We start from the raw sequence: 57671 nt of genomic DNA, 5'->3' as shown, positions 1-57671 counted from the left end.
TACCGCCTGTATCTCGACACCCTGCGCGCGGACATTCGACTGTTGCTGACGCAGTACGAGGTGGTCGATTACGCGATGCGCATCGTGGGTGTGGGCAGCGTCGGAACCCGCTGCTGGCTGATGCTGCTGCAGGGGCCGGCCGGCGAGCCGCTCTTCCTGCAGGCCAAGGAAGCACCGCGGTCGGTTCTGGAGACGCACGGGAAGGTCACGACCGCACCGGACTCGATCATTCGTGCGGTCGCGAAGAACGGTCAGGGTTCCCGGGTCGTCGGCGCGCAGCGCATCCTCCAGGCGCAGTCGGACCCGTTTCTGGGGTGGGTGCGCGGCGTCGAGGGCGACGACGGACTTCGGCGCGACTTCTACCTGCGGCAGTTCCGCGACATGAAGGGGTCCGTCGACCTGCAGACCCTGGAACCGGCGCAGTCCATGAAATATGCAGCACTGTGCGGCACGATGCTCGCCCGTGCGCACAGCCAGAGCCCCGGATCAGCCTTCGTCGCGGGATATCTCGGCAACGGGGAAACGTTCGACCTGGCGATCACCGCCTGGGCCCGACTGTATGCGGACCAGTCCGAGAAGGATCACGACGCGCTGCGGGCGGCGGTGAAGTCGGGGCGGCTTCCCGCGGAGACCGGTCTCTAGACCGGTACCATGACGGCGTGTGCGAAACAGGTGGCTGCTGAGGTGGCCGAGCAGCCGGCATCGGGTGAACGGTACTTCCTCGAGTCCCTGGACCGCGGACTGAGCGTCCTCGAATGCTTCGACGAGCAGCACCGGGAGCGCACACTGAGCGAGGTGGCGCAGAGCGTCGGGATCACCCGGTCCACGGCCCGCCGCATTCTGCTCACCTTGGTGGACAAGGGTTTCCTGCGTCTCGACGGCCGCAACTTCTCGCTCACGCCCCGGGTGCTGCGGTTCGGTTTCTCGTATCTCGCCGCGCTGCGACTGCCGCAGGTCGCCGATCCGCACATCGAGGCTCTCGCGAAGGAACTGGGCGAGACCATCTCCGTCACCATCCTCGACGGCCCCGACGTGGTGTACGTGGCGCGGGTCCGCTCGCCCCGGATCATCCGCATCTCCATCACGGTGGGCATGCGGTTCCCCGCGTACGCGACGTCGACGGGGCGGGTGCTGCTGGCGGGACTGTCGGCCGACGCTCTCGACGACTATCTGAAGACCACCACGTTCCAGTCGTTCACCCCGCAGACGATCTCGGACGTCGGCCAACTGCGCACCGCGGTCGAGCAGGTCGCCAGGGACGGCTGGTCGATGTCGGAGAACGAACTCGAGATCGGCATCCGCGGCGCGGCCGTTCCCATCCGCGATCGGACGGGCGCCGTGGTCGCCGCCCTCAACTCCTCGCTGCAGGGCACCCAGTACACGCGCTCCGACGTCGAGGCGACGGTGGTGCCGAAACTCGTCGCGACGGCGGAGCGGATCGGGTCCGACCTGTCGCTGGGCTGACCGCTCTAGGCGGCGCGCCGGGACTGCCGGTCGACGAGCGCCAGCACGTGCGCGTACATGCGCTCGAAATCCGGTGTGACACCGGTGAACAGCTGGAACGCGTCGGCGGCCTGGAAGACGTTCATACCTGCGCCGCCGAGGGTGGGCGCACCGAGCGCGCGGGCCGCCCGGATCAGGGGTGTCTCGATCGGCCGGTAGATCACGTCGGCGACCCACAGGTCGGGGCGTAGCAGTTCCACGGGCACGGGGGTGCCGGGGAATCCGACCATGCCGATGGGTGTGGCGTTGATCAGACCGGACGCGTCCGCGAGCGGCCCGGCGATCTCCGAGGCCGCGACCGCGTCGACGACGCTGCCGGGAAACAATTTTCGCATCGTGTCACGGCAGTGTTCGGCACGATCGGGGTCGACGTCCGTCACGGTGAGGTGCCCGGCGCCCCGGGTGAGCGCCGAGTAGGCGACGGCGACCCCGGCGCCGCCCGCCCCGATCTGCACCACCCGGTCGAGGCTCGCACCCGGCAGTTCGCGGCCAAGGCTGCTGCCGAACCCGGTCCAGTCCGTGTTGTGCCCGACAGCCCTGCCCGCGGTGAACACCACGGTGTTGACGGCCTCGAGTCGCGCGGCGTCCGGCGACAATTCGTCGAGGTACGCCATCACCTGCTGCTTGTACGGGTGGGTGATGTTGAGCCCGTCGAACCCCCACTGCCGTGCCAGGTCGATGATGCCCTCGACGGTGGCGGCCGCCCCGTGCAGACGCTCGAGGTCGAGGAGGCGGTACACGTAGTTCATACCCTGCGCGCGCCCTTCGGCCTCGTGCAGTGCGGGCGAGAACGAACCGTCGATCCCGTCTCCGATGAGTCCGCAGAGCACCGACTGTGCAGCCATGACCGTCGCCTCCTCGTCTACCGGCTCAGTGCGCGTTCTCGAGCTTCGCGGCCGTGGCAGCGTCCGCCACGTCGGCACCCGAATCGGGGTGCAGTCGCCACGCGATCAGGGCGCTGACGACGCAGCCGCCTGCCAGGTACACGGCCACGAGGTGCCAGGACCCGCCGCTCGCGGTGACCAGGGCCGCCGCGATGAACGGGGTGAAGCCGCCGCCGATCGCGCTGGCCACCTGATACCCGACGCCCGCACCGCTGTACCGGTACTCCGCACCGAACATCTCGGTGAACAGCGGTTGCTGCACGCTGACGACCATGTCGTGGGAGATGTTGACGAGGAGCACGGCCAGGATGACGGTGCCGATCATCGATCCGTGCTCGAGGAAGATGAAGAACGGGAACGCGCACACCGCGCCGATCAGTGCGCCGAGGATGTAGACGCGGCGCCGGCCGTGCTTGTCGGACAGCCAGGCGAACAGTGGGATGGTGCCGATACCCACGGCGCCGACGAGCAGACCGACGTTGAGCATGAAGTTGCGCTCCATCCCCAGTTCCTGCGTGGAGTAGCTGAGCGCGAACGTGGTGACGATGTACATCGAGAACAGTTCGGCGAAACGCAGGCCGATGATCTGGAGGAACGCCTTCGGGTGGTTGCGCAGTGCCTCGACGAGCGGGATCCGCTTCTTCTCCTCCGGGCTCTCCTCTTCGACCTTCTCGACCTTCTCCACGAATTCGGGGCTCTCCTGGACTCCGGCGCGGATCCACAGACCGATTCCGACCAGGACGACGCTGGCGATGAACGGAACACGCCAACCCCACTGGCTGAACGCGTCCTCGGTGGTCAGGTTGCTCATGAGCATGACGAATCCGGTGGCGAGGATGAGGCCGACCGAGTACCCGACCTGCACGCCGCTGCTGTAGAACGCCTTCTTCTTCGGCGGTGCGCTCTCGACGGCCATCAGCGCGGCCCCACCCCACTCGCCGCCGACGGCGAAGCCCTGGATGGCGCGCAGCGTGACGAGCAGGATCGGCGCCCACCAGCCGATCGACGCGAAGGACGGCAGCAGTCCGATCAGGGCGGTGCTCGTGCCCATGATCAGCACGGTGAGGATCAGCATCCGCTTGCGTCCGATGCGGTCGCCGTAGTGGCCGAACACCACGCCGCCGAGCGGCCGGAACAGGAATCCGACGCCGAACGTCGCGAATGCGGCGAGGGTTCCGATCGCCGGGCTGACGTTCGGGAAGAACTCCGAGTTGAACACCAGTGCCGCGACCAGCCCGTAGAGCAGGAAGTCGTACCAGTCGATGACCGCGCCGACGAAGCTGCTCAGCGCTGCTCTTCGCGCCTGCTTCTCGGCCGCCGGGGTGAAGGCGTGATCGCTCATTCCGATGTCCCGTCTAGGTTGATGCCGGACCCAGTGTGTTCGCATGTCGAACGCGTGTCCGCTGGTTGAATAATGTGACGGTAGCCATAGCGTTTCCGCCTTGTCAAGACAGTGCCGATGCGCGGTACTGCCGTTTCGTCTATCCCGGCCACTCCGAATTCACCGAATCGGCGGTTCCGCGGCCGCCGCGACTCGTCCACACTTTCTCGAATCAGCGACGCACATCACATCCGGAGTAGCGCCGAAGGGATTTCTCCATGTCAGGAACCACCGATCCGCAACTTCAGCACACACTGAAGAAGCGGCACCTCTCGATGATCGCTATCGCGGGGGTGATCGGAGCAGGCCTCTTCGTGGGCTCCGGGGTCGCGATCCGCGAGACGGGCCCCGGCGTTCTGGTCGCCTACGCACTCGCAGGCATCGTCGTCATCCTCGTGATGCGCATGCTCGGCGAGATGTCGACCGCCAACCCCGAGACCGGTTCGTTCTCCGCGTACGCGGACAAGGCGATCGGCCGATGGGCGGGATTCAGCATCGGCTGGCTCTACGCGTGGTTCTGGATCATCGTCCTCGGCATCGAGGCGACAGCGGGCGCCGTCATCATGAACCGGTGGATCCCCGACGTCCCGCAGTGGAGTTGGGCGCTGATCCTGATGGTGCTGCTCACGCTGACGAACATCGCGTCCGTGAAGTCGTTCGGCGAGTTCGAATTCTGGTTCGCGTCGATCAAGGTCGCCGCGATCGTCATCTTCCTGGGACTCGGTATCCTCGCGATCTGCGGATTCCTGCCCGGTGTCGAAGCACCCGGACTCACCAACCTCACCGGTCACGGCGGGTTCTTCCCCAACGGGGCAGGTGCCGTGTTCGCGGCGGTGCTCGTGGTCGTGTTCTCGTTCTTCGGCGCCGAGATCGCCACCATCGCGGCCGGTGAATCCGCGAACCCCGTCGCGGCGGTGCGCAACGCCGTGCGGTCCGTCGTGTGGCGCATCCTCATCTTCTACATCGGGTCGATCGCCGTGGTCGTGACGCTTCTCCCCTGGGACGACGCCTCCGTCGCGCTGAGCCCGTACGTCGCGGTCATGGACTCGTTCGGCATCCCGGCGGCCGGCAACATCATGGACGTCGTCGTGCTCACGTCCGTGCTGTCCTGCCTGAACTCCGGCCTCTACACGGCGAGCCGCATGATCTTCTCGCTCTCCCGCCGCGGCGACGCCCCGGCCTCGCTGGCGAAGGTCGGGTCGTCCGGTGTTCCGCGCCAGGCCGTGCTCGTCTCGACGGTCGTGGGATTCCTGACCGTGGGCCTGAACTACCTGTACCCGGACACCGTGTTCCTGTTCCTCGTCAACTCGTCGGGCGCGATCGCCCTGTTCGTATGGCTGGCGATCTCGGTGTCGCAGCTGCGCATGCGGCGCCGGCTCGAGGCGGAGGGCAAGGACCTGACGCTGAAGATGTGGCTGTTCCCGTATCTGACATGGTGCACGATCGCCGCCATCATCGCGCTCTGCATCGGCATGCTCGTGCTGCCGGAGACCAGGAGCCAGATGTACGTCTCGATGGGCCTCGCCGTCGTGGTGGTCGGAGTCGGGATCTACCGTCAGCGGACCCGCCAGGTCGTCGACGCGGCTCCGGATCCCACGACCTCCGGCGAAGAAACGGTCGACGCCCTCCGCCCCTGAGCCCGGTCCCGCATGTTCGCATGACGAACAGTAGTGCGCTCACTGAACTCGGCGTACAGTCCCGCCGAGGGAAGGCCGGACCCACCGGCCTCAGGAAGGACCGAAGCTCATGAGGTGGGCGATTCTCGGCGCGAGCAACATCGCTGCCACCCGCGTTCTCCCCGCGCTGCGCGAGTGCGGGGAGAACGCGGCAGTCGTGCTCAGCGGTGACGCGGCGCGCGCAGAAGAGTACCGGCGGACCCACGACATCGAGTCCGCCACCGACGACCTGCGCGAGGCGGTGGGCGGGGACGTCCAGGCCGCCTACATCTCCTCCACGAACGACAAGCACTTCGACCACGCCATGGCCGCGATCGACGCGGGCCTGCACGTGCTGTGCGAGAAACCGCTCTCGTTCGACGTCACTCAGGCGCAGAAGATGGTCGACGCGGCCGCGGGGGTCGTCTTCGCGACCAACCATCACCTCCGCACCCACCCCGTTCACCGAGCGGCGCGGAAGATGCTGGCGGAGGGCGCGATCGGCGACATCCTCTCCGTGCGCGTGAGCAACACGATCCTGCTGCGCCAGGCCCTGCGTGGGTGGCGCCTCGACGGCGTGGGCGGCGGCGTCGTCCTCGACCTCGCGGTACACGACGTCGACACGCTCCGCTTCGTGACCGGGATGGAACCGACCACGGTCACCGCGGTCGGCGTGCGCCAGGGACTCAGTGACGGTCCGGCGGATGCCGCGATGACGAGCGGCGTCCTCGGCACGAACACCCTGTTCTCGCTGCACGACGCGTACACGGTCCCCGGTGGCGTCACCGGATTCGAGATCCACGGAACGGCGGGGACTCTCGTCGCCACCGACTGCATGCGCCCCGATCCCACCGGAACGCTGCGCATGATCGCGGCCGGGCAGGACACGACCGTCCCGCTCGAGACCGTCGACAACCTCTACGCACCGGGGATCCGGGCGTTCGTCGACGCCGTCCGCGGGCACGGTGAGCCCGTGGCGACGGGATACGACGGACTGCGTTCGGTGACCGCCGCGCTGGCGATCCTGCAGTCGATCGACGAGGGCCGGACGGTCCGCCTGTGAGGAGAGACCGCTACATGATCAGCCCGCTGGGCCGACGCCGCAGCGGCGACGGTTCCTGCACGGGCATCGAATTCGGCGGAACCGGGTAGGGCGCACCGGCGTTGAGCGTTCCCGCGGCCACGTTCGGCCCACACTGCGCGATCGCCGCCTGCAGGCGTGGCCCGGGGTCGGTCATCGCGGGAACACCGGCGTTCGGTGCCGACGAGAAGTCGAACGCGGACGTCATGTCGCCGACGGCGCCGCGGCGCCAGTCGGTGAGATTGGGGACGGGCACGCCGAACCGCTTCTCCAGCAGACGCAGTTGCGACGTGTGGTCGAACGTGTCGGACGCGACAAGTCCGCCGCGACTGTACGGCGAGATGATCAGCGACGGCACCCGGAAACCGAGGCCGATCGGACCCGGATTGTTCTCGCTCTCCGACACCGTGTTCAACGGGACCGTCAGGTATTCGCCCGGTGTGCCCGGCGGCGGGGTGGGCGGAGTGACGTGGTCGAAGAAGCCGCCGTTCTCGTCGTAACTGATGATCAGCGCCGTCTTCTCCCAGATCGCCGGGTTCGACGTGAGGATGTCGAGCACCTCGACGATCCCGACCGCGCCCGCGGCCGGGGGCAGCGCCGGATGCTCGCACGTGAAGATGTTGGGGACGATCCAGGACACCGCGGGCAGGGTGCCGTTCGCGACGTCGGCCCGGAAGTCGTTCGGGTATGTCGGATCGAGTCCGCGGCGAGCGAGTTCCGAATTCGGGTCGCTGTATTGCGTGAAGCAGCCGAGCATCCCGTCGAGCGCGACACTCGACACCGGACCGAGGTCCTTGTTCGCGTACACCTTCCAGCTGACGCCGGCCTCCTGCAGGTTCTCCGGATAGGTGCGCCAGGAGTAGGTGAACCTCGGGATCACGGTCGGCGTCTCGACGAGCGGACCGCCCGCCAGTCCGTCCGGGTCGATCGTTCCCGTCATCCAATAGAGGCGGTTCGGGTCCGTCGGCCCGAGCACGGAGCAGAAGTAGTGGTCGCAGATCGTGAAGGCGTCGGCGAGATCGTAGTGCACCGGGATGTCGGCCCGCGTGTAGTAGCCCATCGTGGCGGGACCGTTGAGCGGCCCCTCGTGCGCGATGTGCACCGGCATCCACCGGTCCATCGCGCCGCCGTTCCACGCGTCGTGCTGCGGACCCCACGAATGGGTGGGGTCGTTGATGCATTCACCGTCGAGGTGCGTGCCCTGCGTGGTGTCGAGCCGGAACGGGTTGAGAAACCCGGTCGGCGTCGGCCCGACGCCCGGCGTCCAGCCGTACTGCTGCCACGCCGGCGACGGGTCGTCGAAGCCGCGCACCCCCGACAGCGTGCCGTAGTAGTGGTCGAACGAGCGGTTCTCCTGCATGAGGTAGACGAAGTGCTCGATGTCGTTCAGCGACCCGCTGCCACCCGGATCCTGCGCGTACGCCCGGTCGATCACCGGGCCCGCCCACGAACTGAGGAATGCGGCGCCACCGGCCGCTGCGGCGGAGGCGAGGAACTTGCGTCGTGAGATGTCCGATGCCGGGGTCACGGATCGTGACGCTAGTCGCTGCGGACGCCGCCCGCCCGGTGAATGCGCAGGTTGCCCTACTGCGGGCCCACCGGCACATCGCCTTCCAGCGTGATGCGGTGCATGACGCGGTGCTGGGTTCCGTAGTCGCGGTTGGCGTAGTGCGCGGTGCTGCGGTTGTCCCACAGCACGAGGTCGCCGAGGCGCCAGCGGTGCCGCACGACGTGCTCCGGTTTGGTGAGGTGTGCGTACAGGAAGTCGAGGATTCCCCGGCTCTCCGCCTCGGAGACTCCGGCGATGTGGGACGTGAAGCCCGGGTTCACGAAGATGCCTTTGCGGCCCGTTTCCGGGTGAACCCGCACGACGGGATGCTCGACGGGCACGAGTGCCGTGACTTCCTCACCGTCCCAGATGTTTCCCTTGCCGCCGCGCTTCTGCGCGAGGTAGTACCCGAATTCGCGGTTGCCGTCGTGGACCGCGGTCAGCTGGTCGATCATCTGCCGGATCGGCAGCGACAGCGACTCGTACGCCAGTTGGCTGTCGGCCCAGTTGGTGTCGCCGCCGTGCGGTGGGAGGACGACGGGGCGGAGGATCGACCCGAGCGGCGGCCGCTTCATGAACGTGACGTCGGTGTGCCACACGTCGGCGAAACCGTTGTCCTGGCTGTCGAGCGCGTACACCTCCCGGGCCACGTTGCCGCTGTCGTGGACGGGGTGGCCCGCGGTCAGCCGACCGAGCCGGCGGCCGAACTCGATGTGACCCGCGTCGTCGAGCGACTGGCCCCGGAGGACCAGCACCTTGTGCTCGGTCAGCGCCGAACGGATCGCGGCCACCTCGGCGTCGGTGGCGGACGCGACGTCCAGTCCGATGATCTCGGCCCCGAACGACGGGCCGAACTTGTCGAGCGTCAGCGACGCTGTCCTGGTTTCGAATGCAGTGCTCATGATGTCTTTCCGCCAAGGTGGATCGTGCCTGGTTAAGGGAGCACCGGCCCGTACCTGCGAACGCGGAGGATGCGCGAGGAATTACCGGATGCCGGAGCCTACCGAGGAATGGACAGCACGCGGTACGCGCGCCGGGGCCATCAGCAACAACAGATGTTGGCGCACGTACGGCACAGGTCGACGGTCAGGCGTCGCACCAGGTGAGTCGTATGCACGACGCAATTCCTACCGGATGGGAGGGAAATGAGCAAGCTCGGGGCAATCGCGGGCGATCAGCTCCAGCGCGCCTGACCTCCGTCGAGCGGGATGGTGGCCCCCGACAGGTACCCGGCGTCGGGACCCACGAGGAAGACGACGGCGCGCCCGATGTCGCGTTCGCAATCACCGATCCGGCCGAGGGGAATCGACTTCACGAACTCGGCGGCCTCCTCCGGATTGGTCTCCGTCCACCACTTCAGTCCCGGTGACAGCGCGTGCGGCGCAATCGCGTTGACGCGGATGCCGTCGGGACCCCATTCGCTCGCCGCGGTCCGGGTGAGCGAGCGCATCGCCTCCTTGGTGGCCGCGTACAGCCCGTACCCGCTCGTGTCCCAGCGCACCGCCGACGAGCTGACGAGATTGATGATCGAGCCGCCGCCGCGCGCCTTCAGGTGCGGGTAGCACAGCTGCATCAGGAACAGGGTGGCCACCGGGCCGACGGCCATCGCGCGGTCGAGAAGCTTCGGCGTGATCTCCAGGAGCGGTCCGAGCGCGCTCGCGTTGGCGTTGTTGACGAGGATGTCGATCCCGCCGAACACCTCCACGACGCGGTCGACCATCGGTGCCAGCTGATCGCGTGTGCTGACGTCGCAGACGATCGGCTCGGCCACGCCGCCGAAGTCGGCGATGGCGGCGCACGTGTCGAGAAGTTTCGCCTCCGTGCGCCCCACCACCGCGATCCGCGCACCCTCCTTGGCCAGCGCGAACGCCATCCCGGCGCCCACGCCCTGCCCGGCGCCGGTGATCAGTGCGACCTTGCCGTCCAGCGTCCCCATCACGAGTCCCCTCGGTCCGATTGTGCGTCGGCTGCCCACCGGTTGGCCGTCAGCCGGAAGCTGGGAATGTCGGACAGCGACATCACCGCCTCGTAGGTGCGCTCGTATCCGGTGTGGGCGATCCGCCATCGACCGTCCGGACCGCGGACGTAGCGGTCGGAGTAGAACGCCGCCCCGCGCAGCACCGTGCCGTGTTCCGGGATCAGCACGGTGTCGGACAGGAACCACCGCCCCGTCGCCGTGTTGCCGTCGACGTCGATCTCCGGGTGACCGCAGTGATGCTCGGTGATGGTCTGCGGCCCCAGATTCGACTTCATGAACTCGACCAGCGCGTCCCGCGACTCGAACGCGAGATGCTCGCCGTAGTTCGCGGTCGCCTCGGGAAGGAGTGTGTCGGCGAACTCGTCCCAGCACTTCGTGTCCAGGGCCCGCAGATACGTGTACTTGAGCCTGCTGATCGCAGCGACGGCCTCGAGATCCACGGCATTCACCCTTCATCCACCCCCAAAACTGACACCTGTTCTACCACGGATCGGCAGGTGCCGGGGCGGACTCGGGGATTCCCGGGTTGACGCAGCTATCTGCTGACGCTGCCCGCGTCGACCGGCAGGGCGACCGCCGTGATGTACCGCGCCTCGTCCGAGGCCAGGAACAGCGCGGCGTTGGCCACGTCGACCGGTTCGATCCAGGGAATCGGCAGCATGTTCATCGTCACCGCGGCGGCCGCGAACTCTTCGCGGGTGGGGTGCTCGAGGTCGGGCCGGAACGCCCGTCGCACCATGTCGTTCTGGATCATGTCCGTGTCGACGTTGGTGGGATGCACGCTGTTGACCCGCACCCGGTGCGGCGCGAGTTCCTTGGCGAGCGACCGCATCAGGCCCACCACCCCGTGCTTGGCCGCGGTGTAGTGGGCGACGCCGACGAGTCCGCGCAGACCGGCGATGGAACTCGTCAGGATCATCGCCCCGCCGCCCCGCTCGATCAGGTGCGGGGCCGCCGCCTTGCACGTCTGCCACACCCCGGTCAGATTGACGTCGAGCATCGTCTGCCACGTCTCGGAGTCGAGTTCCAGCGCGGCACCCGACGACGTGATGCCCGCCGTGGCGCACACGAAGTCCAGCCCGCCCAGTTCCCCGGCCGCCGCCGTCACGGCGTCGGCGAGTGCCGTTCCGTCGCGCACGTCCACCTGCGCCGTCACGATCCGGCGGCCCGTGTCCCGGACCAGTTTCGCGGTCACCTCGAGATCCTCCGGGCTCGCCGGTGGCGTCACCACCGTGCCGACCGGCCCGCACAGATCGACCGCGACGACGTCCGCGCCCTCCTGCGCGAATCGCAGTGCCTGCGCCCGGCCGATCCCGCGCGCGGCACCGGTGACCAGGACGACTCTTCCGTTCACTCGACCTGTCATCTCTACACCTTCTGGGTCAGTCCGGCGTCGACCACGAGTTGTGTGCCGGTGATGTATCGCGATTCGTCCGAGGCGAGGAAGAGCAGCGCGTTGCTGACGTCCCGCGAGTCCAGCCACGGAACGGGCAGGACGTGGTTGGCCGCGAGGACGGGGACGACGTCGTCACGGGTCGGGTTCTCGAGGTCCGGCCGCAGCCGTGCCATCGTCTCCGGGTTCAGGGTCATGCGGGTGCCGACGGCACCGGGATGCAGCACGTTGACCCGGATGAACTGCGGTCCGAGTTCGTTGGCGAGAGTCCGCGCCAACCCGACCACCGCGGTCTTCGACGCCGAATAGTGGGCGGCCCCGGCCACCGCCTTGATGCCTGCGGTCGAACTGACGATCACGACGGAACCGCCCCCGTCGCGCATCGCCGGGACCGCGGCGGTCGCCGTGTTCCAGACGCCGGTGAGATTGACGTCGAGCGACCGGTGCCAGATCTCGTCGTCGATCGTCCAGGCCGGACCGGGGTTGTCGCAGACACCGGCGTTCGCGACGACCACGTCGAGGGGTCCCAGTTCCGCGACTCCGGCGTCGACGGCCGCCCGCAACGCCGCCGGGTCCCGCACATCCGCGTGGGCGACGACCGCCCGGCGGCCTAGTTCGACGACCAGCCTTCGGGTTTCGTCGAGATCGGCTGCGGCCGACGGAAGGTCGACGGCGATGACGTCGGCGCCCTCCTCCGCGAGCCGGACCGCGTGACTGCGTCCCATGCCGTTTCCGGCACCGGTGATGAAGGCGACCTTGCCTGCCATCCGTGACATCGGTTGTCCCCTCTAGTCCAGGCGGCCGGGGGTCGGGTAGCTGCGCAGGGAGAGCCCCACCCGCCCGTCCTCCACCGCGTCGTCGATCGATCCGCGCAGCGCGCCGCAGGTGGGGACGAACATCGAGTGCTCCCCCTCCTGCGCACGCAGCGCGAACTCCGGGCAGGTCTGCTCGGCGTCGCCCAGCCACTGCACGCTCGTGTGCGCCTCGCTGTACTTCTCCACGAGCACCGCGTTACCGCAGCGCCGGCATTCGACGGGAAGCACTCAGCTCACCGCCCCTGCACCGGCTGCGGCGTGCCGTGCGCCGACCCAGCCGAACACCATCGCGGGGCCGATCGTCGCGCCGGCACCGGCGTAGTCGTTGCCCATCACGGACGCCGACGTGTTGCCGGTGGCGTACAGCCCCGGGATCGGTTCGCCGCTGCCGCTCAGCACCTGGCTGTGCTCGTTGCACACGAGCCCGCCCTTGGTGCCGAGGTCGCCGGCCTCCATCCGCACCGCGTAGTACGGGGCCTTGTCCACCTCGTCCAGGGTCGGGTTGGGCAGTCGCGGGTCACCGTAGTACCGGTCGTACGCGCTGTCGCCGCGACCGAAATCGGCGTCGACGCCCGTCCGGGCGAACTCATTGAACCTGGTGATCTCCGCGGACAGCGCGTCGGCGGGCACACTCATCTGCTGCGCCAGTTCCCCGAGGGTCTCCGCGCGCAGCATCAGGCCCGTGGAGAACCATTCCGCCGGGAACTTCTGCCCGGGCATCACCCCACCGAACTGGTAGCGGCTCTTGGCCTTCGAGTCGAACACGAACCACACCGGGTCGTGACCGCCTGCGATCTGGTCGTGGACGAACGACACGTACGGGGACGCCTCGTTAGTGAACCGCTTGCCGTTCTGGTCGACGATCAGCGACGGCGGGATCGACCGCTCCGACACCAGGACGTGCATGATGCCGTCCGGACGCCGGAACGACGGCATCCACCAGGCATCGTCCATCAGGTCGACGGCGGCGCCGACCCGCTCGCCCGCCACGATTCCGTCGCCGGTGTTGTCGGGTGAGCCGGCGCTGTAGTTGTCTTTGCCGCCCTCCCGGAGGTACCGCTTCCGCATCTCCTCGCTCTGCTCGAATCCGCCGGTGGCCATCATGACGCCGCGGCGGGCGCGGATGCGTAGCTCCCGCGTCCCGGTCTCGAGTACCGCGCCGGTGACGGCCCCGGACTCGTCCGTGATCAGCCCCTTCAGTGGGGAGTTCAGCCACAGCGGAACGCCGGCCTCCTGGAGACTGAGCCGCAGCCGGCCGACGAGGGCCTGCCCCAGGGTCTCCATCCGCCTGCGCCGCACCATCGCGACCACCGAACGCCAGCCGACGCCCAGCGCGGTCCTGCGGCCGGCCCAGGTGCGGAAGAACATGTTGAGGTGCCGGAACTCGGTGGACGTCATGTAGAGCCCGCCCGGCATGGCGAGGGAGTTCGGACGCTGCAGCTCGCGGTCGGCGCCGAGCTGGTTCATGTCGAACGGCAGCGGTTCGACCGTCCGCCCCTTCGGCCGTCCGCCCACGTTCTCCGGGTGGTAGTCGGAATAGTCCTCGCACCAGGAGAACCGCAGATGCGGGCAGTGCTGTTCGAAGAACTGCATCATGGCCGGGCCCTGCTCGATGTACGCGTCGAGGCGTTCGGCGGGCACGCTGTCGCCGACGATCGAATCCAGGTACTTCCGGACGTCGCCGGGGTCGTCGGCGCGGCCTTCACGGACGAGGATCGGCGAGTTGGGAATCCACAGGGCGCCACCGGACAGTGCCGTCGAACCGCCGTACACCGCGGACTTTTCGACAACGAGGGTGTCGAGCCCCCGCTCGGCGCCGGCAAGTGCGGCGGTCATGCCACCCGCACCGCTGCCGATCACCAGGAGATCGACCTCCCGGTCCCAGTTCTGCTCGTCTACGCTCATCGTGCACACCTTCCGAAGTGGTCTCGATCACACCCTGCCGGTATCAATTACTTTTTCCCACAGCCCTTCCCGCGGAGCGGGAGACAGCAGCACCGCCGCGGAGCGGGAGACAGCAGCACCGCCGCGGAGCGGGAACAGCGGCACCGCCGGGGAACGGGAGACAGAGCTACGTGGCGGCGGTGAAGATGCCGAGCCCGCCGCGGTACACCAGCAGCGGCGGCACATCCCGGAGCACGTCCAGTCCGGTGACACGCGCGACGACGATGGTGTGGTCGCCGGCGTCGTGCTCGAACTCGACGGTGGCCTGCACCTGCGCCAGCACACCGTCCAGCGCCGGGGCGCCGTTGCCTGCGTGCGACCACCCGACGCCGGCGAACTTGTCCGCGCCGCTGGTCGCGAACGTCCCGCACACGTCCCGCTGATCGTGGGCGAGAACGTTGACGCAGACGTGTTCGCTCGCCCGCAGCCGCGGCCAGCTGGTCGACGTCCGTGCGGGGCTGAACGACACGTACGGCGGGTCCAGCGACAGCGACACGAACGACTGGCATGTGAAGCCGTGCGGATTCTCGCCGTCGTGTGCGGTGATCACCGTGACGCCGGTGCAGAAGTGCCCGAGCACCGACTTGAGGTCGGCAGGGTCGATGCGGCGCACCACGGGCGCCGCGGGTTCTTCGGTTCGGGTCATCGTGTCTCCTCGGATCGACGGGTTGCGTTCAGCCTGACCGCGGCTCCTGCGGGCGGGAAATGCCCCGTCCCGCCCAGCGGCAGGGTTTCACGTGTCCGACCGGCAGCGCACGGTTGATAGGCTCGGGAAATGCCTTCGTCCGACCCCACCCAGAGCTCCGGGTTCGCCGGCCTCCGATCCACGAGCTGGCCGGTGCTCGGCATCCTGTCGTTCGGCGAGGAACTGTCCGGCTACGACCTCAAGAAGTGGGCGTCGTACAGCGTGCGCTTCTTCTATTGGAGCCCGTCGTTCAGTCAGGTGTACTCGGAGCTGAAGAAGCTGGAAGACGCGGGATACGTGACGTCGCGGACCGTCGTGGACGACGAGGCCCGGGTGAAACCCAAGCGGCTGTACAAGATCACGGACGCGGGCATGGCCGTCATGCGCAGCTGGGCGCGGGAGGCGCCGATCGATCCACCCGTCCTCAAGCACGGGGTGATGCTGCGCATGTGGCTCGGTCACCTCACCGAGCCGGAGCAGCTCAAAGATGCCCTGAAGGAGCACATCTCGTATGTGGAGGGCATGAGCAGGCAGGCCGCGCTCGACGCCCGCGATTCGGACGTCGAACCCACGTGGGCGTTCGCGCACATGGTCAACAAGTGGTCCGAGCGCTACTACGCCGCCGAGAGCGAACTCGCGAAGCAGATGCTCGCCGACATCGACGAGGCCGTCGAACGCATCCACGGTGAGGGGACGCCGGAACATCCCGGTGTGCCGAAACCGGCCGCATCACCGTCGATCCGGCGCTCCCGCGAGGCGCAGCAGGAGTACCAGGCCGCCATGAAGGCGGCGCGGGACTCCGGCGACGAGGCCGAGACGGAGAACTAGTCGGACGGGGTGCGCACGCGTTCGGCCACCAGATTCCGGAGCCGGGGCCACAGCGCCCGGCGTTCGGTCTGCGCCGCGGTCATCGCGTCGATCGTCAGGAATCCGTGGAACATTCCCGCAACCCGCTCGAGCTGCACGGGAACACCGGCGTCGGCGAGCGCCGCGGCGTACTTCTCCCCCTCGTACCGCAGCGGATCGCGTTCGGCGGTGATCACGATCGCGGGCGGGAGCGCGGCGAGGTCGTCGGCCCGGACCGGGGCCGCGTAGGCGGGTGCGGCCTCGCGGTGCGTCGGCAGGTACTGATCCCAATACCATTGCATCGCAGCGCGGGTGAGGAAGTGATCCTCCGCGAACTCCTCGTAGGACTCGGTGTCGAAGGCCGGTTCGATGACGGGGTACATCAGGAGCTGTCCGGCGACGGCGGGACCCTGCCGGTCTCGGGCCATCAGCGCGGCGACGGCCGCGAGGTTGCCGCCGCTGCTGTCGCCGGCGACGAGCAGACGGTCGGGATCGGCGCCGAACTCGCCGGCGTGCCGCGCGACCCAGCACGTCGCGGCGTAGGCGTCGTCCGCCGCGGCGGGCCACGGCGATTCCGGGGCCAGGCGGTAGTCGACGGAGACGACGACGGCGCCGACCCCGTTGCACATGGCGCGGCAGAAGCCGTCGTGGCTGTCGAGGTCGCAGATCACGAACCCGCCGCCGTGGAAGAAGACGACGACAGGAAGGGGCCCCGCGGAGTTCCCCGCGGGCGAATAGATCCGTACCGCAATCGATCCGGCACCGCCGGGGATCTCCCGGTCGCGCACCTCACCGACCGGTTCGGGATCGGCGACGGCCGTGCGTCCGGCCTTCGTCGCCGCCCGAGCCTGGGCGCCGGTCATGGTCTCCACCCGGGGAAAGTTCTCGTTGAGTCCCCGGAGGATGGTCTCGGCCTGCTCGTCGAGCGGCATCTGTGCTCCTTCGTCCCGCCTCAGGCGGAGTAGCGGTCGGCGCGGCCGCCTGCCGGTGTCGCGGTCGACATGTAATTGCGCCAGGTGCCCTTGGCGGACATGCGAATCGGCGCGGTCAGACGATGGTCGAGCTTGATCTGGCTGCTGGGACCGCACACGGAGATGGCCGCCACCACGTTGTCGTCGGTTCCCACGGGCACCGCGACGCAGCTGACGCCCACGAGATCCTCTTCGCGGTCGTAGGCGGCTCCGCGTTCGCGGGTCTTCTGCAGCTCGGCGCGGAACGCGGCCGGTGAGTCGATGCTGAATCGTGTGCTGCGGGGCAGACCGGCCTCGACGACGCGGTCTACCACCGACTCGGGCGAATGGGCCAGCAGCACCTTGCCGACGCTCGTGCAGTGTGCGGGCTGGCGGCCGCCGACGCGGGACGGCAGCCCGACGCCGAACCGTCCGGCGATCTTCTCCAGGTAGACGACGTCGATCCCCTCCAGCACCGCGAGGTGCACGGCGTGTCCGGTGAGGCGGTGCAGTTCGTGCAGGAAGGGCAGCGCGGCCCGGTGCAGGCGGTCCTGGTGCACGGCGAGGGACCCGAGTTCGAACAGCCGCATGCCGAGTTCGTAGTCCCGGCCTTCCCGGCGGAGCCATCGCAGCTGGACGAGTCGTTCGAGCATCCGGTGCGCGGAGGATCGCGGAAGCCCCGTGCGGCGCACGATCTGCGCGAGCGTGAGCCTGCCCGGGCCGTCGAAGGCGTCGAGGAGAAGGGCGGCGCGATCGAGGCCGGCGGTGGGGGTGGGGCTGAGTGTCGTCGTCATGGGGACCTCCGTAACGGCGCTGCTCGGTGCGGCGCCGCGCTGTGTGACTGGCGACACTTACTATAAATAGGCATATACCTATTTGCAATAGTGGTCGAGGCTCGGCCCCCCGAACAGCCGAAAGGCCCGGTGCGCGCATCGAGTGGATACGCACACCGGGCCCGGACACCCCGTTTACATGGCCGCCAGCGGCTCGCTTCCCGACCAGTCGTGGCCCCAGTAGCTGTCGGCGGTGATCTCCTCCGCGGAGTAGTACTGCTCGTCCACCTTCATGCCGTCGGTGCCGAACTCGATGTCCCAGCCGCCGGGGGCACGCACGTAGAACGACACCATCTTGTCGTTGGTGTGGCGGCCGAGCGTCGAGGAGACGGAGAACCCGTCCTTGACGACGCGGTCGAGGGCCTGCCCGACGGCGTCGAGCGTGTCGACCTCCACCATGATGTGCACCAGTCCCGGGGCCCCGCCGTGCGGCGCGGGGCACAGCGCCAGGCTGTGGTGCCGCTCGTTGACGCCCATGAAGCGCACCCGCATCGGCCCGAACTCCGGCGGCGCCGGGATGCGGAACGCGCCGCGGGGCAGGAAGCCGAGCACCTCGGTGTAGAAGTCGAACGCCCCGCTGAAATCCATCACCGGCAGCACCACGTGGCCGAGGCCCTGCGCCCCGGTCACGAACTTCGCGCCGAACGGGGTGACCACCGGGCTGTGGTCGAGGACGGCGCCGTGGAAGATCTCGATCGTCGCGCCCGTCGGATCCTGGAACGTGACGACCTCCTCGACGCGGCGGGCGTCGGCCTCTTCCACCGACAGCGGCTTGACGGCGATGCCCGCGCCCTCGACGGCCTCCTGGACGCGGACCAGGCCCGCATGGTCGCGGACCTCCCACCCGATGGTGACGACCTCGTCGGTCTCGCCCGGCACGATCACGATGCGGGCAGCGCGCTCGTCCATGCGCAGGTAGAGGGCATCCTCGTCCGGGCCCGACCCCTCGGCGAATCCGAGGACGTCGAACGCGAACGTGCGCCAGCGCTCCAGGTCGTTGGTCTGGATCTTGACGTAGCCCAGGCCCTTGATGTCTGTCATGTGTTGTCCTTCTGCTGTTTTCGTATTCGGACGGCGGTCAGATCATCGACTTGAGGTTGTCGGCCGGGTCGAGGCCGAGCGAGCTGAGCGCCGATGCGTGGTACACGGTGCTCGGCACGTGGATCGCGTGCGCCAGGCCCGCGTGCGCGTCCCGCCAGTACCGCTGCAGGGGCTTGTCCATGCGCAGCGCGTTGCCGCCCGAGCGGGCGAAGATCTGGTCGACGGCGGTGACCGCCCGCCACGCGGCCCGCACCTGGGTCCGGCGTCCGGCCGCACGGTCCTCGAACGTGACCTCCTTGCCCGACTCGACGAGATCCCAGATCTTGTCGACGTTGGCGAGCAGTTCCTGGCGGGCGGCGTTGATGTCGGCCGCGGCCTCACCCACGGCGAACAGGACGTACGGGTCGTCCTTGATCGCGGTGCCCTGCGCGCCGACGCGGTCGCGCTGGTAGTCGAGGTGAGCGGCCAGGGCGCCCTCGGCGATCCCCACCACGGCGGAGGAGATCCCGAGCGGGAACATCGTCGACCACGGCATGTTGTACAGCGTCTCGGTGCGCCCGAACTTCTGCACCGCGGTGCCGTTCATGACCTCGTCGGCGTCCATCACCCGGTAGTCGGGGACGAAGGCGTTCCGGACGATTATGTCCTTGGACCCGGTGCCCTTGAGCCCGACGACGTTCCACGAGTCCTCGACGATCTCGTAGTCGCTGCGCGGCAGGATCATGTGCAGCATCTTCGGCGGCAGCGCCATGGCGCCGTCCTTGTCGCCGAGCATCGCGCCGAGGAAGATCCAATCGCAGTGATCGGTGCCCGAGGAGAACTGCCAGCGTCCACTGAACAGGTAGCCGCCGTCGACCGGGGTCGCGATCCCGGTCGGCGCGTACGGCGAGGCCATCCAGGTGTCGTTGTCGGCCGCCCACACCTCCTCCTGCACCTTCGGGTCGGCGAACGCCAGCTGCCAGGGGTGCACCCCGACGATGCCGCACACCCATCCCGTGGCCGGGTCGAGGGAGGCCGCGGCCATCACTGTCTCCGCGAACTCCCGCGGATGAGCCTCGTGGCCGCCGTACTTGCCGGGCTGGAGCAGCTTGATCGGTCCGGCCTCGCGGAGCTTCTTCGCCGTGTCGTCGGGCAGCCTGCCGATCCGCTCGGCCTCGGGCGCCTGATCGCGGAGCTGGTCCGCGATCGCCATGATGTTGTCGAGAACCTCGTGGGTCATCTGTCGTGTCCTTCTTCTCTGAGCCGGCTCAGGCGTTGGTGTCGAGCGGCACGACGCCGTTGGCGAGGTTGTCGGCAACCTCCGCCTCCCAGCTCTGCACCGCCCTGGTGGTGTCGATCTCGAATTCGAAGCGCTTGGTCATGTCCTCGGTGATGTCCTCGACGTCGACGTAGAACTGCTGGTACCAGCGGCGCAGCTGGTACACCGGCCCGTCCTCCTCCGACAGCAGCGGGTTGTCGATTCGCGACTTGTTCAGCCAGATGTCGACGTCCTGCTTGAACCCGAGCTCCACGCCCTCCGCGAACTGGGCCGCCATGCCGTTCGCCACCTCGTCCGACAGTCCCTCGGGCTTCTTCACCATGGCGCCCCACTGCAGGACGAACGAATCGGCGCTGACCGGGTAGTGGCAGTTGATCAGCACCGTCTCGATCATCATGCCGTTCGCCTCACTCCACAGCTTGTCGATCATGTAGGACGGGCCGAAGTACGACGCGTCCGAGCGCAGCGTGGAATTGGGGTCGTCGTAGCTGGTGCCCACCGAGATGTCGTGGCGGGGCGTCGACTGCATGTACTGGGTGGCCACGTGCCCTTCGAAGACGTTCTTGAAGTAGCGCGGGAACGAGAAGTGGACGTAGTAGAAGTGCGCCATGTCGACCACGTTGTCGACGATCTCGCGGCAGTGCGAACCCTCGACGAGCAGCGAATTCCAGGTCCAGTCGGTCCATTCCGGAGAGCCGAATCCCTCGATCTCGGGAATCGTCACGTCGGCGGGCGGCGGGTTGCCCTGCGGGTCGTTCCAGACGTACAGCTGCCCGTTGCGCTCGATGGTCGTCCAGGCCCGGGTCCGTGCCAGCGGCGGGACGCGCCGCGCATACGGGATTCCCGTGCACTTGCCGTTGCCGCCCCAGCGCCAGTCGTGGAACGGGCAGGCGATCGAGTCGCCCTTCACGGTGCCGTGCGCCAGGTTGCCGCCCATGTGGCGGCAGTAGGCGTCGAGCACACTGAGGGTGCCGTCGGACGTCTCGAACACCACCAGCGACGTGCCGAACGCGTCGATCTGGTGCGGGGCGCCGTCCCGGAAGGTCTTCGCCAGACCCAGGCAGTGCCACCCTCGCGCGAAACGCGTTGGTGCCGATCCCACTTCGATCATCCGGACTTCGTCGCCGTCAACGGCACTGTTGCGCGCCATGTCTACCTCCGCCTCGCTGTACGTCAAGAACACCCTCGGGGTGTGGTGTAGCTCATAGTCGGCGCACACGGCGCGCAGCGGTACCCGACTCTCCCACTGAGCGAGAGGCTTTCGTATCCGGCCGTCACGGCGGGTTTTCGGCGTCCCGATCACAGGGACCACGGCCCCCGTTTCCCGGCCGCGGCGACTACCGTGCGGAACACAGACCCCGTGATTTTGGGAGGAACGATGGCCGCACTCATCTCTTCGCAGCCGTGCACAGCGGAGATCCGCCGGCTGTGCGCCGACGCCGTCCCGGACGGGATGGTCGTCGCACCCGAGCCGGGGGCCGCCGTCGAGCACGACTTTCTCCTGCTGCGACCGCGCCGGACGCCGGACGACGCGCTGACGGCACAGGTCCGCAGGGTGGGCGACCACGACCTGCTCGTGCGCTTCCGCAACCGGGACGAGCAACTGGTCTACGAGTTCTGGACGAACAGCTTCACCGGCGCCGCGACATCGGACGACCGGTCCGCAGACCTGCTCGAGCGCCACTGCGCCGAGCAGTTCCCCGGCGACCTCCGCAGGTTCCGCACCCGAATCCGGCGGTCCGTGCCGTCCGGCGCGGAATTCACGTCCTCGCTGCAGCAGACGTACGTCCAGGACGGCGTGCGCATGACCGACGTCACGGTCACCTGCACGCTCGACGGCGACGTGCTCGCCCGGGCCTGGGCCACGTACGCGCTGCCCGACTGAACTGCTCCCTTTTCCCACGAATTGGTCAGCCGCGCAGGCAATTGCCTGCGCGGCTGACCAATGTCTGGGCAACTACCCCACCGGGTCGGCCAGCCGCGTCCGGGACCGGCTGAACTCGAAGCCGCGGAACCCCTCCTCCGCGACGTCGGCGCAGATCCGCCCGTACGCGCCGAAGCCCCCGAGGTACGGCATGAACACGCGGGGTTTACCCGGAATGTTGGCGCCCATGTACCAGGAGTTCGCCAGCGGGAACAGGGTCTGCGCGGCAAGCTCGCGGCAGTGCTCCACCCACTGCTCGGTGGCCGGGACCGACGCCTCGACCGCGTCGTAGTCCTTCTCCCAGAGGTGCTCGATGCAGTCCGCGATCCAGTCGACGTGCTGCTCGGCGCCGAGCACCATGTTCGCCAGCACCGACGGGCTGCCCGGCCCCGTCACGACGAACAGGTTCGGGAACCCCGGAACACCGAGACCCAGATAGGTTTTCGGTCCCTCACTCCAGTACTCGGCGAGGGACACGCCGTCCCGGCCGACGATCCGCATGCGGTCGAGGGCTCCGGTCATGGCGTCGAATCCGGTGGCGAACACCAGCGTGTCGAGGCCGTAGTCGGCGTCGGCGGTCGTGATCCCCGACGGGGTGATCGCCTCGATCGGCGCCGCCTTCAGATCCACCAGGGTGACGTTCGGCCGGTTGTACGTTTCGAAATAGTGGGTGTCGGTGACGATCCGCTTGGTCCCGATGGGGTGATCGTTCGGGATCAGCTTGTCCGCGACCGCGGGGTCGTCGACGAGGCGGCGGATCTTGTTCTCCGCGAACTCCCGCGCGGTCGCGTTCGCGGCCTCGGTCTTCGTCTGGTCCGGAAAGGTTTTCGCGAACAGCACCCCGCCGAGTTTCCATCGCGTCTCGTAGGCGTCGCGGCGTTCCTCCTCGGACACCTCCAGCGCCGACTTCGGGTGCGCGTTGTACGGCGACCCGCCGCCGCTCTCCCGCGACAGTCGCCTGCGCTCGTCGTATCCTGCCTTGATCGCGCGCCGCATCTCGTCGTCCCACATCTCGTTGCCGGCGGGGACGCTGTAATTGGCGCTGCGCTGGAACACGTACAGATGATCCGCCTGCTCGGCGATGACGGGAATCGACTGGATTCCCGAGGATCCGGTGCCGATGATCCCGACCCGCCGGCCGGTGAAGTCGACCCCCTCGTGCGGCCAGTGACCGGTGTGATGAGTATCGCCCGTGAAGGATTCGCGGCCCGGGATGTTCGGCATGTTCGCGGTCGACAGCGCCCCGGTCGCGAAGATGCAGTACCGGGCGGACAGGACGTCGCCGCGGTCGGTCCGCACCTCCCACCGCAGCGTGTCCTCGTCCAGTTCCGCGGACGTCACGCGGGTGCCGAACAGGAAACGGTCGCGGAGGTCGAACCGGTCCGCGACGTGATCGATGTACGCCAGGATCTCCGGCTGGGTGGCGTACTTCTCGCTCCAGTCCCACTCCTGCTCGAGTTCCCGCGAGAACGAGTACGAGTAGTCGACGCTCTCCACGTCGCACCGGGCGCCGGGATAGCGGTTCCAGAACCACGTTCCGCCGACGCCGTCCGCCGCCTCCACACCCTGGACCGTCAGACCCAGGCTCCGTAGCTTGTGGACGGCGTACAGACCCGCGAATCCCGCACCGACGACGACCGCGTCCACGTCGCCGATCCGATTTGCCCGAGCATCAACTTCGGTGCGTGCACTCACGGGCGCGCTCCTCTCCCATTCGACAGACACATTCCGGCAGCAAGGCCTGTCTGGGACGGTAGGTCGGAGCACCTGGGCAGCCACAGGTTCGTTCCCGGTGAGCGGTCGGGCAGCGGCTAACTCGACACGACGGGAGCCAGTTCGGGGTCGATCACGTCCGCCAAGTCCTCCCACGGCACGGTGACGGTGACGAGCCCGATGGCGTGCGGCCCCACCTGGTAGTCGTTGAAGTGGATCTCCATGCCCGCCGGGGTGGCCAGCCAGTTGGCGAAGTTCGCCTCGGTCGGCTCGATGCCCGATCGCTCGAAGTCCGGTCCGGCGACCGTCTCGGGGAGGAGGCGCGCGGAACTGTCCGACAGCGCCTGCAGCCCGGCAGGCAGGTCGGGGAAGAGGTCGCCGAGCGTGATCGGTGCGGCCGTATCGGCATTCACCACCACCGTCGCGACGATCGGCGTGGGATGCGCCCCGGGCGGATCGGCGTTCCAGGACGTCACCAGCAGCCCGCTGATCACGTGCTCACCGATGTGCGCCACGCTGTGTTCCTGGCTGCTCAGCGTGAACGCGTCGGTGCCCCAGCCGTCGATCTGGTCCTGGAGCGCGGCGCGCATCGATTCGTTGAACTCGGCGGTGACCGCCGGGTCGCCGCCCTCGATCTGCGGGATGAGCACGTCGTAGCGGACGCGTCCGGTGGAACCGGTGACCTGCAGTTCGGACTCCGTGTAGGGCACACCCGCGGGCGTCGCCGGACCGGTCGCCGGGTCGGGCGTGGACGGACCCGCGTCGGACACGGTCGGCGGCTCGCTCACCGCCGTGCCGGACCGGTCGGAGCAGGCGGCGGGCGCGAGGAGCACGGCGCCGCCGACCAGTGACACCAGAATCGATCTCCGGAAGCCTCTCATCAGGCATCTCTACCACGTCCGATGCCCGCTCACCTACCGATCGGGTCGACGACGGTATGCAGCAGGTCGACGAACCCCTGTGCGGTGGATGCGTCGTAGAGGTCGGCGGAATACACCAGTTCGGCGTCGATTCCGGCGGGCCTCCCGTCGACGTCGTGACGTTCGGTGAAGTGGAAGTGCAGATCGCACTTGGCGATGTCTAGCGGACGTGGCGTGACCTCGAAGTCGAGCCCGGACACGTCCAGGGCGGCGGGAGCGAAGTTGTTCAGCGACAGGGCAACCTGGAACAGCGGGTGCAGGGACGGCGACCGGGGCGGGTCGAGTACCTGCACGAGTCGTTCGAACTGCACATCGGCATTCGCCAGAGCGCGAAGCTCCACGCCGCGGGATACTTCGACGATGTCGCACAGCGTCATGCTCGGGTCGACCCGGGTACGCAGAACCAGCGTGTTGACGAACATGCCCACCACGTCGTCGAGCGCCGGGTCTCCCCGACCCGCGATCGGAGTGCCGATCGCGATGTCGGGATCTCCGCTGAGGCGGGCGAGCAGGATCGCCACCGCCGACCTGAGCGCCGTGAACAGGCTGGCGTGATGCTCGTGCGCGGTGGACAGCAGGCCTCGATGCGCATGCTCGTCGAGCGAGAACGGAAGCCGCCCCGCCCGGTAGGTCCACCGCTCCGGCCGGGGGCGGTCGGTGGGCAGCGCAAGCGCCCCGCGCAACCCCGACAGTTCCTTCGCCCAGTGGGCGATCTGCTTCGACGCGACACTCGCCGGGTCGTCCTCGTCGCCCAGCAGCGCCCGCCGCCACACGGTGTAGTCCGCGTACGTCGCGGTCGGCGGCTCCCAGCGGGGCGCCCCGCCCGCGGACCGGGCACCGTAGGCGTCCGCGAGATCCCGTGCCAGCGGCGCGAGCGACCAGCCGTCCGCGGCAATGTGGTGGACGACGCACGCCAGCAGGTGGTCGCGGTCGCCGAGCCGGAACAGCCGGGCGCGCAGCGGCGGATCACGCCGCACGTCGAATCCCGCGGACAGCAGGTTCGACGTCCGGGCTTCCGCTTCCGCCGCGCCGGTCACCACCGGCCTGAGGTCGGGCATCGCGTCGGCCACGTCGAGCACGTGCTGGTACGGCCCCGACGGCGAGTCGGGGAACACGGTCCTCAGTGACCGGTGCCTGCCGAGGACGTCCGCCATCGCCGAGCGCAGGGCATCGACGTCGAATTCGCCGCGCACGCGCACGGTGAAGGGGATGTTGTGGAGAGCGGGTTCCACGACGGTGCGGTCGATGAAGAATTGCGACGGGGACAGCGGCACGAGGGCGGGCAGCGGTGTCGCACCCAGCCTCGGTCCGCGCTGCGGGCGGATGGCCGGCGACTGTGCGCAGGCCTCCGCGACCGTCACTGCCAGTGCAGCGACCGTCGGTGCGTCGAAGAGGTCGCGCACGCCCATGCCGGTGCCGAGCTCGGCGTTGATCCGCGCGACCACCCGGATCGCCGACAGCGAGTCGCCGCTGAGGTCGAAGAACGAATCGTCGGCGCCGACCGCGTCCACACCGAGAACCTCGGCGAACACTCGCGCGACCCGACGCTCGGCCGGCGTCTCGGGGTCACGATGAGGCACCGAGTCCGAGCCGAACTCCGGCAGCGGCAGCGCTGCCCGGTCGAGTTTCCCTGTCGGTGTCAACGGGATCGACTTCAGGAGCATGATCGATTTCGGAACCATGTAGTCGGGCAGGGATCGTGCCAGCTGCGCTGTCAGCATGTCGCGATCGATCGAGGCATCCGGCTCGGCCATGATGTAGGACACCAGGTTCGGGTTTCCGGCCGAGTTCCGGTGCAGCACCGTCGCCGCGAACGTGACGCCCGGTTGCGCGGTCAGTGTGGCGTCGATCTCGCCGAGCTCGACACGGAATCCGCGGATCTTGATCTGGTCGTCCGCCCTGTCCAGGAACTCGAGCGCCCCCGTCGCCGTCCACCGGACGACGTCCCCGGTGCGGAACATCCGGGATCCTCGGCGCCCGAACGGGTTGGCCACGAACCGTGCGGCGGTCAGACCGTGGCGCCGGTGATAGCCCCGTGCGAGTGCCGGGGTGGCGAGGTAGAGCTCACCGACGGCGCCCACAGGAAGCGGACGCAGGCGGTGATCCAGAACCACCGCGTCCACGCCGCGCATCAGGGAGCCGATCGTCAGTCGCTCGTCCGGCGAGATGGGATCGGTGAGGGTGACGCTGCACGTCGTCTCCGTCGGGCCGTACGCGTTGCGCATGTCCTGTCTGCCCGCCCACCGCCGCACCAACTCCTGCGGGCACGCTTCCCCTCCGACCAGCACCAACTCCAGTTCGTTCGTTGCGCCGGGGTCGATCGCGGCCAGTGCGGACGGCGTCGTCAGGAGGTGCGTGACGTGTTCGTCGCGCAACAGTCGCGACAGCTCGTCACCGCCGAACACGCCGGGCGGGGTCACGACGAGCGTCGCGCCGCCGATGCAGGCCGCGAGTACTTCGACCAGCGCCGTGTCGAAACTCGGTGAGGCGAAGTGCAGGATCCGCGAGCGCGCGGACACCGCATACTTGTCCCGGATTTCCTGCGCCAGGTTGGCGAGACCCCGGTGGGTGACGACGACCCCCTTCGGTGTTCCGGTGGAGCCGGACGTGTAGATCAGATACGCGGGATGGTCCACGAGCAGAGGGCGGGTGCGTTCCACGACGGTCGGGACGTCGGAAGGGTCTCTCTGACAAAGATTTTCGAGTTCGTCGACATCGGTGGTCAGCCACGCGATGGCGCCGGGCAGACGGGCGCGCTCCGAGCGGATCGTCAGCCCGACCGTCGCGCCGCAATCGTCGAGGGTGTACGCGATGCGAGCGCGCGGATGCGAGGGATCGATCGGGACAGAGGCCGCACCGGCCTTCGCGACCGCCCACAGCGCCAGCACCGACTCGATCGACCGTGGGATGGAGACCGCGACGACGTCCTCGGGTCCGATGCCCCGAACTGCCAGAAGGCGGGCCAACCGGGTGGCGAGTCGGTCCAGGTCGCCGTAGGACAGTGTGCGTCCCCGGTCGGTGATCGCAATCGCCGCCCGATCGTTCGCGACGGTTCCCGTCAGGAGACGGTCGAGCGTGACGGGGTCCGTATCCGAAAGACCCCGCGCGGGAGCGAATTCCGCGCGTTCACCCGCGAGAAAGACGTCGAGATCGGCAACCGGTGCGTCCGACTCGGCCGATGCGGTGAAACGGTCGAGAAACGCGAGGAAACGCGTGTGGTGCCCGCTCAGTTCGGCGTCGTCGTACAGTGCCGGGTTTCCCTCGAAATCGATGCGGGCGGAGGCTCCGTCGGACCCGGGGTAGATGTTGACGGCGAGGTCTGCGACGGGACCGGTGGTGAGTACCCGGACCGTCCCGCACACGGCGCCCAGCGTGATCTCCTTCGAGAACATCATGACGTTGATCACCGGCCCGAAATGCAGGAGTTCGACTCCATCAGAGGCGAGGTCCCGGCCGATGTCCTCGCGGCGGTAGCGTTGACGGCGCAGTGCCGCCGCCAAACACGCCTCGGCGGTGTCGACCGCGCAGCTCACGGTGGCAGAGCCGATTCCGTTCAGCCGCAACGGGATCACATTGGAGACCGAGCCGCCGGCGTGCCTGAGGCAGGCCGTCGTCCGCGCCGACACGGGCAGGGACAGGACCACGTCGTCGGCGCCGGTCATCCTGGCGAGATAGGACGCGAAGGCGCCGACGGTCACGGCCGTCGGATTCCGCACACCGCCGCTCGCAGGCGTGTGCCCCGTCGCTGTCCGGGCGTCGACCTCCGGTCGTGCTGCGCGGCCGGACAGGCTGAGGACCGAAGCCGGCCCGCCGCCCTGTTCGCGCCAATAGTCGCGGTCGCGGGCGAACCGGGTGGAGGCGCGGTAGGTCGCGTCTTCCCGCACGAGACGTTCCGGTCCCTCGATCCGGCAATCCGGGGGCTCCGTGCCCTCGACCGCGGCGACGTACAGTTCGGCCGTGCGGCTCATCAGCATCATCGCGGCGTACCCGTCCGACACGATGTGGTGAGCGCGGGAATACCAGTAGTAGTGATCGTCGCCCAGCCGCAGAATGTGCGAGACCAGGAGCGGACCGTCGTACATGTCGGTGCGTGCGGTCCGGTCGTTCCGCATCCAGCGGTGCGCGGCGTCGACGGGATCCACCTCGCCGCGAAGATCGGTGGCGGGCACCCGATCGTCGACGGTCGGATCCACGACCTGATGCGGCTGTCCGTCGACGTCCACCAGGCGCACCGATCCCCAGCCGAATTCGCGGTTCGCGCGACGGGTGGCGTCGCGGAGAGCACCCAGTTCGACGTGCCCGTTCAGCTCGACGTAGTGGGCGATGACGTACGGGACCTCCGGCGTGAGCTGTTGCGCGAACCAGATGGATCGCTGCGCTGCGGTCAGCGGAAAGGCACCGACGGTCGAACGCGTCGGCTGCGTGAGCGGACGTTCCAGGACGGGCACGTGCGGCCGGACGGGCGTGGGCCTCTCCGGGCAGGCGCATGCCGTGCCACCGGAGTGCTGCGAATCGAAATACATGTTGAACTCCCCCCTCGGGCTCTGCTCTGCCTACTCCGCCTCCCCACCGCACAGAGTTGTCGCGGATGGCGGATCGGCGACGGATACGGCACTACCGTCAGCGTGCACCACCCACAGGTGGTGCAACAGGGACCCCAGGGTGATCACTTCCTACCCTCGAAATAAGAGAGGTGCCCCGGCCGCCATCCGAGTAGCGTCGATCGGGTGACTATTCGCCTTGGATACCAGATGCCGAATTTCAGTTACTCCACCCCGGTCGCGGACCTGTTCCCGACCGTGATCGCACAGGCGCGTGAGGCCGAATCCGCGGGCTTCGACACCGCATTCGTGATGGATCACTTCTATCAGCTGCCGGGCCTCGGTGCCCCCGACGAACCGATGCTCGAGGCGTACACCGCGCTCGGCGCCCTCGCCACGGCCACCGAGAACATTCAGCTGTCCGCCCTCGTCACCGGCAACACGTACCGCAACCCGCCCATGCTCGCGAAGGCGGTGACCACCCTGGACGTGGCCAGCGGCGGGCGGGCCGTCCTCGGGATCGGGGCCGGCTGGTTCGAACTCGAGCACCAGCAGTACGGCTACGAGTTCGGCACGTTCACCGACCGGTTCGAACGGCTCGACGAGGCGCTGCAGATCATCGCGCCGATGCTGCACGGACAGCGCCCCACGTTCGACGGCAAGTGGTATCACGTCGAGAACGCGATCAACGAGCCGAGGATCCGCGACGACCTGCCGATCATGCTCGGTGGCGGCGGGGAGAAGAAGACGTTCGGCCTCGCCGCCCGGTTCGCCGATCACCTGAACATCATCTGCAACGCGAGCGAGTTGCCGCGCAAGCTCGAGGCCCTCGACGCACGGTGTTCGGAGATCGGCCGCGACCGGTCCACGCTGGAAACCAGCTACCTGGCCTTCGTCATCATCGACGAGGACGGCGACCGCGCCCGGCAACTCCAGCACGACTTCCTGCTCGCGCGGGGCGTCGACCTGTCGAAGGCGTCGGACGAGGAACGCGCCGCCGCCACCGACCGGCAGTTCTGCGGCGCCCCCGACGAGGTGGCCGAGCAGCTGAAGACCCGGGTCCTCGATCCGGGAATCGACGGCGTCGTCCTCAATCTCGTCGCCAACGGGCACGAACCCGGCATCGTCGAACTGACCGGCCGCACGTTGCGACCACTCGTCGAAGCCTGACACCGGCCGGGAATACGCGCACTACCTCCGCGGTTGTACCCGGAGGTAGTGCGCGAGGCTAACCTCTCGCACCTCGGTGACGAAAGGTGAAGAAGCCCGTGAGTGCTGTTCTGTCGATTCTGGATCTGGCCTACATCCGCGAGGGCGACACGGCGCGGGACAGTTTCGACGCGAGCGTGAAACTGGCGCAACTCGCGGAGACCCGCGGGTACCGCCGCATCTGGTACGCCGAGCACCACAACATGCCGTCGATCGGCTCCTCGGCGACGAGTGTCCTCATCGCGCACGTCGCCGCGCACACCCAGAACATCCGGCTCGGCGCGGGCGGCATCATGCTGCCCAACCATGCGCCGCTGACGATCGCCGAGCAGTTCGGCACTCTCGCGACCCTGCACCCGGGCCGCATCGACCTGGGACTCGGCCGCGCCCCCGGCAGCGACCAGAAGACGATGTACGCACTGCGCCGCGACGCGGCGTCCGCGGACCGGTTCCCGCAGGACGTGCTGGAACTGCAGGCGTACCTCAAAGGCGTGTCACGGGTTCCCGGCGTCGATGCGATCCCCGGCAAGGGCACCAACGTTCCGCTGTACATCCTCGGATCCTCGTTGTTCGGCGCGCAGCTCGCGGCGAAATTCGGCCTGCCCTACGCCAACGCGTCCCACTTCTCCCCCGACTCGCTCGTCGACGCCGTCACGCTGTACCGGGAGCGGTTCGAACCGTCCGAGGAACTGTCCGAGCCGTACGTGATCGCCGGCGTCAACGCCATCGCCGCCGACACCACCGAGGACGCGCACCGGCAGTTCGAGGCCTCGCTGCGGCGACGGGTGGTGCAGATGGTCGGACGCGGTCGGACGTTCACCCCCGAGGAGGTCGACCTCATCATGACGTCCCCGGCGGGTCAGCAGGTGGCGCAGATGGTGCGGTACTCGGCCGTCGGCACACCCACCGAGGTCAAGACATACCTCGACGAGTTCGCCGAGCACGCACAGGCCGACGAACTGATCGTCGCCTCCCACGCCGAGAGCACCGAGTCCTGGCTGAAGACGTACGACCTGCTCGCCGACGTGTGGCGCTCCGCACCCGTGCGCGGTTAGCGAGTCTCTGGACTCGTCAACCGCGCACGGGCGGCGAAGCCGCCTACGCGTGGACGATCACGCCACGCAGGTTCTTTCCGTCCCGCAGATCCTGGTAGCCCTCGTTCACCTGCTCGAGCGTGTACTTGGTGGTGATCAGCTCGTCGAGCTTGAGCTGACCCGCGTCGTACAGCCGCAGCAGGCGGACGATGTCGTACTGCGGGTTGGCCGAACCGAACAGCGTGCCCTTGATCGTCTTCTGGTTCAGGGTGAGGTCGGTGCCCGACACGTGCACGGTGAGCTTGGCCGGGTCGGCGAGACCGGTGATGACGACGGTGCCGCCCTTGCCGATGACGGCGGTCGCGTTCTGCACCACCTCTTCGTCGACGGTCCCGACCAGGATCAGCGCCTGGTCGGCGCCCTGTCCCCAGGTCAGTTCGTTGACCTTCGCGGCGGCCTCGGCGGCGTCGGCGAACGCGTGGGTGGCGCCGAATTTCAGGGCGGCCTCCCGCTTCATCGCCACCGGGTCCACCACCACGACGTACTTGGCGCCGGCGCTGACGGCGCCCTGCACGGCGTTGATGCCGAGCCCGCCGATGCCGTAGATGACGACGGTGTCACCGGCGCGGACGCCGCCGGCGTACACCGCGGTGCCCCAACCGGAGGGCACACCGCAGCCGACGAGGACGGCGGTCTCCAGCGGGAGCCAGTCGTCCACCTTCACGACCGAGTGCTGCGAGATGGTGGCCCGCTCCGAGAACGTGCCGAGCATGCACATGGCGCCGAAATCGTCCTTGCCCGAGTGGAACCGGAACGAGCCGTCGGGCATCGAACCCTCGAGAATGGTGGCACCCATGTCGCACAGGTTCTGGCGGCCGGTGGCGCAGTAGCGACATGTGCCGCAGTTCGGGATGAAGCTGCAGACCACGTGGTCGCCGGGCTTCACCTTGGTGACGCCGGGGCCGACTTCCTCGATGATGCCGGACCCCTCGTGCCCGCCGACGATGGGGTAACGCGGCGGCAGATCGCCGTCGGTGAGGTGCAGGTCCGAGTGGCACAGGCCTGCCGCGACGTACTTGATGAGCACTTCGCCGGGTCCCGGGCCGTCCAGTTCGAGTTCCATGATCTCGAACGGCTTGCCGGCTTCGAGCAGAACCGCTGCTTTGGTCTTCATGTCTTCTCCTCGTTGAGTGACGGTCAGAGTGCGATGTTGACGGCTTTGGTCTGGGTGTAGAGGTCGATGGCGGTGGCCCCGAGTTCACGCCCCCACCCGGACTGCTTGTATCCACCGAACGGCATGGCGGTGTCGAACCCGTTGTACTGGTTGATCCACACCGAACCGGCCTTGAGCTGGCGGGCCGTGAGGTGCGCCTTGGACAGGTCCTTGGTCCAGATTCCGGCGGCGAGGCCGTAGATGCTGCTGTTCGCCGCCTTCGCGACGCCCTCCTCCGCGTTGAAGGGCAGCGCGGCGACGACCGGACCGAAGATCTCTTCCTCGACGATGCTGAATTCGGGCTTCACGTCGACGAACACGGTCGGCTCGACGTAGAAGCCCGTGTCGCCCCAGCGCTTTCCGCCGGTGAGGGCTCGGGCGCCGTCGGCGAGTCCGGCGGCCAGGTAACCGGTGACCTTGTCGAACTGCTCCTGCGACACGAGCGGTCCGAGCTGGGTGGTGGGGTCGAGTCCGGGGCCGATCTTGACCTGGCTCGCGGCCTCGGCGACCGCGGCGGTGAAGTCGTCGAAGATGCTGTCCTCGACGAACATCCGAGTGCCTGCGACGCAGCACTGGCCGTGGTTGAACAGCCAGGCGTTGAGCGATCCGGTGACGGCGGCGTCGAAGTCCGCGTCCGCGAACACGACGTTGGCGCTCTTGCCGCCGAGTTCGAGCGACACCTTCTTCAGGTTGCCGCGGGCAGCGTCGACGATCTTCTTCCCGACCTCGGTGGATCCGGTGAACGCGATCTTGTCGACGTCGTCGTGCGCGGACAGCGCGGCCCCGGCGTCGCCGTAGCCGGTGACGATGTTGACGACGCCGGGCGGGAAGCCGGCCTCCTCGAACACCTCGCCGAGCAGGATCGCGGTGAGCGGGGTCTGTTCCGCGGGCTTGAGGATCACCGTGTTGCCGGCCGCGAGTGCGGGGGCCAGCTTGAACGCGGCCATCAGCAGCGGGAAGTTCCAGGGAACGATCAGTCCGCAGACGCCGACGGGCTCACGCAGCGTGTACGCGTGGAACTGGCCGCCGGGGACGAACGGCATGCTCACGTTGACCGTGCTGCCCTCGATCTTGGTGGCCCAGCCCGCGAAGTAGCGGAAGATGTCGGCCGACCAGGCGACGTCGACGGCCGCGGCGATGCCCGCCGACTTGCCGTTGTCCAGCGCCTCGAGCTGACCGAATTCCTCGGCGCGCTCGGAGAGGATGTCGCCGACTCGCCAGATGAGGCGTTCGCGCTCGTTGGGCTTCATGGTGGACCACGGGCCTTCGTCGAATGCCGTGCGTGCGGCCCGGACTGCGCGGTCGACGTCCTCGGCGCTACCGCGTGCGACGGTGGTCAGCACCTGCCCGGTGGCGGGGTCGATGGTCTCGAACGTCTCGCCGCTAGCCGATTCCACCCACTGCCCGCCGACGAGGAATCGCTTGGTGCCGGACAGAAAGTTCCGTACCGACGGCAAGAGTTCCGCTTGGCTGGGCTCGATCGTCGCTGTCATCAAAACCTCCGAAGTTGTGAATGTGACGTGGCTCATAGTGCACTGATTGCCATATCACTAACTGTCCTGACTTCGGACACCTCCGGACGGTCGCGGATCGGTGGGTGAAACTGCAGCTAGACGGTGATATCGAGGGCCCGCATCCGGACGTAGAGCGTGCTGCGGCTGATGCCCAGCGCGGCCGCGGCGTGCACCTTGTTGCCGCCACTTTCCTGCAGTGCGTCGACGATGGCCTGGCGTTCGGCGCGTTCACGGCCCGCCAGCCGCGACACCCGCGGCGGCGTCCGATACTGGTCGGGCAGATCCGCGACAGCGAGGTGCGCACTGGTGCGCCCGCGCGCGGCCGCCTGCAGCACGACGGACAGTTCCGCGATGTTGCCCGGCCAGTCGCGGGCGATCAGAGCGTCCAGCGCGCTCGCCGAGAGCCGGAGGCCCGGTTCGACGGAGTCGAGGACCGCCTGCGCGATGTCCGCGAACTCGCGGGTGCGTTGCCGCAGCGGCGGCAGCACCACCTGTCCGGGGCACCGGCCTGCCAGACCGGCCACTCCCGGCGGCAGGTTGCCGAGCGGGGAACTGGTCATCACGATCCGGGGACCCACGTCGGCCGCCAGCATCTTCACGACCAGCGGCAGCATCGACTCGGGCAGCAGCTGCACCTCTTCGATCGCCAGGACCGCGGAGGGTCCCGCCGCCAGGGCGAGCAGTCGATCGATCCAGGCCTCGGCGCCGTCGAGGGCGATCGTGGCAGCGTCCATACATACGAGCGACCGGTCGCCGGCCAGATCACGGACCGCGGTGGTCCTGCCGGTTCCCGGTTCGCCGCTGATCACCACCGGATCCCGGGTCTCGCGCAGCCGGGACAACTCCGTCCTGCTGCGTTCGACGACGGAACTCGACGGCGACTTGCCGCGCCGGATGGGGGCGCTCGTCCGGCGGTCCGGCCGGACGACGAAGACCGCGCCGTCGTCGGTGCCCGCCACGCGGTCGGCCCGGACCAACGCCGGTTCGCCCGAGGACAATTGGATCCGCACCGTCTTCGACTGCTCCGGGCGCAGGTCCGCGGCAAGCCCCCGCAGCGTCGCGTGATCGGACACCTGGAGCAGGTCGAGCGCGACCCGGTTGCTGAGCAGGATGTCCTCGCCGATCGCGGTGACCGCCATCTGATTCTGCGGCGACACCCGCTGGAACGCGTCCACGAGCCGCTGCTGCGACACCCGGGACCCCTCGAGCAGTCGTCGCTCGATGTCGCCGGCCGCGCGGGCCAGGAACGGGGCGAACAGCGGGTTGGCCCGCGACGCGACGCCCGTCATGTCGAGGATGCCCTCGACGCGGCGCGTCACCGGATGCACGATCGGGTGTCCGTAACAGCTGAGGTCCTTGAACCGCTCGAGGTAGTGCTCCTCGCCGTGGATCACGACTCCGCGCCGGACCTCCAGCGGCGTCCCCAGTGCGGTGGTCCCGACACAGTCCTCGCCGAACCTCGACCCCAGCACCGCCCCGGCGCCGTCGATCAGGCGCTCGAGTTTGCGGCCGTCGAAGAGCCGGGCGACGATGCGGCAGTCGCGGTCGGCGAGCAGGACGCAGAAACCGGTGCCCTGGATCTGCTGTTCCATCTCGTCGAGGACGGGCCGGGCCGCCTGCAGCAGCCGACTGGACTTGTCCAGGTCGGGGCAGGGATCATCGCTCGGCGTCGACGTCGGTTCCAGCCCGCTGAGCGCCGAACGCTTCCAGGACAACGCGATCTCCGGCCGCATCGCCGCGTGCCCGGTCGTGCCGCCAAACTCCAACCTCGACTCCTTGCCGCGCGCGGATCCGGTCGTGCACCGGTGCACGACTCACATCCGAACGTACCCACACCGTGTGACCCACGCCATAGTGCCCGCGGATGCGGGCGGGCAACTGTCCGGATTCTGGACAGTGCCCCGATCGGTCAGCCGAACAGGCCCCGCACGAAGGGGATGGTGTCGGCCTGCGAATCGACGAGCGTGCCGCTGTGGTCGGTGGGATACGTCTCGAACGTGACCGGCTCACCGTTCGCCGTGAGCGCGGCGACCAGCGAGAACGCCGACGGTGCCGGCACGTCGATGTCGGTGAGCCCCTGCCCGATGAACAGGGGACGGTCGTATCCGCTCGTGGGGACGCCCATGTAGTCCACGAGCAGGCCGTGAAAGTTCGGAATCGTGTTCAACGGCTTGCTGAACAGATCGCCGACCACCACCCCTTCCGCGGCGTCGTGAAGTTCGTTGACGCACAGCTGTTCCGCAGCGTCCACGTAGTGCGCGCCGAGGGGTGTCAGATACGAGTCGAGATCGATTTCGGGGTGCGCCGACCGCAGTCCCGCGAGGATGTAGAACAGGTACGACGTGAGGCCGGCGGGGATCGCCGTGGGCGGCACCCCCGGGCCGAGCGGCAGCAGCGCCAGTTCGATGTTCGCGGGAACACCCGTCCCCACGGCCCCGCGGTAGTCCAGCGTCTCCCCGCCGAACTCGGTGGCGTAGCGGGCAGTGGTGATCGCGGCCCCACCACCCTGCGACTGTCCGACCACCACCCACGTGTTCGACAGCGACTCGTCGACGGCGCGGGCGGCCTTCACCGAATCGACGACGCTGTGCGCCTCGACCTTTCCGTCGAGATACGGCATCACACCGGGTGTGCCGAGGCCGACGTAATCGGTGGAGACGACGGCGTATCCCTGCTCGAGCCACCGTCCGAGGTACGGATAGTCCCGCTCGGACAGGGCGGGCCCGACGAGCGACGGTGCGCAGTCGTCGGCGAGCCCGGACGTGCCGTGCGCCCAGGCCACCACCGGCCAGCCCCCGTCGGGAGCCTCCCCCCGCGGCACGTACACGGCGCCGCTGCTGAGTGCGGGATTCCCGTCGGACCCGATCGACCAGTACATGATCCGCTGTGCGTCGGCGGTACCGGGAATCCACAGGCCGGCGGGCAGCGGCTCGACGTCCACGACGCTCCCCGGCGTGCGGTCGGCCTCGTCGGCGAACGCGGCCGGGGACGCGAGGCAGGTGCCAGTGACCGTCAGCGAGGCAATCGCGACGGTCGCCGCGGCTCGCGCCATACGTACCGAGTGTGTCTTCACCGCTTCAAGATCCCACACGTGAGCGGCAAAGCGTGCCGGAGCACTCTTTGCCGCTCACGTGGGCTAGTGCTGGGCGGCCAGATCCCGTCCCCTGGTTTCCGGGATCGTGACCAGCGCGACGGTCGAGACCGCGATGAGCGCGAGGGCGTACCACTCGAACAATTCCGGCGACCCACGGTCGGCGAAGAACGTCTGGACGTACGCCGCCGTCCCGCCGAACGCCGCCACCCCGATCGAGTACGGCACCCCGACACCGGCGGCGCGCAGCCCGGTCGGGAAGAGTTCGGCCATCATCGCCGGCATGACCGCGAGGAGCGCGCCCATCACGAACAGGGCGATCGCCATCGCGAAGAACAGGGTGAGCGCGCTGTGCCCGATCATGGCGTTGAGCGGAAACAGCAGGGCCGCGATGCCGAGGTTGCCGATGTACAGCACCGGTTTGCGCCCGATCCGGTCCGACACCGCGCCCCAGAAGGGCAGCGACGCAATCAGTACGAGGTTCGCGCCGACGCCGGCCCACAGAGCGCCGGACGGATCGATACCCCGGACCGTGATCGCGTACGCCGGCGCCGACACCGCCCACACGTAGTAGACGACGGTGCCGCCGACCGTGAAGAACAGGATCTGGAACACCTGCCGCCGATGCGCCACGAACAGTTGCCACATCGACTGCTTCGCGGTGTCCTCACCCGACTCCTCGTAGACCTCGGTCTCGCTCATCCGGGACCGCATCCACAGCACGAACAGGCCGAGCACGCCGCCCAGCAGGAACGGCACCCGCCAACCCCAGTCGGCCATCTGCTCCGAATTCAGCGTCGTGGTGAGCAGTGCGCCGAGCAGCGTGCCCACCACTACTCCGGTGGTGTTGGAGATGTAGATGAGGCTGGACCAGAGTCCGCGCCGCGCCGTCGGCGCGAATTCCACGATGTAGGTCTGCGCGGACGGCAACTCGCCGCCGTGCGCGACGCCCTGCGCGAGACGCGCCACGACGAGAACGACCGCCGCCGCGACACCGATCGTCTGATGGGTCGGGGTCAGGCCGATGACCAGGCTGCCGATCGCGGCGAGGCCGACGGCGAGCGTCATGGACAGCTTGCGTCCCCGGCGGTCCGACAGCCAGCCGAACAGCAGACCGCCGAACGGCCTGGCGACGAATCCGACGGCGAAGACGCCGAACGACGCGAGCAGGTCGGAGACGGCGGACCCCGTGTGGAAGAACTGCGGGGCGAAGAACGCGGCGAACGTGGCGTAGACGGTCCAGTCGAAGTACTCGATCCCGTTGCCCGTGCCGACGCCGACGATTGCGCGGGCCTTCTCCCAGCGCTCGGACCGCTGACGGACGGTCGACGGGCCCGCGTTCACGGACCCGCTCTCGGTGGCGATCCCGGTCATCGTGCATCACCTCCGGCCGCGGCATACTCGAGCCGGGCATCGTCGGAGTGCGCCTTGTCCAGCCGTCGAACGGCCAGCCCGGCGTAGATGGTGGCGGCGTCGGCGAGCACCGCGTCGTCGAATTGTGCCCGCGGCGAATGGTTCATGGGAGCCGCAGCGGGATCGGCGCCGGGCATGCACGCGCCCAGCCCGATGAACGCGCCGGGCACCTCCTGCAGGACGTAGGAGAAGTCCTCGGACCCGGCCATCGGATGGCTGACCGTCTCGTAGCGGTCCTCGCCCATGAGGTCGCTGACGACTTCGGCGCCGAACGCGACCTCGTCCACGTCGTTGATCGTCATCGGGAACTCCGGGGCCACGTCGACCTCGACGTCGACGCGCTGCGCGGACGCCACGCCCTCGAGCACCCTGCGCAGCGCTCCCGGCACCTTCTCGTACGTAGCGGGCGAATAGCACCGGACGGTCGCCTCGAACCGCGCATCGTCGGGAATGATGTTGTGCCGCGATCCGGCCCGCACGTTCGCGACGGTCACGACGACGGGGTCGAACACGTCGAACGTCCGGGTGACCATGGTCTGCAGCGACGTGATCATCTCGGCCATCGCGGTGATCGGGTCCCGGGCGGTCGACGGGGACGATCCGTGGCCGCCCGCTCCGCGCACCGTCACGGTCAGTTTGTACGAGGCCGCGAGCAGGGTGCCCGCCTTGGAGAAGAACCGGCCCTGCGGCCTCTGGCACGAGAAGACGTGCATGCCGTACGCGGTGTCCGCGCGCCGACCGGACGCGTCGAGGACGCCCTCGTCGACCATCACCTTCGCGCCGTCCCACCCCTCCTCGCCGGGCTGGAACATCAGGACCACGTCGCCCGCCAACCGGTCTCGGTGTCGGCTGAGCAGTTGCGCGGCCCCGACGAGCGCCGCGGTGTGCAGGTCGTGCCCGCATCCGTGCATGGCACCGTTCTGCGCCGCGAAGTCGAGTCCGGTCTGTTCGGTGACCGGCAGTCCGTCCATGTCGGCGCGCAGCAGCACCGTCTGCGCGCCGGTTGCCGAGCGGCGGCCGCCGCGGAGCACCGCGGTCACGGACGTCGTGCGGGTTCCCGTCGAGATCTCGAGCGGCAGTCCGTCCAACGCCGCGAGGACCGTTTCCTGCGTGCGCGGCAGGTCCAGACCGACCTCGGGTTCGCGGTGCAGTACGCGCCGCAACTGCACGAGGTCGCCCTGCAGAGCGCGGGCGTCGTCCAAGAGATCCATTGCTCTCCCCTATGTCGGTGGTCACGTTCGGGACCGAATGCGTCGGTGGTCATATGCTGTGAGCCACGGAACGACGGACCACCGAGAACGTCGAAAACGATCATTCTCACCGAATCAGGAAGAGCTTTATGAGCGAAATGCTGACCGAATCCGAACTTTCGCTCATTCACGCCCTGCAGATCCGCCCACGGGCGACGTGGGCCGAGCTGGCTCCGATCCTGCGCGCGACGTCCGCGACCCTCGCACGGCGGTGGGAATCGGTCACCGAACGCGGGCTGGCCTGGATCACCGCCTACCCCGCGCCGATGACGGGTGCGGGGGCGTTCACCGCCATGATCGAGGTGACGTGCGACCTCGCAGGCACGAAGGCACTGGTCGAGGCGCTCACCCGGGACCCGCGGGTGTCGTCGATCGAGCATGCGGCGCGGGGCCGGGACCTCATCCTGACCGTGCAGACGGGATCGCTGCACGAGTTGTCGGACCTGGTGCTCGAGGAGTTGCCCCGCCACCCGAGCGTCGATTCGACGCGGACGCACACGTGCACGGCACTCCACGCGGAGGGCAGCCGGTGGCGCCTCGACTCCCTGGACACGGCGCAGTCCGCCGCAATCGCCGCACTGGAGAACACCCCTCTGCAGGCCGGATCGAGCCGGCCGGAGAGCCTGACCGACGAGGTCGCCCGCGCGCTCGTCCGCGAACTCACCCGGAACGGCCGGGCGTCCGCGCGCGAGATCGCCGCGGTGATCGACCGGCCCGCGTCCTCGGTCCGCAGGCAACTCGCCGGGTTGCTGCGCTCCCGCGCCGTGGTGCTGCGCTGCGACGTCGCCCAGAACGCGACGCGGTGGCCCATCACCGTCACGTGGTGGTGCCGCCTGCCCGTGCGCGCGCACCGCGACGTCGTGGAGGTCGTCAACACCCGCCCCGAACTGCGCTTGTGCATGTCGATGACCGGACCCGCGAACTTCCTCGTCAGCATGTGGGTGTCCTCGCTGCCCGACCTGCTGCGGGTGCAGGAGTGGCTGGAGACCCGCGCCCCCAGCCTCGAGATCATCGATTCCTCGGTGACACTCCGGTCCCGGAAGCGGATGGGGTGGGAACTCGACACCCACGGCCGCGCGACCGGTTATGTCACCGCGCACGGCGGCTGACCGCTACGGTCGAATGCGCCATCATCGGACCGGCTGGAGCAGGTGATCCCCCGTGACCTCGACCACGAAAACGTCGACTACCGGCGAGCGTGCCGACTTGCTGGAGTCGCTGGCGAAGCACCGGTACCTGCTCCGCCACACCGTCCGCGACCTCACCGACGAGCAGGCGGCCCAGCTCCCGACGGCGAGCGTGCTGTGCCTGGGCGGACTCGTCAAACACGTGTCGGACACCGAACAGGTGTGGGCCGATTTCATCGTGCGCGGCGCCGACGCCGTCCGTGGCGGTCCCGTGGACGGGACGGGCACCGGCAATCGCGAGAAGGAATTCACACTCCGCGACGACGAGACCCTGGCCGGCGTCCTCGACCGCTACGCAATGGTGGCGCACCGGACCGACGAGATCGTGGCTGCGCTGCCCGACCTCGACATCTCGCATCCGCTGCCGAAGGCGCCGTGGTTCGAACCGGGATCACGCTGGTCCGCGCGCCGGGTGCTGCTCCACATCATCGGTGAAACGGCCCAGCACGCCGGGCACGCCGACATCCTCCGGGAATCTCTCGACGGGTCGAAGACGATGGGCTGAGTCAGCCACGTTTGCGGGCGTCGACGAGGAACCGGGTCGAATGGGCCACGAACGGGCCGTCCGCCTCGATCCGGTCGTGGAGTTCCCGCAGACGGTCCCGGTACTGCGCGACGGTGAAACCGGGCACCATCCAGATCACCTTGCGGAGGAAGTAGACGACGGCGCCGATGTCGAAGAACTCGATCCGCAGAGATTCGAAACGGAGATCGACGACCTCGAGACCGGCGGCCTCCGCGTCCGCACTCTCGTCCTCGTAGTGGCGGCCGCGGCGCACGTTCTCGGGTTGCGGCCCCAGGAAGTATTCGACGAGTTCGAAGACGCTCGCGTGCCCGACGTGCTGGGAGAAGTACGTGCCTCCGGGTTGCAGGACGCGGGCGATCTCGTCCTACCACACCGTGGCCGGGTGCCTGCTGGTCACCAAGTCGAAGGCGCCGTCCGCGAACGGCAGCGGCGGCTCGTCCGAGTCGGCCACGACAACCGCGCCGAGCGGATGCATCAGCGACGTGGCCTTCGCGACGTTCGGCGGCCACGATTCCGTCGCCACCATCACGCGAGGGATCGTCGCGGCGCCGGCGAGAACCTCCCCTCCCCCGGTCTGGATGTCCAGAGCGGCGTTCGCGCGCGCGAGCCGTTCACCCATCAGGCGCTGGTACCCCCACGACGGCCGCTGTTCGGTGGCCCGGCCGTCGAGCCAGGAGAAATCCCAGCCGTCCACCGACACGGATTCCGCCTCGGCCACCAGATCCTCGAATGCGCGTGCCATGCCGGGAAGCCTGGCAGAAAGTCCCGGATCGATCGAGCGGATGGTCGGGAAGCACCGGGCAGCGGCCGATGTTGACCCAGACATGACCGCACCGGAGCATCGCGTTCGAATCGCCGAGGAACGCGCCGACGCGGAACGCCGCATCGCGTCGCTGACCGGGCGTTTCACCGCGATCGTGGAGGGGTCGGAATTCACCACGGACGATGACGAACACGACCCCGAGGGCTCGACCATCGCGTTCGAACGGGCCCAGGTGTCGGCACTGCTGGCCGACGCCCGGCGCGAGGTCGAGGATCTGGCGGCGGCGCAGCAGCGGCTCGACAGCGGGACGTACGGCCTCTGCATCCGGTGCGGCCGGCCGATCGCCGACGTGCGACTCGACGCGCTCCCCGCCGCCCGGACGTGTATCGACTGCGCCGGTTAGGTCAGGAAGGCTCCCCACTCGCGCGCAGCCACGTCGCGGGCCCGGCGATGGTCGCCGGCCTCGGGACGGATCCCGTCGGCGAGGTCGGCGAGGGCTTCGGCCAGATCGCCGACATCGACCTGATGCCGCATGGAGGAGTCGAGTAGTTCGTCGAAGGCCTGGTCCGCGCTGTACGAGCTTCCGCGCGCGGTGGTCAGGATCTGAATTGCAGCGTCCAATGCGGACAGGTGCCGTGTCGCGCGGGTGTCGCGGTGAGCTTCGATCGTCAATATTCCGCCTCTGAGGTGTCGCCACTGGGCGTTGCCGGTCTCGTTGTAGGCACATCACATCACGAACCGGTGGCCTGCGTTGCCGAATCGAGACCGTGTCCGAAAGTTGTTTCTCGACAGGAGGATACGAACTCCGGCAAGATACTTGTAACTCTCGTTACTACCGCTCGGTTCTACCCGCGAGTAGGCCGTCCGCGTAGTCACATTTCTGAACGGCTCCAGAACAGCGGATCGAAACCGAGCAGACCGGCCATTCCGGAATACTGGTTTCCGGGTGGAGGTCTCCGCCCGACGCGATCGGACGGCCGTGCGCCGCGCAGCCCTGTGGACCCGTGTGACCAGAACTGTTCAGAATCGGGATGATTGACGTGAAACTCGTCGTCGACCTCAATCGGTGCCAGGGTTACGCGCAGTGCGTGTTCCTCGCACCCGACGTCTTCACTCTGCACGGAGAAGAGGCCCTCCTCTACGACGCGGGCCCCGCCGACGGCGAGCGCGAGCACGTGTCGCAGGCCGCCGCGGCCTGCCCGGTGCACGCCATCACCACGGACATCCCCACCCACCGCGATGGGGAATGACGTGCGGATCGTCATCGTCGGCGCGTCGCTCGCCGGGGTGCGCGCCGCGGAGGCGCTACGGGGGCAGGGCTTCGACGGGTCCCTGACCCTGATCGGCGACGAACCCTACGAACCGTACGACCGGCCGCCGCTGTCGAAGGCCGTGCTCCTCGGGATCATGCCGCCCGAACACGCGGCGCTCCCCTACCGTCCCGACCTCGACGCGAAGTGGCTGCTCGGCGTGCGGGCCACCACCCTCGATCTGGAGAACAACCGGGTGGTGCTGAGCGACGGCGGCACCGTCGAGTTCGACAAGGTGCTGATCGCGACCGGCGTCCGCGCCCGGCCGTGGTCGAACTCGTCCGAGGCGGCACTCGACGGCGTCTTCACCGTCCGTACCTGCGACGACTCCCGCCGACTGAGCGAGCGACTGTCTGCCGGACCGCGCCACGTCCTGGTGATCGGCGCCGGCTTCACCGGCTCGGAGATCGCGTCGGTGTGCCGGGAGCGCGGGCTGTCCGTGACGGTCACCGAGCGCGGCCCGGCACCGCTGGTCGGTGCGCTCGGCGGGGTGGTGGCGGCGGTCGCCGCCGACATGCAACGCGACCACGGCGTCGACCTGCGCACCGGGGTCACGGTGACCGGACTCGACGGCGACAGCGACGGACGGCTGTGCCGCGCGCACCTCTCGGACGGGACCGCACTCGACGTCGACGTGGCGATCGTCGCGCAGGGCAGCATCCGCAACACCGACTGGCTGTTCGGATCCGGTCTCGCCGCCGGGCCCCGCGGGGTCACGTGCGACGCCGGCTGCAGGGCGTTCGACATCAACGGCATCGTCACCGACAACGTGTTCGTCGCCGGTGACGTTGCGCGGCAACCGCATCCGCTGTACGACTACCAGTTGCTGGCACTGGAGCACTGGGGCAACGCGATCGGTCAGGCCGAGGTGGCGGCGCACAACATGATCCACGACGGCCTCCGCAGGCGACCGCACCTGGAGATTCCGGCGTTCTGGTCCAGCCAGTTCGGCGTCAACATCAAATCCGTGGGCATCCCCACCTATTCCGATCAGGTGGTGATCACCCAGGGTTCGGTCGCCGATCGGCGCTTCGTGGCGGCGTACGGCTTCCGTGGTCGCGTCACCGCAGCGGTGGCGTTCAATCAGGGGAAGTGGCTCGACTTCTATCGGGGGCTGATCGAGTCGGCGGCGGAGTTCCCACCGGACTTCGACGTCATGGACCGGGCGGAGCCGTTCGAGGTGCGGCCGTCGGAGTTGCCGGACCCGGCCGTTCTCAGCCACGGCCCGACCGTCGCGGTGACCGGTCATCTGCCCACCGAACGTCGTGTCGAGTTCGTCTCGCTACCGAAGTAACAGGGAGAGTGTCCATGTCGCGTGCTCAGTTGTTCGAGCGGATCACCGACCAGGCGAACCGGCCGAATCCGTATCCGCTGTACGAGGAACTTCGTGAGACGCGGGTGGCGCCGCAGGACAACGGTTCCTTCCTCGTCGGCCGGTACTACGACGTGATGGCGCTTCTGCACGATCCGAGGATCAGCTCCGACCTGCACAACCGGGGGCCGGGGCTTCCCGGGGCGGATCGCGCCGGCGACGGGCCGGAGTCCTTCCTCAAACTCGATCCGCCCGAGCACGATCGGTTGCGCCGATTGACGACGCGACAGTTCGGTCCGCCGCACAGCCCCGACCGGATCGACTCCATGCGTGGCGAACTCGCAGAACTCGTCACAAGTCTCGTCGACGGGCTCGACGGGAAGAGTCGCATCGACATCGTCGACGACTTCGCGTACCCCTTCCCCGTCTCCGTCATCTGCCGTCTGCTCGGGGTGCCTCACGAGGAGGAACCCCGGTTCCACGCCTGGGCCGACGCGTTGGTGGCGGCCATCGACCCGCGGCGCACCAGCGCCGACAACGAGCAGGTGAAGGCGGCACAGCAGGCCCAGATGGAAATGGCCATGTTCATGGCCGGTCTCATCGAGGACCGTCGCCGCAATCCCGGCGACGACATGCTGTCGGGGCTGGCCAACGATTCGGGGCCCGACGGCCAGTTGAACACCGTCGAGTTGGTCACCAACTCCATCCTGCTGTTCATCGCCGGGCACGAGACGACCGTCAACCTCATCACCAACGGCATGCTGACCCTGCTGCGCAATCCCGATGTTCTCGAGCGGCTTCGCGCGGAACCGGAGTTGATGCCGCAGGCTGTGGAGGAATTGCTCCGCTTCGAACCGCCGGTGCATCTGCTGGGCCAGCGAACGCCGATCGTCGACATCGAGATCGACGGCGTCACCGTTCCGAAGGGGTCGCCGCTCGTCCTGGCCTTGGCGTCGGCCAATCGCGATCCGGAACGCTTCGTCGACGCAGACCGGTTCGTCCCCGACCGCGAAGACAACCAGCACGTCGGTCTGGGCAGCGGCATCCACAGTTGCTTCGGCGCTCCCCTCGCTCGCCTCGAAGGGCAGATGGCGCTCACCGAACTCATTCGCCGCCTCCCGAATCCGCGGCTCGTCGAGGATCCGCCGCCCTACCGGCCCAACCCGGTCCTGCGGGGTCCCCGGCACCTGCTGGTGGACTGTGGGTGAGAGTGGCATCCCGAGAATTGCTCGAGAATGCTGTCGGTGTGGCGGCTCGCGTCGAGCACAGTACCGAACATGTGCTGTAACGCTACTGCCGGTCATTGGTGGCCGGGCGACGGTGCGCCGATCGGTTCCCTCGTGGATCCGGGGCATTTCGATTTGATGCCTCGGATCGTCGAGGAGGAGCCGACACGGTCGCATCGGGTCCGGGGTAGGTGACAGCGTGGTGTCACGGCGCCCGGGCCTCTCCTCGCGCATTCTTGATCAACTCACCAGGATGATGCCGGTGGTTGATGCGCGGTCTTCGGGTGGGGTCGATGTGCGGCGGTGGGATCCATTCGGTCCGGCCCGCGTGTTTGGAATGCGCGGGCGCGGACCTCGTCGCCCAGCCGGCCGCTCCGTCGTTGACCTGGGCATGGCATGCGTCGCAGACCAGGGCCAGACCTTCGATGTCGGTGCGCCCGCCCTTGTTCCAGTCCGTGACATGGTGCACCGCACACAGGCTTGCCGGCGCCGAACACCCCGGCCGGGTGCAGCCCCCGTCTGCCGCGATCAGCGCGAGTCGCTGGTCGGCACTGGCCAGGCGACGCCGTCGACCCAGGTGCAGCGGACGACCCGCATGGTCGAACAGTGCGAGCACCGGGTGCGCTTTCTCGGCCAGGGCCAGTGCGTCCTCGATCGGGAGCAGGCCACCGGTGGCCGTCGTGGCCAGCCCGCCTGCCGCCTTCTCCAACTGCTCGAGGGTCATGGTGACGATCACCGTCGTGGGCAGGCCGCGGTGCCGGCCGAGCACGCCCGACTCGAGCAGCGTCCGGAACATCGCACTGAACGCGTCGTGATTGCGCTGCGCCGCGGTGCGGGTATCACGAGCGGCAGCCGCCGCCAGCACGTCTCGATCGATCGACGCGTCCTCTCCGTCGCCGGTCGGAGATCCGGGATCGTCCGGATTGTTCATCCCCGGCCGGGCCCATTTCGCGAGGATCGGATCGAGCATCGCCCGCGCGACGGGGTCGAGTTCACCGGAGATTCTCGACATCAGTTCGGTGTCCTGACGGCCGATGGAAATGCCGCGTCTGCGTTTCCGGTCGCGGTCGTCGCCGAGGTTTCCGTCCGGATTCAGGTGTGCGAGCAGCCGGTGCCCGGCCTGCTCCACGTCCTCAGGAGTAGCGCTTCGCGCCAACGTGGCCAGCACGGCCTCGGCGTCGGCTACCGCATCGTTGCCGACGGCGTGGGGAATCTTGCGCATCACTTTCGCGATCGCCCGCACATGATCAGCTCCGATGTCGCCGTCACTCTGTGCCGCAGCGGTTTCCGGCAGGACGGGTGGCATCGGATCGCCCGCCAGGGTGTGCCACACCCCCAGCTCACAAGCGGCGGTGACCCGAGCGGACGCGTCCGCGCCCGAGATCCGGAGCGCCTCGATCAGCAGCTTCTTCGGCGACGAATATCCCAGACTCGCCGGGACCGAGCGCTCCACGGTCTCCACCACCAATCGGTGGGAGATCGCCTCCGTGCGGCGAAGGGACAGCTCCACCCCGCGCATCACCTCGACCACCTCGCCGTCCGACAGCTCGGCCAGCCCGGCTGCGAGCAACCCGTCCACCGCGGCAGCGAGCATCGACAGATGCTCCGCCACCCGGCTCCCCACCGACCCCCCAGTCGAATTCATGTGCGAATACTATCGCGAGGGTCCGACAAGTTTCGGATCTCGAACTCCGGCGGCCGATCGCATCGACACCGGCGAGCTACATGAGCCGCTCAGAGCCGACAGGCGCGTAGATATACACGCCCAGGCCGAGGAAGAACAAAAGTCGGTACGCAAGAACCATTGCAAGCCAGACGGATAAAGGGAAACTTTGCAGTGAAACCCAGGGCCCACGACGTGGCGCGGCCGTCGTCAGCAGTCCAGTTGGGCGCGCTTCTGAACTCGACCTCCCCACCGAACCAGTCAGTGCCCGCGCTCCCGCAGCGACTCGGACGGCGTCACACCGTACTTCCGGCGGTACGCGGCGGCGAATCTGCCGGTGTGCATGATCCCCCAGCGGGTGGCGACTTCGGAAACGGTTGCACAGGAGTCGCTTCCGGTCAGATCTGCGTGCACACGTTCGAGGCGCACGTCGACGAGGAACTCCATCGGCGTCATCCCCACGTACTCGCGGAACCCCTGCTGCATGCGCCGGACGCTCACGCCGACGAGTTCGGCCATCTCGCCGGCCGTCCAGGGGCGTGCAGGATCCTCGTGGATCGCGTCGATGACCCGCTTGACGATGCGGGGGCGGACTCCCGACGAGCCGGTGTCGTCGTCCGGCATCGCGGTGAGCACGAGAGCGGTGGTCAGGGCACCGCACAATTGCTGCGACACCATCTCGCTGCGCAGGAGGACGCTGTCGTGCAATGCCTGGTCGGCGATGGAACGGACGAGCCTGAGCCACTCCGCTCCGGCGCCCGCGCGCAGGTCGAGTTGCCGCGGCAACACCTGCCCCGGCCGGGCGAGCACGCGGTCCATCTCCCGCTGCAGGTAGTTCCGGTCCACCTTGAAGCCGATGATCTCGCAGGAACTGCTCCAGTCGGTGATCACGGTCCGGGTGTCGGGCGGGCAGATGGTCGCGAGTCCCGGCGTCGACGTCACTTCCGTGCCGCCGGTGACGGACACGATGCGACCGGTCAGGGGGATGTTGATGCCGTACGCGCCGGGATGGTCGGACTCGATGGCCACGGCTGCCCCGAATCCGATCCGGGCGAGCCGCGACGCCCCCACGTCGGACGATTCCAGCGACGACCGCGCGGCGTTGTCACGCGACAGCGGACGCAGTTCATGAGGGAAGTACGCGTCCGCGACCACCTCGTGAACCTCGTCCCAGTCGGTGAAACCGGGGCCCTCCAACCGTCCTCGCATACGTACGTCCAGACCTCTCACCTCGCGCTTCGGCGTCGTCCGAGCAACTCCCGACCCTAGCATCGCCTGTGACACACGTCACTGCAAGGCCCTGTGCCGCGCCTCTGCCAATCCCGTTTCGCGTTCCGGATCGGCGGTTCGCATTGCGGATCGACGGACTGTGATGCCCGTCATACGTTATGCAGGTGCCCCAAACGCAGGGGTGATCGCACGAATCGTGCAGAAAGGCGGTCACGAAAAATGGATCAGCGCACTCTCCGTAACATTTTCGGCCAGTTCGCCAGTGGCGTCACCGTGATCACGTGCGCCAACTCCGACGGCAAGCCGCACGGGGCCACCGTCACCGCGTTCACCGCGATCTCGATGGAACCTCGGCTGTGCCAGGTGACGTTGACCCGGAAGTCGAAGGCGTGCAGCTACCTGAGTGACGCGCCGTTCGCGGTGAACATTCTGGCCGCCGATCAGCTCGACACCGCGATGCATTTCGCAGGCAAACCACAACGGACGGAACCGGTGTGGGAGGACTCCGGCATCGCTCCCGCGCTGTCCGGCAACGCGGCGACCCTGACCTGCGCGCCCTGGGCCTCCTACGACGGCGGTGATCACGTCATCTTCATCGGCGAGATCGTCGACGCGTCCGTCGACTCGGACAAGGACCCACTACTGTTCTACCGCAGCACCTTCCATGATCTCGGGGCCGCGTCCGGCACCACCGCGTGGAACGGCTGCCTCGACGACCCCCACAGCGGGTGGTTCGACGCCGCCGCGTCATTCACCCCGGTTCACCCGCAGCTCGCGCGCGCTGCGTCCTGACGAACAGCCCCCGACCCATCATCACGAAGGGAACACCATGACCACCACCGAAGCCCCCGCCGACCGCAGCAAGGTCAATGTCGCTGCGGACTGTGAAGCGAACCGCACCGCCAACTTCGCATCGCGACCGATGACCGGTGACGAGTACATCGAGTCGCTGCGCGACGACCGCGAGATCTGGCTGCACGGGGAACGGGTGAAGGACGTCACGACGCACCCGGCGTTCCGGAACCCCGTCCGGATGACCGCCCGCCTCTACGACGCGATGCACACCGGCGAGCACGTCGACACCCTGACGACACCCACCGACACCGGCAACGGCGGCGTGACGATGCCGTTCTTCCGTGCGTCCAAGACGTCGGACGACCTCCTGAAGGACCGCGACGCCATCGCCACCTGGGCACGCATGACGTACGGCTGGATGGGTCGCTCCCCCGACTACAAGGCCTCGTTCCTCGGCACCCTGCACGCCAACAAGGAACTGTATTCGCCGTTCCAGGACAACGCCGAGCGCTGGTACAAGGAATCGCAGGAAAAGGTCTTGTACTGGAACCACGCCATCATCAACCCGCCCGTCGACCGGCAGCTCCCGCCGGACGAGGTCGGCGACGTGTTCATGAAGGTGGAGAAGGAAACCGACGCCGGCCTCATCGTCTCCGGCGCGAAGGTCGTGGCCACCGGATCCGCGATCACCAACTACAACTTCATCGCCCACTACGGGCTGCCGATCAAGAAGAAGGAATTCGCGCTCATCTGCACCGTCCCGATGGATGCACCGGGCGTGAAGCTGATCTGCCGCACGTCCTATACCCAGCAGGCCGCGGTGATGGGCAGCCCGTTCGACTACCCGCTGTCGTCGCGGATGGACGAGAACGACACCATCTTCGTCTTCGACAAGGTGCTGGTGCCGTGGGAGAACGTCTTCATGTACGGCGATGTGGACAAGATCAATGCCTTCTTCCCGCAGTCCGGGTTCCTGCCCCGCTTCACCCTGCAGGGGTGCACGCGACTGGCCGTGAAGCTCGACTTCATCGCCGGTCTGCTGATGAAGGCCCTCGACGCCACCGGCGCCGGCGGGTTCCGCGGTGTGCAGACCCGCGTCGGTGAAGTGATCGGCTGGCGAAACCTGTTCTGGTCGTTGACCGAATCGATGATCCGCGACCCCGAGCCGTGGGTGGGAGACACCGTCATCCCCAAGCTCGAATACGGCCTCACGTACCGGATGTTCATGCAGCAGGGGTACCCGCGGATCAAGGAGATCATCGAGCAGGACGTCGCGTCGGGCCTGATCTACCTGCCGTCGTCGTCGGCGGACTTCAAGAGCCCCGAGGTCCGGCCGTATCTGGACAAGTACGTCCGCGGCTCCGAGGGCATGCCCGCCGTCGAGCGGGTGAAGATCATGAAGGCCCTGTGGGATTCGGTGGGCAGCGAGTTCGGTGGCCGCCACGAGCTGTACGAGCGCAACTACGCCGGCAACCACGAGGGTGTGAAGGCCGAACTGCTGATGTTCGCCGAAAACCGCGGCACGGTCAGTTCGATGAAGGGTCTGGCCGAGCAGTGCCTGGCCGAGTACGACCTCGACGGCTGGACCGTGCCCGACCTCATCGGCAACGACGACGTCTCCTATTTCGGCCGCAGCTAGCCCCTCGAGACCCAGGAGAATCATGACCACCACCGAAAGCCCCACCGCGGTCGGCTCCGGCAACGCCGCCACCGACAAGTTCAAGGGCGCCAGATTCACCGCCGACACGTCACCGGAACGCCTGTCTGCCATCGCCACCGAGGCGCTCGCCGGGTTGAGCGCGCTGATCCACAAGCACGCCGTCACCTACCCGGAGTACCGCGTCCTCAAGCAATGGCTCATCGACGTCGGCGAGGGCGGCGAGTGGCCGCTGCTCCTCGACGTGTTCGTCGAGCACGAGATCGAAGAGGTGAACTCCCGGAACCTCCAGGGCACCAAGGGGAGCATCGAGGGACCGTACTACGTCCCCGGAGCGCCGGAACTCCCCGCGCAGTGCACACTTCCGATGCGCGACGAGGACCGGGCACACACCGCGCTCATTCTCCGGGGCCAGGTCACCGACCTGGACGGCACCGGGCTCGGCGGCGCCGTTATCGAGCTGTGGCATGCCGACGACGAGGGCTATTACTCGCAGTTCGCTCCCCACCTGCCCGAATGGAACCTGCGCGGAACGATCGTCACCGACGCGGAGGGTCGGTACGAGATCACCACCATCGAGCCTGCGCCGTATCAGATCCCGACCGACGGCCCCACCGGTCAGTTCATCGAGTCCGCCGGCTGGCACCCGTGGCGTCCGGCGCACCTGCACCTGCGGGTGACGTCCCCGGGCAAGCAGCCGATCATCACGCAGCTGTACTTCGCGGGCGGCGACTGGATCGACGACGATGTCGCGAGCGCAACGAAGCCCGAACTCCTCCTCGCTCCGCAGCTCGACGACACCGGGCGTAAGGTCGTCACCTACGACTTCGCGCTCGATCCCGCCGCGGACTGAGGCACGGCCCATTCCCCCGGGCGACGCGAGAGATCGCGTCGCCCGGGGTCTCGACGTTGGTGGAGGAATCATCATGGCGAACACATCCGAAGCGCGGACGACGGAATTCGTACACACCGCGGCGGCCGTGATCGAGGTCGTCGTCGAGGGCAGCGGCCCCTCGGTGATCCTGCTGCCCTCGCTCGGCCGAGAGTCGTACGACTACGACGACGTCGCGAGTGGGCTTGCGCGCAACGGGTTCCGGGTCTCCCGTCCGCAGCCGCGCGGCATCGGCCGCAGCGTGGGTTCACTGGAGGACATCACGCTGCACGACCTGGCCGCCGACGTCGGAGCGGTGATCGAGGCACAGGACAACGGCGCGGCCGTCGTCGTCGGTCACGCCTTCGGGCACTACGTCGCACGGATGCTCGCCGCCGACCGGCCGGACCTGGTGCGCGGCGTCGTCGTCGCGGCGGCGGGCGCCCGCAACTACCCGGCCGCGCTGACCGCGCTGGCGGTGAAGTGCTCGGACTCCTCGCTGCCCGACGCGGAGCGGATCGGCTACCTGCAGACCGGATTCTTCGCGCCGGGCAACGACCCGGCGGAATGGCTCACCGGCTGGTATCCGGAGGTGTCGAAGCGGCAGCTCGCCGCGTCGGCCGCCACACCCAAGGACGAATGGTGGGCGGTCGCGCACCAGCCGATCCTCGACCTGCAGTCCGCTCTCGACCCGTTCCGGCCGCGCGAGACGGCGAACGAATTGCGGGACCGGTTCGGCGAATTGGTCACTGTGAGCGTCGTCCCGAACGCCAGCCATGCACTGATGCCGGAAGCGCCCGCACAGGTTGTGCGGGCGCTCACCGACTGGATCCGGGGTCTCGACAGCTGAGTGGTCAGATCCTCTCGAAGATCGCGGTCAGGCCCTGGCCGCCGCCGATGCACATCGTCTCGAGGCCGTAACGGGCTCCGCGGCGGTCCATCTCGCGCAGGAGTGTGGTGAGGATCCGCACTCCCGTAGCGCCGACGGGATGCCCGAGCGAGATTCCCGAACCGTTGACGTTGGTGCGGGCGAAATCCTGTGCACCGAAATTCCATTCGCGCGTGACGGCCAGCGCCTGCGCCGCGAATGCCTCGTTCAGTTCGATGAGGTCGATGTCGGCGAGCGTCAGCCCGGCGCGTTTCAGGGCCCGCTCGGTGGACGGCACCGGTCCGATCCCCATCTCGGACGGCTCCACACCCGCCACCGCCCAGGTGACCAGGCGGGCGAGCGGCCGGAGCCCCGACCGCTCCGCCTGCGCCCGGCTGGTGACGAGGCAGGCCGCCGCACCGTCGTTCTGTCCGCTGGCGTTTCCTGCGGTGACGGTCGCGTCGGGGTCGGTGCCGCCCATGATGGGTCGCAGCCGAGCGAGTGACTCGACCGTCGTGTCGGCCCGGGGATGCTCGTCCCGGTCGACGACCCGCGGATCACCCTTGCGGACCGGGACTTCCACTGGCACGATCTCCTCGGCGAACTTTCCCGAGTCGATCGCGGCGACCGCCCGCTGATGGGAGCTGACCGCGAGTTCGTCCTGTTCCCGGCGGCTGATCCGGTACTTGCGGCGCAGGTTCTCCGCCGTCTCGAGCATGCCGCCCGGGACGGGGTAGTTGCGTCCGCCTGCGGTGACGCGACCGCGGGCGAGCCGGTCGTGGAGCGCTGCTGGGGCGCCCTTGGCTCCCCAGCGCATCGCCTCGGTGTAGTACTCGGCGCGGCTCATCGATTCCACGCCGCCGGCGATCACCAGTTCGGCGATACCCGTCTGCACCCGCATCGCTGCGTCGAGCACGGCCTGCAGACCCGATCCGCAGCGACGGTCGAGTTGTTGACCGGGAACCGTCACCGGCAGGCCCGCATCGAGGGCCACGACGCGGCCGATGGCGGGTGCCTCGCCGTTCGGGTAGCACTGACCGAAGATCACGTCGTCGATGCTGCCCGGATCCACGCCGGTGCGATCGAGCAGTTCGGACACCACACGGGCACCCAGGTCGGCGGCGGGAACATCCGTGAACTGGCCGCCGTATCGGCCGACGGGGGTGCGGAGGGGCTCACAGACGACGACATCGGTCGCCTTCGTGTTCGAGTTTTCAGGCACTGCGGAAATCCCTTTCGTGATCGGTCCAGCGCTGCGCCCATTCGCGCAGTTCGACCGCTCGGATCTTGGCTCCGTTACCGCCCACAGTGGTCGGCATTTCCTCGATCATGTGCACGGCGGCGGGAACCTTGAACGCCGCCAACGACTCTGCGCACCACGACTTGAGCTCGGCGGCGTCGACGTCGGCGTTCTCGGCCGGGACGACGAACGCAACGGCTTCGGTGTATCCGCCGGTCCCGGTGATGCCCACGACCTTCGTGAGGTGGACGCCGTCGTGTTCGGCGATCCGGTGCTCGATCTCGGCCGGATCCACGAGGAATCCGCGCAGCCGAAGTACATCCCCCATCCGGCATACGTAGGTGTAGCCGCCGTCTCCGGTCGCGACGGCGAGGTCGCCGCTGCGGAACCACCCGTCCGACGTGAATGCTTGCGCGGCCGCATCCGGATTGCCGAGGTACGCGTCGACGACGTTCGGTCCGCGCACCTGAAGCTCGCCTTGCTCGCCGTCGGGGAGAACGGAATCGTCCAGTGGGTCGGCGATCCGGATCTCGATGGCGGGTTCCACCGGACGCCCGCCGCCGTTCCAGCGCACGGCTTCCGGATCGGTGACATCCCACAGCAGCATCAGGGCGAACACCTCGGAGGAGCCGAAGACGCCCGTGGTGACGGCGTCGAATTCGTCCCGGACCCATGCGGCCACCTCGTGCGAACGGCCGAGGAAGTCGGCGATCCCGAGCCGCTTCAACGACGACAGGTCGGCGCGGTCACCCCCGTGCCACGTGTCCAGGAGACGGGTGAAGAGGTCGTCGCCGCCGACCACGTGGGTTACCTTCAGCGACTGCATGCGGCCCAGCGTGGCCGCGGCGTCGAAGACGGGTTCCATCAGCAGGGCGCCGCCGCCGGCGAGAGTCGCCAGGGCTGTGCTGAATCCGAACACTCCCGACACCGGCAGCACACAGAGCGTGACGTCGCCGGGCTCGACGCCGAGGACGACGGCATCGGCGCGGGCGTGCCGGACCACCGCGGATTCCCGATGGGCCGCGAGTTTCGGAACGCCGGTGGAGCCGGACGTGGTGAATGCGACTGCGAGCGGGTCGCCGGGGTCCGCCCGCTCGCCCGCGGCGGTCGTGGTGGCCATGTCGGGTGTCTCCGGCACCCGGACGCCGCCGGTGTCCGCGCTGCCCGCGGTCCAGGCGCCGGCGCCGAGGTCGAACCGCGTCGGATCGGGAGCCTCACCCGTGGCCGCGGGGCCGCGCACTACCGCGACCGCCGGTGCCGGGAGGTCGACGGACTGCTGCGCCTCACCGAGTCGCCCGAACAGGTCGAGGCCGTGGAAGTGGTCGGCCACGGCCACGACCGCGGGTCGGGCGGAGGTGAGGATGTGCGCGATCTCGTGCGTGTTGTACCGGGTGTTCACGCCGATGACGTGTGCTCCGACGGCCGACGCGGCGAGTTGCCAGACGAGTGCATCGGACCAGTTCGGGAGCAGCACGGCCACGCACTGTCCGCGGCGCACACCGACCGTGGCGAGTTCCGACTTCAGCGCCTCGACGCGGTCTCGAAGGTCGGCGCGGCTGCTGACGAGCGGTTCGCCGTCGACGACGTCAATCGTGGCGGGGGCCTCCGGGTCGCCGGTCACGAGTTCGTCGAGCAGTGCGGCGAGAGTGTCACGGCGCGTGGCCGTGTCGTGCGCCGTCACGAGAGCACCGCCGCAGTGCGCAGTTCGGACAGCCAGCCGGCCGTCACCGAGGCGAAATCGTCGATCTCCTCCATGGGGTAGTGACCGATGTCGTCGAGCAGGGTGAACGTCGTCGATCCCGGACGGGCAGCCTCGGTTCTCGCTGCGGCCTGCTCGACGAGGCCGGCCTGGATCCACGGGTCCTGCGCTCCGGCGACGAGCCTGATGGGACAGGTGATGTCGGCGAGACGATCCCGCACGTCATGCGTTCCCCAGGCGATGAGGTCCGAGGACGAGATCTCCGGATCCTCGCGCTTGTGCATCGTGGCGATCAGGCGGGCCTGCGCTTCGGGCACGGAGCGCCCGATGGACGCCAGGGTGCCCAGGTACGTGCGGTCGGCGCGGCTGGGTCCGGCGACGTCCTCGAGTTCGCGGCGCAATCCGCCGACGTTGACGCGGCCGGGACCGGCCTCCGCCGCCATTGCGATCGCCCCGGCGAGGGGCCAGGACGGACGCGTCGCGAGTTCGAGGGTCAGCTTGCCCCCGATGGAACATCCCATGACGAACGGCCGTTCGACGGCGAGGGCGTCGAGGACCTTCCCGAGCCAGTCCGCGAACACCACGATGCTGGTGATCGGGCCGTCGACGGCGGGTTCGGAACGCCCGTGGCCCGGAAGGTCGGGGACGATCACCCGATAGCCGCGGTCTGCCAGTGCGGACGCGGCGTGGCGCCACTGGACTCCGCTCTGCCCGGCGGTGTGCAGGCACAGGACGGTGGGTGTCTCGCTGTCCGGACGATTGTCGGGGGTGACGATTTCGACGAAGCCGAGCGCGCCGTCGATTTCCAGGTACCGGGCCTCGATCACGACCGGGCCTCCCTTCCGCACGTGAGTGGCAAAGTGTGCCCCGACACGCTTTGCCACTCACGTGCGGCGGTGCGGGCATGGGCGATGACGATGTCGAGCGGCTTGGTGAGTCGCAGGTACTCGTACCCGTCGCCGCTGGAGGAGAATTCACCGCTGATCGCGCGGCGCATGAAGTCGTTGTGTTCGGCGACCATCAGGTCGACCCACGTCACGGCCGGGATGACGAGCGTGAACGTGGCCCCACCGGGGACGCGACGCGCGACGTCGATGATCCGGCCGCGGTAGATCCGCAGGTGCACCTCGCGGGCCCCGCCCGAGGCGTCGGTGCAGCGCAGGCCCACCGTGCCGTCCCACGTCGCCAGCGCGGACGCGAAGGCAGGGTCGGCGGAGAGCGATTCGCGGAGAACCTCTCCCCAGGCGGGGGTGCAGAAGTCCACCGCCGGGTCGTATCGGACGCCGGCGGGGTCGGGCAGGCGCCACGTTTCGATACCCTGCTCGCGGACCGACCCGCCGTCGTCGACGAGCCGCACGTGGCGGTCGAGAACCGCTCCGTCCGCCGACTGTTCGATCCGGGTGACGACGGATTCGACGCGGACGACGTCATCATCCGTCACCGCAGACTGCGAATTCCATTGCAGCCCCGCACGTATGGCTCCGGCCGCCGGTCGTGGGGCGAGCAGCCCCGCCACGGCGATTCCCGTCAACGACGATTCCGGCAGGGACAGTGCGAGTTCGGAGACTCGCCGGGCATCGCTCACCGTGCGATCGCCGATCGTGGATGCACTCATTCGGCCGCCCTCCCCAGCAGTTCGTCGGAGATGATCCGCATCTGGATCTCGCTGGTGCCCTCGAAAATCTTCGTCAACCGGGCATCACGCC

51 protein-coding genes and 1 pseudogene (1 of these 52 running past the window's edge) are annotated in these 57671 nt (G+C 68.4%); 18 read left to right on the top strand and 34 right to left on the bottom strand.

Translation table 11 applies throughout. The features are described 5' to 3' along the window. Together P3H15_RS33885 and P3H15_RS33880 are read left to right on the top strand one after the other, a co-directional pair. On the top strand, positions 1-642 hold the 3' end of the coding sequence (locus tag P3H15_RS33885; protein WP_276141239.1) for a DUF2252 domain-containing protein. The gene continues 759 nt to the left of window position 1, outside the view; the window shows 642 of its 1401 coding nt (coding positions 760-1401); its start codon lies beyond the left edge, outside the window; the stop codon is at positions 640-642. 42 nt (positions 643-684) lie between these two features. Next, complete coding sequence (locus P3H15_RS33880) at positions 685-1464, top strand: IclR family transcriptional regulator C-terminal domain-containing protein (protein WP_276141238.1); 780 nt, start codon at positions 685-687, stop codon at positions 1462-1464. A gap of 5 nt (positions 1465-1469) precedes the next feature. On the opposite strand, the gene P3H15_RS33875 is transcribed toward P3H15_RS33880, so the two are convergent. Both P3H15_RS33875 and shiA read right to left on the bottom strand, forming a co-directional pair. Further along, entirely contained in the window at positions 1470-2348 is an 879-nt protein-coding gene (locus P3H15_RS33875) for a shikimate dehydrogenase (RefSeq protein WP_276141237.1), read from the bottom strand. 25 nt (positions 2349-2373) lie between these two features. After that, positions 2374-3729 carry a shikimate transporter gene (gene shiA, locus P3H15_RS33870; protein ID WP_276141236.1) on the bottom strand — a complete coding sequence of 452 codons (1356 nt, stop codon included), beginning with the start codon at positions 3727-3729 and terminating at the stop codon, positions 2374-2376. Between the two features lie 257 nt (positions 3730-3986). Here shiA and P3H15_RS33865 point away from each other — a divergent pair, with 257 nt between their 5' ends. Both P3H15_RS33865 and P3H15_RS33860 read left to right on the top strand, forming a co-directional pair. Further along, positions 3987-5405: an amino acid permease gene (locus P3H15_RS33865; RefSeq protein WP_276141235.1), complete on the top strand. Its 1419-nt coding sequence runs from the start codon at positions 3987-3989 to the stop codon at positions 5403-5405. Between the two features lie 109 nt (positions 5406-5514). Continuing rightward, positions 5515-6486 (top strand): Gfo/Idh/MocA family protein, encoded by a 972-nt coding sequence (locus tag P3H15_RS33860; protein WP_276141234.1) that lies wholly within the window; start codon positions 5515-5517, stop codon positions 6484-6486. Positions 6487-6496: 10 nt separating this feature from the next. Here P3H15_RS33860 and P3H15_RS33855 read toward each other — a convergent pair whose 3' ends face one another. The 9 genes from P3H15_RS33855 to P3H15_RS33815 form a co-directional block, all read right to left on the bottom strand. After that, a complete protein-coding gene (locus P3H15_RS33855; protein ID WP_276141233.1) occupies positions 6497-8032 on the bottom strand; it encodes a phospholipase C in 1536 nt (511 codons plus the stop codon). 56 nt (positions 8033-8088) lie between these two features. Then, positions 8089-8955: a TauD/TfdA family dioxygenase gene (locus P3H15_RS33850; RefSeq protein ID WP_276141232.1), complete on the bottom strand. Its 867-nt coding sequence runs from the start codon at positions 8953-8955 to the stop codon at positions 8089-8091. A gap of 272 nt (positions 8956-9227) precedes the next feature. Beyond that, complete coding sequence (locus P3H15_RS33845; protein WP_276141231.1) at positions 9228-9989, bottom strand: SDR family NAD(P)-dependent oxidoreductase; 762 nt, start codon at positions 9987-9989, stop codon at positions 9228-9230. After that, complete coding sequence (locus P3H15_RS33840) at positions 9989-10471, bottom strand: nuclear transport factor 2 family protein (protein ID WP_276141252.1); 483 nt, start codon at positions 10469-10471, stop codon at positions 9989-9991. The genes P3H15_RS33845 and P3H15_RS33840 overlap by 1 nt, the downstream gene beginning before the upstream one ends. A 95-nt stretch (positions 10472-10566) precedes the next feature. Continuing rightward, the gene (locus P3H15_RS33835) at positions 10567-11397 is read right to left on the bottom strand and encodes a mycofactocin-coupled SDR family oxidoreductase (protein WP_276141230.1); all 831 of its coding nucleotides are present in this window, start codon (positions 11395-11397) and stop codon (positions 10567-10569) included. Positions 11398-11399: 2 nt separating this feature from the next. Continuing rightward, positions 11400-12200 (bottom strand): mycofactocin-coupled SDR family oxidoreductase, encoded by an 801-nt coding sequence (locus P3H15_RS33830; RefSeq protein WP_276141229.1) that lies wholly within the window; start codon positions 12198-12200, stop codon positions 11400-11402. A 12-nt stretch (positions 12201-12212) separates the two neighbouring features. Then, on the bottom strand, positions 12213-12467 hold the full coding sequence (locus P3H15_RS33825; RefSeq protein WP_005251194.1) for a hypothetical protein: 255 nt from the start codon (positions 12465-12467) through the stop codon (positions 12213-12215). Beyond that, positions 12468-14144 carry an FAD-binding protein gene (locus P3H15_RS33820; protein WP_276141228.1) on the bottom strand — a complete coding sequence of 559 codons (1677 nt, stop codon included), beginning with the start codon at positions 14142-14144 and terminating at the stop codon, positions 12468-12470. Between the two features lie 166 nt (positions 14145-14310). Further along, the gene (locus tag P3H15_RS33815) at positions 14311-14829 is read right to left on the bottom strand and encodes a flavin reductase family protein (protein ID WP_276141227.1); all 519 of its coding nucleotides are present in this window, start codon (positions 14827-14829) and stop codon (positions 14311-14313) included. Between the two features lie 129 nt (positions 14830-14958). Here P3H15_RS33815 and P3H15_RS33810 point away from each other — a divergent pair, with 129 nt between their 5' ends. Further along, positions 14959-15696, top strand: a complete 738-nt coding sequence (locus tag P3H15_RS33810) for a PadR family transcriptional regulator (RefSeq protein ID WP_276141226.1) — start codon at positions 14959-14961, stop codon at positions 15694-15696. On the opposite strand, the gene P3H15_RS33805 is transcribed toward P3H15_RS33810, so the two are convergent. From P3H15_RS33805 to P3H15_RS33785, 5 genes are all read right to left on the bottom strand, one after another. Next, entirely contained in the window at positions 15693-16646 is a 954-nt protein-coding gene (locus P3H15_RS33805) for an alpha/beta hydrolase (RefSeq protein WP_276141225.1), read from the bottom strand. The genes P3H15_RS33810 and P3H15_RS33805 overlap by 4 nt on opposite strands. A 20-nt stretch (positions 16647-16666) precedes the next feature. Continuing rightward, the gene (locus tag P3H15_RS33800; RefSeq protein WP_276141224.1) at positions 16667-17458 is read right to left on the bottom strand and encodes an IclR family transcriptional regulator; all 792 of its coding nucleotides are present in this window, start codon (positions 17456-17458) and stop codon (positions 16667-16669) included. A 174-nt stretch (positions 17459-17632) separates the two neighbouring features. Further along, entirely contained in the window at positions 17633-18538 is a 906-nt protein-coding gene (gene bphC, locus P3H15_RS33795) for a biphenyl-2,3-diol 1,2-dioxygenase (RefSeq protein WP_276141223.1), read from the bottom strand. Between the two features lie 37 nt (positions 18539-18575). Then, positions 18576-19757, bottom strand: a complete 1182-nt coding sequence (locus P3H15_RS33790; protein ID WP_276141222.1) for an acyl-CoA dehydrogenase family protein — start codon at positions 19755-19757, stop codon at positions 18576-18578. Positions 19758-19785: 28 nt separating this feature from the next. Beyond that, complete coding sequence (locus P3H15_RS33785; protein WP_043826440.1) at positions 19786-20946, bottom strand: Rieske 2Fe-2S domain-containing protein; 1161 nt, start codon at positions 20944-20946, stop codon at positions 19786-19788. A gap of 228 nt (positions 20947-21174) precedes the next feature. Between P3H15_RS33785 and P3H15_RS33780 the strand changes: the two genes are divergently transcribed. Next, positions 21175-21681, top strand: a complete 507-nt coding sequence (locus P3H15_RS33780; RefSeq protein ID WP_276141221.1) for a hypothetical protein — start codon at positions 21175-21177, stop codon at positions 21679-21681. A 72-nt stretch (positions 21682-21753) separates the two neighbouring features. Here P3H15_RS33780 and P3H15_RS33775 read toward each other — a convergent pair whose 3' ends face one another. The 3 genes from P3H15_RS33775 to P3H15_RS33765 all read right to left on the bottom strand — a co-directional run bounded on the left by P3H15_RS33775 (position 21754) and on the right by P3H15_RS33765 (position 28876). Beyond that, complete coding sequence (locus tag P3H15_RS33775; RefSeq protein WP_276141251.1) at positions 21754-23376, bottom strand: NAD(P)/FAD-dependent oxidoreductase; 1623 nt, start codon at positions 23374-23376, stop codon at positions 21754-21756. A gap of 155 nt (positions 23377-23531) precedes the next feature. Next, positions 23532-24314 carry an RsiV family protein gene (locus tag P3H15_RS33770; RefSeq protein WP_276141220.1) on the bottom strand — a complete coding sequence of 261 codons (783 nt, stop codon included), beginning with the start codon at positions 24312-24314 and terminating at the stop codon, positions 23532-23534. 29 nt (positions 24315-24343) lie between these two features. Beyond that, positions 24344-28876 (bottom strand): non-ribosomal peptide synthetase, encoded by a 4533-nt coding sequence (locus P3H15_RS33765; protein ID WP_276141219.1) that lies wholly within the window; start codon positions 28874-28876, stop codon positions 24344-24346. A gap of 204 nt (positions 28877-29080) precedes the next feature. On the opposite strand from P3H15_RS33765, the gene P3H15_RS33760 reads away from it, so the two are divergent. Together P3H15_RS33760 and P3H15_RS33755 are read left to right on the top strand one after the other, a co-directional pair. Continuing rightward, a complete protein-coding gene (locus P3H15_RS33760; protein WP_276141218.1) occupies positions 29081-30064 on the top strand; it encodes an LLM class F420-dependent oxidoreductase in 984 nt (327 codons plus the stop codon). 98 nt (positions 30065-30162) lie between these two features. Beyond that, positions 30163-31158 (top strand): LLM class flavin-dependent oxidoreductase, encoded by a 996-nt coding sequence (locus tag P3H15_RS33755; RefSeq protein WP_276141217.1) that lies wholly within the window; start codon positions 30163-30165, stop codon positions 31156-31158. A gap of 43 nt (positions 31159-31201) precedes the next feature. Here the strand turns inward: P3H15_RS33755 and P3H15_RS33750 are convergent, their stop codons facing one another. From P3H15_RS33750 to P3H15_RS33725, 6 genes are all read right to left on the bottom strand, one after another. Further along, on the bottom strand, positions 31202-32311 hold the full coding sequence (locus tag P3H15_RS33750) for an NDMA-dependent alcohol dehydrogenase (RefSeq protein ID WP_012689426.1): 1110 nt from the start codon (positions 32309-32311) through the stop codon (positions 31202-31204). A gap of 23 nt (positions 32312-32334) precedes the next feature. Continuing rightward, entirely contained in the window at positions 32335-33843 is a 1509-nt protein-coding gene (locus P3H15_RS33745; RefSeq protein ID WP_276141216.1) for an aldehyde dehydrogenase family protein, read from the bottom strand. Positions 33844-33959: 116 nt separating this feature from the next. After that, the gene (locus P3H15_RS33740) at positions 33960-35597 is read right to left on the bottom strand and encodes a sigma-54-dependent Fis family transcriptional regulator (RefSeq protein ID WP_276141250.1); all 1638 of its coding nucleotides are present in this window, start codon (positions 35595-35597) and stop codon (positions 33960-33962) included. 176 nt (positions 35598-35773) lie between these two features. Then, complete coding sequence (locus tag P3H15_RS33735) at positions 35774-36916, bottom strand: lipase family protein (protein WP_276141215.1); 1143 nt, start codon at positions 36914-36916, stop codon at positions 35774-35776. A gap of 84 nt (positions 36917-37000) precedes the next feature. After that, complete coding sequence (locus P3H15_RS33730; RefSeq protein ID WP_276141214.1) at positions 37001-38329, bottom strand: MFS transporter; 1329 nt, start codon at positions 38327-38329, stop codon at positions 37001-37003. Then, the gene (locus P3H15_RS33725; protein ID WP_276141213.1) at positions 38326-39579 is read right to left on the bottom strand and encodes a M20 family metallopeptidase; all 1254 of its coding nucleotides are present in this window, start codon (positions 39577-39579) and stop codon (positions 38326-38328) included. Before P3H15_RS33725 ends, P3H15_RS33730 begins: the two co-directional genes overlap by 4 nt. A gap of 128 nt (positions 39580-39707) precedes the next feature. Between P3H15_RS33725 and P3H15_RS33720 the strand changes: the two genes are divergently transcribed. Beyond that, the gene (locus P3H15_RS33720; protein ID WP_276141212.1) at positions 39708-40727 is read left to right on the top strand and encodes an Lrp/AsnC family transcriptional regulator; all 1020 of its coding nucleotides are present in this window, start codon (positions 39708-39710) and stop codon (positions 40725-40727) included. A gap of 52 nt (positions 40728-40779) precedes the next feature. Then, on the top strand, positions 40780-41310 hold the full coding sequence (locus P3H15_RS33715) for a DinB family protein (protein WP_276141211.1): 531 nt from the start codon (positions 40780-40782) through the stop codon (positions 41308-41310). Position 41311: 1 nt separating this feature from the next. Here the strand turns inward: P3H15_RS33715 and P3H15_RS33710 are convergent. After that, positions 41312-42073 (bottom strand): annotated as a pseudogene (locus P3H15_RS33710) (methyltransferase domain-containing protein). Positions 42074-42155: 82 nt separating this feature from the next. Between P3H15_RS33710 and P3H15_RS33705 the strand changes: the two are divergent. Beyond that, positions 42156-42497 carry a TraR/DksA C4-type zinc finger protein gene (locus P3H15_RS33705; RefSeq protein WP_276141210.1) on the top strand — a complete coding sequence of 114 codons (342 nt, stop codon included), beginning with the start codon at positions 42156-42158 and terminating at the stop codon, positions 42495-42497. Here P3H15_RS33705 and P3H15_RS33700 read toward each other — a convergent pair. Continuing rightward, on the bottom strand, positions 42494-42766 hold the full coding sequence (locus P3H15_RS33700) for an ANTAR domain-containing protein (protein ID WP_276141209.1): 273 nt from the start codon (positions 42764-42766) through the stop codon (positions 42494-42496). The two genes, P3H15_RS33705 and P3H15_RS33700, sit on opposite strands and share 4 nt — an antisense overlap. 359 nt (positions 42767-43125) lie before the next feature. Between P3H15_RS33700 and P3H15_RS33695 the strand changes: the two genes are divergently transcribed. The 3 genes from P3H15_RS33695 to P3H15_RS33685 are packed head-to-tail and all read left to right on the top strand — an operon-like array spanning position 43126 to position 45924. Beyond that, entirely contained in the window at positions 43126-43344 is a 219-nt protein-coding gene (locus P3H15_RS33695; protein ID WP_276141208.1) for a ferredoxin, read from the top strand. After that, on the top strand, positions 43334-44698 hold the full coding sequence (locus P3H15_RS33690) for an NAD(P)/FAD-dependent oxidoreductase (protein WP_276141207.1): 1365 nt from the start codon (positions 43334-43336) through the stop codon (positions 44696-44698). The genes P3H15_RS33695 and P3H15_RS33690 overlap by 11 nt, the downstream gene beginning before the upstream one ends. A 14-nt stretch (positions 44699-44712) precedes the next feature. Beyond that, positions 44713-45924 (top strand): cytochrome P450, encoded by a 1212-nt coding sequence (locus P3H15_RS33685; protein ID WP_276141206.1) that lies wholly within the window; start codon positions 44713-44715, stop codon positions 45922-45924. 223 nt (positions 45925-46147) lie between these two features. On the opposite strand, the gene P3H15_RS33680 is transcribed toward P3H15_RS33685, so the two are convergent. Together P3H15_RS33680 and P3H15_RS33675 are read right to left on the bottom strand one after the other, a co-directional pair. Further along, complete coding sequence (locus P3H15_RS33680) at positions 46148-47587, bottom strand: HNH endonuclease signature motif containing protein (RefSeq protein ID WP_276141205.1); 1440 nt, start codon at positions 47585-47587, stop codon at positions 46148-46150. A 279-nt stretch (positions 47588-47866) separates the two neighbouring features. Then, the gene (locus P3H15_RS33675) at positions 47867-48814 is read right to left on the bottom strand and encodes an AraC family transcriptional regulator (RefSeq protein WP_276141204.1); all 948 of its coding nucleotides are present in this window, start codon (positions 48812-48814) and stop codon (positions 47867-47869) included. 240 nt (positions 48815-49054) lie between these two features. Between P3H15_RS33675 and P3H15_RS33670 the strand changes: the two genes are divergently transcribed. From P3H15_RS33670 to P3H15_RS33655, 4 genes are all read left to right on the top strand, one after another. After that, the gene (locus P3H15_RS33670) at positions 49055-49627 is read left to right on the top strand and encodes a flavin reductase family protein (RefSeq protein WP_276141203.1); all 573 of its coding nucleotides are present in this window, start codon (positions 49055-49057) and stop codon (positions 49625-49627) included. Between the two features lie 37 nt (positions 49628-49664). Then, a complete protein-coding gene (locus P3H15_RS33665) occupies positions 49665-51269 on the top strand; it encodes a 4-hydroxyphenylacetate 3-hydroxylase family protein (RefSeq protein ID WP_276141202.1) in 1605 nt (534 codons plus the stop codon). A gap of 22 nt (positions 51270-51291) precedes the next feature. Further along, positions 51292-52140, top strand: a complete 849-nt coding sequence (catA, locus tag P3H15_RS33660; RefSeq protein WP_276141201.1) for a catechol 1,2-dioxygenase — start codon at positions 51292-51294, stop codon at positions 52138-52140. A 73-nt stretch (positions 52141-52213) separates the two neighbouring features. Further along, on the top strand, positions 52214-53008 hold the full coding sequence (locus P3H15_RS33655; RefSeq protein WP_276141200.1) for an alpha/beta fold hydrolase: 795 nt from the start codon (positions 52214-52216) through the stop codon (positions 53006-53008). 4 nt (positions 53009-53012) lie between these two features. Here the strand turns inward: P3H15_RS33655 and P3H15_RS33650 are convergent, their stop codons facing one another. The 5 genes from P3H15_RS33650 to P3H15_RS33630 form a co-directional block, all read right to left on the bottom strand. After that, a complete protein-coding gene (locus P3H15_RS33650) occupies positions 53013-54248 on the bottom strand; it encodes an acetyl-CoA C-acetyltransferase (RefSeq protein ID WP_276141199.1) in 1236 nt (411 codons plus the stop codon). Beyond that, the gene (locus P3H15_RS33645; protein WP_276141198.1) at positions 54241-55947 is read right to left on the bottom strand and encodes an AMP-binding protein; all 1707 of its coding nucleotides are present in this window, start codon (positions 55945-55947) and stop codon (positions 54241-54243) included. Before P3H15_RS33645 ends, P3H15_RS33650 begins: the two co-directional genes overlap by 8 nt. Next, positions 55944-56792 carry an alpha/beta fold hydrolase gene (locus P3H15_RS33640; RefSeq protein ID WP_276141197.1) on the bottom strand — a complete coding sequence of 283 codons (849 nt, stop codon included), beginning with the start codon at positions 56790-56792 and terminating at the stop codon, positions 55944-55946. The genes P3H15_RS33645 and P3H15_RS33640 overlap by 4 nt, the downstream gene beginning before the upstream one ends. Then, positions 56789-57580 (bottom strand): hypothetical protein, encoded by a 792-nt coding sequence (locus P3H15_RS33635; RefSeq protein WP_276141196.1) that lies wholly within the window; start codon positions 57578-57580, stop codon positions 56789-56791. The genes P3H15_RS33640 and P3H15_RS33635 overlap by 4 nt, the downstream gene beginning before the upstream one ends. Further along, a partial coding sequence (locus tag P3H15_RS33630; RefSeq protein WP_276141249.1) for an acyl-CoA dehydrogenase family protein occupies positions 57577-57671 on the bottom strand: 95 nt, incomplete at its 5' end. The genes P3H15_RS33635 and P3H15_RS33630, both read right to left, overlap by 4 nt.

The sequence above is a fragment of the Rhodococcus sp. T2V genome (assembly GCF_029269925.1).
Classification (GTDB): domain Bacteria; phylum Actinomycetota; class Actinomycetes; order Mycobacteriales; family Mycobacteriaceae; genus Rhodococcus_F; species Rhodococcus_F koreensis.
This window is presented reverse-complemented; position numbering and strand designations above follow the sequence as displayed.

What these genes read in the sequence shown, in the direction of transcription:
- P3H15_RS33875 (WP_276141237.1), bottom strand. Translation starts at nt 2,348, where the DNA reads ATGGCTGCACAGTCGGTGCTCTGCGGACTCATCGGAGACGGGATCGAC.
- shiA (WP_276141236.1), bottom strand. Translation starts at nt 3,729, where the DNA reads ATGAGCGATCACGCCTTCACCCCGGCGGCCGAGAAGCAGGCGCGAAGA.
- P3H15_RS33865 (WP_276141235.1), top strand. Translation starts at nt 3,987, where the DNA reads ATGTCAGGAACCACCGATCCGCAACTTCAGCACACACTGAAGAAGCGG.
- P3H15_RS33860 (WP_276141234.1), top strand. Translation starts at nt 5,515, where the DNA reads ATGAGGTGGGCGATTCTCGGCGCGAGCAACATCGCTGCCACCCGCGTT.
- P3H15_RS33850 (WP_276141232.1), bottom strand. Translation starts at nt 8,955, where the DNA reads ATGAGCACTGCATTCGAAACCAGGACAGCGTCGCTGACGCTCGACAAG.
- P3H15_RS33845 (WP_276141231.1), bottom strand. Translation starts at nt 9,989, where the DNA reads ATGGGGACGCTGGACGGCAAGGTCGCACTGATCACCGGCGCCGGGCAG.
- P3H15_RS33835 (WP_276141230.1), bottom strand. Translation starts at nt 11,397, where the DNA reads ATGACAGGTCGAGTGAACGGAAGAGTCGTCCTGGTCACCGGTGCCGCG.
- P3H15_RS33830 (WP_276141229.1), bottom strand. Translation starts at nt 12,200, where the DNA reads ATGTCACGGATGGCAGGCAAGGTCGCCTTCATCACCGGTGCCGGAAAC.
- P3H15_RS33820 (WP_276141228.1), bottom strand. Translation starts at nt 14,144, where the DNA reads ATGAGCGTAGACGAGCAGAACTGGGACCGGGAGGTCGATCTCCTGGTG.
- P3H15_RS33815 (WP_276141227.1), bottom strand. Translation starts at nt 14,829, where the DNA reads ATGACCCGAACCGAAGAACCCGCGGCGCCCGTGGTGCGCCGCATCGAC.
- P3H15_RS33810 (WP_276141226.1), top strand. Translation starts at nt 14,959, where the DNA reads ATGCCTTCGTCCGACCCCACCCAGAGCTCCGGGTTCGCCGGCCTCCGA.
- P3H15_RS33805 (WP_276141225.1), bottom strand. Translation starts at nt 16,646, where the DNA reads ATGCCGCTCGACGAGCAGGCCGAGACCATCCTCCGGGGACTCAACGAG.
- P3H15_RS33800 (WP_276141224.1), bottom strand. Translation starts at nt 17,458, where the DNA reads ATGACGACGACACTCAGCCCCACCCCCACCGCCGGCCTCGATCGCGCC.
- bphC (WP_276141223.1), bottom strand. Translation starts at nt 18,538, where the DNA reads ATGACAGACATCAAGGGCCTGGGCTACGTCAAGATCCAGACCAACGAC.
- P3H15_RS33790 (WP_276141222.1), bottom strand. Translation starts at nt 19,757, where the DNA reads ATGACCCACGAGGTTCTCGACAACATCATGGCGATCGCGGACCAGCTC.
- P3H15_RS33785 (WP_043826440.1), bottom strand. Translation starts at nt 20,946, where the DNA reads ATGGCGCGCAACAGTGCCGTTGACGGCGACGAAGTCCGGATGATCGAA.
- P3H15_RS33780 (WP_276141221.1), top strand. Translation starts at nt 21,175, where the DNA reads ATGGCCGCACTCATCTCTTCGCAGCCGTGCACAGCGGAGATCCGCCGG.
- P3H15_RS33770 (WP_276141220.1), bottom strand. Translation starts at nt 24,314, where the DNA reads ATGAGAGGCTTCCGGAGATCGATTCTGGTGTCACTGGTCGGCGGCGCC.
- P3H15_RS33765 (WP_276141219.1), bottom strand. Translation starts at nt 28,876, where the DNA reads ATGTATTTCGATTCGCAGCACTCCGGTGGCACGGCATGCGCCTGCCCG.
- P3H15_RS33750 (WP_012689426.1), bottom strand. Translation starts at nt 32,311, where the DNA reads ATGAAGACCAAAGCAGCGGTTCTGCTCGAAGCCGGCAAGCCGTTCGAG.
- P3H15_RS33745 (WP_276141216.1), bottom strand. Translation starts at nt 33,843, where the DNA reads ATGACAGCGACGATCGAGCCCAGCCAAGCGGAACTCTTGCCGTCGGTA.
- P3H15_RS33740 (WP_276141250.1), bottom strand. Translation starts at nt 35,597, where the DNA reads ATGCGGCCGGAGATCGCGTTGTCCTGGAAGCGTTCGGCGCTCAGCGGG.
- P3H15_RS33735 (WP_276141215.1), bottom strand. Translation starts at nt 36,916, where the DNA reads ATGGCGCGAGCCGCGGCGACCGTCGCGATTGCCTCGCTGACGGTCACT.
- P3H15_RS33730 (WP_276141214.1), bottom strand. Translation starts at nt 38,329, where the DNA reads ATGACCGGGATCGCCACCGAGAGCGGGTCCGTGAACGCGGGCCCGTCG.
- P3H15_RS33725 (WP_276141213.1), bottom strand. Translation starts at nt 39,579, where the DNA reads ATGGATCTCTTGGACGACGCCCGCGCTCTGCAGGGCGACCTCGTGCAG.
- P3H15_RS33720 (WP_276141212.1), top strand. Translation starts at nt 39,708, where the DNA reads ATGAGCGAAATGCTGACCGAATCCGAACTTTCGCTCATTCACGCCCTG.
- P3H15_RS33705 (WP_276141210.1), top strand. Translation starts at nt 42,156, where the DNA reads ATGACCGCACCGGAGCATCGCGTTCGAATCGCCGAGGAACGCGCCGAC.
- P3H15_RS33695 (WP_276141208.1), top strand. Translation starts at nt 43,126, where the DNA reads ATGATTGACGTGAAACTCGTCGTCGACCTCAATCGGTGCCAGGGTTAC.
- P3H15_RS33690 (WP_276141207.1), top strand. Translation starts at nt 43,334, where the DNA reads ATGGGGAATGACGTGCGGATCGTCATCGTCGGCGCGTCGCTCGCCGGG.
- P3H15_RS33685 (WP_276141206.1), top strand. Translation starts at nt 44,713, where the DNA reads ATGTCGCGTGCTCAGTTGTTCGAGCGGATCACCGACCAGGCGAACCGG.
- P3H15_RS33680 (WP_276141205.1), bottom strand. Translation starts at nt 47,587, where the DNA reads ATGAATTCGACTGGGGGGTCGGTGGGGAGCCGGGTGGCGGAGCATCTG.
- P3H15_RS33675 (WP_276141204.1), bottom strand. Translation starts at nt 48,814, where the DNA reads ATGCGAGGACGGTTGGAGGGCCCCGGTTTCACCGACTGGGACGAGGTT.
- P3H15_RS33670 (WP_276141203.1), top strand. Translation starts at nt 49,055, where the DNA reads ATGGATCAGCGCACTCTCCGTAACATTTTCGGCCAGTTCGCCAGTGGC.
- P3H15_RS33665 (WP_276141202.1), top strand. Translation starts at nt 49,665, where the DNA reads ATGACCACCACCGAAGCCCCCGCCGACCGCAGCAAGGTCAATGTCGCT.
- catA (WP_276141201.1), top strand. Translation starts at nt 51,292, where the DNA reads ATGACCACCACCGAAAGCCCCACCGCGGTCGGCTCCGGCAACGCCGCC.
- P3H15_RS33655 (WP_276141200.1), top strand. Translation starts at nt 52,214, where the DNA reads ATGGCGAACACATCCGAAGCGCGGACGACGGAATTCGTACACACCGCG.
- P3H15_RS33635 (WP_276141196.1), bottom strand. Translation starts at nt 57,580, where the DNA reads ATGAGTGCATCCACGATCGGCGATCGCACGGTGAGCGATGCCCGGCGA.